This window comes from Lentzea alba (assembly GCF_047445655.1).
Lineage (GTDB): Bacteria > Actinomycetota > Actinomycetes > Mycobacteriales > Pseudonocardiaceae > Lentzea > Lentzea alba_A.
In genome coordinates, this window is sequence record NZ_JAJAEG010000037.1 from 1 (window position 1) to 54693 (window position 54693).

General features: G+C 66.7%; 65 protein-coding genes and 3 tRNA genes. 11 read left to right on the forward strand and 57 right to left on the reverse strand.

Annotated features, from left to right (window positions below):
- Positions 1-323: hypothetical protein (locus LFM09_RS41615; protein WP_414102153.1), on the forward strand; the 323-nt coding region annotated here is incomplete at its 5' end.
- 127 nt (positions 324-450) lie between these two features.
- Here LFM09_RS41615 and rplO read toward each other — a convergent pair.
- From rplO to rpsL, 25 genes are all read right to left on the reverse strand, one after another.
- Positions 451-894 carry a 50S ribosomal protein L15 gene (gene rplO, locus LFM09_RS41620; RefSeq protein ID WP_414102154.1) on the reverse strand — a complete coding sequence of 148 codons (444 nt, stop codon included), beginning with the start codon at positions 892-894 and terminating at the stop codon, positions 451-453.
- Positions 891-1076 carry a 50S ribosomal protein L30 gene (gene rpmD, locus LFM09_RS41625; RefSeq protein WP_045309828.1) on the reverse strand — a complete coding sequence of 62 codons (186 nt, stop codon included), beginning with the start codon at positions 1074-1076 and terminating at the stop codon, positions 891-893. The genes rplO and rpmD overlap by 4 nt, the downstream gene beginning before the upstream one ends.
- A 2-nt stretch (positions 1077-1078) precedes the next feature.
- On the reverse strand, positions 1079-1687 hold the full coding sequence (gene rpsE, locus LFM09_RS41630; RefSeq protein ID WP_030473451.1) for a 30S ribosomal protein S5: 609 nt from the start codon (positions 1685-1687) through the stop codon (positions 1079-1081).
- Between the two features lie 34 nt (positions 1688-1721).
- Positions 1722-2123, reverse strand: a complete 402-nt coding sequence (rplR, locus tag LFM09_RS41635) for a 50S ribosomal protein L18 (protein ID WP_414102155.1) — start codon at positions 2121-2123, stop codon at positions 1722-1724.
- A gap of 1 nt (position 2124) precedes the next feature.
- Positions 2125-2664, reverse strand: coding sequence for a 50S ribosomal protein L6 (rplF, locus tag LFM09_RS41640; protein WP_166044655.1), 540 nt, complete (start codon positions 2662-2664; stop codon positions 2125-2127).
- Positions 2665-2676: 12 nt separating this feature from the next.
- On the reverse strand, positions 2677-3075 hold the full coding sequence (rpsH, locus tag LFM09_RS41645) for a 30S ribosomal protein S8 (RefSeq protein ID WP_030473454.1): 399 nt from the start codon (positions 3073-3075) through the stop codon (positions 2677-2679).
- 119 nt (positions 3076-3194) lie between these two features.
- Entirely contained in the window at positions 3195-3380 is a 186-nt protein-coding gene (locus tag LFM09_RS41650) for a type Z 30S ribosomal protein S14 (protein ID WP_030473455.1), read from the reverse strand.
- 4 nt (positions 3381-3384) lie between these two features.
- Positions 3385-3948, reverse strand: coding sequence for a 50S ribosomal protein L5 (rplE, locus tag LFM09_RS41655; RefSeq protein ID WP_109628765.1), 564 nt, complete (start codon positions 3946-3948; stop codon positions 3385-3387).
- A gap of 2 nt (positions 3949-3950) precedes the next feature.
- Positions 3951-4265 (reverse strand): 50S ribosomal protein L24, encoded by a 315-nt coding sequence (rplX, locus tag LFM09_RS41660; RefSeq protein ID WP_030473457.1) that lies wholly within the window; start codon positions 4263-4265, stop codon positions 3951-3953.
- A gap of 2 nt (positions 4266-4267) precedes the next feature.
- Complete coding sequence (gene rplN / locus LFM09_RS41665; protein WP_112262344.1) at positions 4268-4636, reverse strand: 50S ribosomal protein L14; 369 nt, start codon at positions 4634-4636, stop codon at positions 4268-4270.
- Between the two features lie 71 nt (positions 4637-4707).
- Positions 4708-4989 (reverse strand): 30S ribosomal protein S17, encoded by a 282-nt coding sequence (rpsQ, locus tag LFM09_RS41670; protein WP_030473459.1) that lies wholly within the window; start codon positions 4987-4989, stop codon positions 4708-4710.
- Complete coding sequence (gene rpmC, locus LFM09_RS41675; protein ID WP_045309810.1) at positions 4986-5228, reverse strand: 50S ribosomal protein L29; 243 nt, start codon at positions 5226-5228, stop codon at positions 4986-4988. The genes rpsQ and rpmC overlap by 4 nt, the downstream gene beginning before the upstream one ends.
- On the reverse strand, positions 5228-5647 hold the full coding sequence (gene rplP, locus LFM09_RS41680) for a 50S ribosomal protein L16 (RefSeq protein ID WP_030473461.1): 420 nt from the start codon (positions 5645-5647) through the stop codon (positions 5228-5230). The genes rpmC and rplP overlap by 1 nt, the downstream gene beginning before the upstream one ends.
- 3 nt (positions 5648-5650) lie before the next feature.
- Positions 5651-6484 carry a 30S ribosomal protein S3 gene (gene rpsC / locus LFM09_RS41685; RefSeq protein ID WP_414102156.1) on the reverse strand — a complete coding sequence of 278 codons (834 nt, stop codon included), beginning with the start codon at positions 6482-6484 and terminating at the stop codon, positions 5651-5653.
- Positions 6484-6882 (reverse strand): 50S ribosomal protein L22, encoded by a 399-nt coding sequence (gene rplV / locus LFM09_RS41690; protein WP_030473463.1) that lies wholly within the window; start codon positions 6880-6882, stop codon positions 6484-6486. The genes rpsC and rplV overlap by 1 nt, the downstream gene beginning before the upstream one ends.
- A gap of 34 nt (positions 6883-6916) precedes the next feature.
- On the reverse strand, positions 6917-7198 hold the full coding sequence (rpsS, locus tag LFM09_RS41695; protein ID WP_030478300.1) for a 30S ribosomal protein S19: 282 nt from the start codon (positions 7196-7198) through the stop codon (positions 6917-6919).
- 18 nt (positions 7199-7216) lie between these two features.
- On the reverse strand, positions 7217-8050 hold the full coding sequence (gene rplB, locus LFM09_RS41700; protein ID WP_030473464.1) for a 50S ribosomal protein L2: 834 nt from the start codon (positions 8048-8050) through the stop codon (positions 7217-7219).
- Between the two features lie 19 nt (positions 8051-8069).
- The gene (rplW, locus tag LFM09_RS41705) at positions 8070-8369 is read right to left on the reverse strand and encodes a 50S ribosomal protein L23 (protein ID WP_030473465.1); all 300 of its coding nucleotides are present in this window, start codon (positions 8367-8369) and stop codon (positions 8070-8072) included.
- Complete coding sequence (gene rplD, locus LFM09_RS41710; RefSeq protein WP_414102157.1) at positions 8366-9052, reverse strand: 50S ribosomal protein L4; 687 nt, start codon at positions 9050-9052, stop codon at positions 8366-8368. The genes rplW and rplD overlap by 4 nt, the downstream gene beginning before the upstream one ends.
- A complete protein-coding gene (rplC, locus tag LFM09_RS41715; protein ID WP_414102158.1) occupies positions 9052-9702 on the reverse strand; it encodes a 50S ribosomal protein L3 in 651 nt (216 codons plus the stop codon). The genes rplD and rplC overlap by 1 nt, the downstream gene beginning before the upstream one ends.
- A 27-nt stretch (positions 9703-9729) precedes the next feature.
- Positions 9730-10035 carry a 30S ribosomal protein S10 gene (gene rpsJ, locus LFM09_RS41720; RefSeq protein ID WP_003938093.1) on the reverse strand — a complete coding sequence of 102 codons (306 nt, stop codon included), beginning with the start codon at positions 10033-10035 and terminating at the stop codon, positions 9730-9732.
- A gap of 600 nt (positions 10036-10635) precedes the next feature.
- On the reverse strand, positions 10636-11829 hold the full coding sequence (gene tuf, locus LFM09_RS41725; protein ID WP_414102159.1) for an elongation factor Tu: 1194 nt from the start codon (positions 11827-11829) through the stop codon (positions 10636-10638).
- A 146-nt stretch (positions 11830-11975) separates the two neighbouring features.
- Positions 11976-14078 carry an elongation factor G gene (fusA, locus tag LFM09_RS41730; protein ID WP_414102160.1) on the reverse strand — a complete coding sequence of 701 codons (2103 nt, stop codon included), beginning with the start codon at positions 14076-14078 and terminating at the stop codon, positions 11976-11978.
- Positions 14079-14155: 77 nt separating this feature from the next.
- On the reverse strand, positions 14156-14626 hold the full coding sequence (gene rpsG, locus LFM09_RS41735) for a 30S ribosomal protein S7 (protein ID WP_065915967.1): 471 nt from the start codon (positions 14624-14626) through the stop codon (positions 14156-14158).
- Positions 14626-15000, reverse strand: a complete 375-nt coding sequence (gene rpsL / locus LFM09_RS41740; RefSeq protein ID WP_030473471.1) for a 30S ribosomal protein S12 — start codon at positions 14998-15000, stop codon at positions 14626-14628. Before rpsL ends, rpsG begins: the two co-directional genes overlap by 1 nt.
- A gap of 330 nt (positions 15001-15330) precedes the next feature.
- Here rpsL and LFM09_RS41745 point away from each other — a divergent pair, with 330 nt between their 5' ends.
- The 4 genes from LFM09_RS41745 to LFM09_RS41760 all read left to right on the forward strand — a co-directional run bounded on the left by LFM09_RS41745 (position 15331) and on the right by LFM09_RS41760 (position 17473).
- Complete coding sequence (locus tag LFM09_RS41745) at positions 15331-16155, forward strand: phosphotransferase family protein (protein WP_414102161.1); 825 nt, start codon at positions 15331-15333, stop codon at positions 16153-16155.
- A 40-nt stretch (positions 16156-16195) separates the two neighbouring features.
- On the forward strand, positions 16196-16504 hold the full coding sequence (locus tag LFM09_RS41750) for a zf-TFIIB domain-containing protein (protein WP_414102162.1): 309 nt from the start codon (positions 16196-16198) through the stop codon (positions 16502-16504).
- An 88-nt stretch (positions 16505-16592) separates the two neighbouring features.
- Positions 16593-17039 (forward strand): hypothetical protein, encoded by a 447-nt coding sequence (locus LFM09_RS41755; RefSeq protein ID WP_414102163.1) that lies wholly within the window; start codon positions 16593-16595, stop codon positions 17037-17039.
- Positions 17036-17473, forward strand: a complete 438-nt coding sequence (locus tag LFM09_RS41760) for a hypothetical protein (protein ID WP_414102164.1) — start codon at positions 17036-17038, stop codon at positions 17471-17473. The genes LFM09_RS41755 and LFM09_RS41760 overlap by 4 nt, the downstream gene beginning before the upstream one ends.
- Here LFM09_RS41760 and LFM09_RS41765 read toward each other — a convergent pair.
- Positions 17470-17892: a hypothetical protein gene (locus tag LFM09_RS41765; RefSeq protein WP_414102165.1), complete on the reverse strand. Its 423-nt coding sequence runs from the start codon at positions 17890-17892 to the stop codon at positions 17470-17472. The two genes, LFM09_RS41760 and LFM09_RS41765, sit on opposite strands and share 4 nt — an antisense overlap.
- Before the next feature lie 106 nt (positions 17893-17998).
- Here LFM09_RS41765 and LFM09_RS41770 point away from each other — a divergent pair, with 106 nt between their 5' ends.
- The gene (locus tag LFM09_RS41770; RefSeq protein WP_414102166.1) at positions 17999-18265 is read left to right on the forward strand and encodes a DUF4287 domain-containing protein; all 267 of its coding nucleotides are present in this window, start codon (positions 17999-18001) and stop codon (positions 18263-18265) included.
- On the opposite strand, the gene LFM09_RS41775 is transcribed toward LFM09_RS41770, so the two are convergent.
- On the reverse strand, positions 18262-18840 hold the full coding sequence (locus tag LFM09_RS41775; RefSeq protein ID WP_414102167.1) for a TetR/AcrR family transcriptional regulator: 579 nt from the start codon (positions 18838-18840) through the stop codon (positions 18262-18264). The genes LFM09_RS41770 and LFM09_RS41775 overlap by 4 nt on opposite strands.
- A gap of 79 nt (positions 18841-18919) precedes the next feature.
- Here LFM09_RS41775 and LFM09_RS41780 point away from each other — a divergent pair, with 79 nt between their 5' ends.
- Positions 18920-20029: a DUF418 domain-containing protein gene (locus LFM09_RS41780; protein ID WP_414102168.1), complete on the forward strand. Its 1110-nt coding sequence runs from the start codon at positions 18920-18922 to the stop codon at positions 20027-20029.
- A 59-nt stretch (positions 20030-20088) separates the two neighbouring features.
- Here LFM09_RS41780 and LFM09_RS41785 read toward each other — a convergent pair whose 3' ends face one another.
- From LFM09_RS41785 to rplJ, 15 genes are all read right to left on the reverse strand, one after another.
- Entirely contained in the window at positions 20089-23985 is a 3897-nt protein-coding gene (locus tag LFM09_RS41785; protein ID WP_414102169.1) for a DNA-directed RNA polymerase subunit beta', read from the reverse strand.
- A 100-nt stretch (positions 23986-24085) separates the two neighbouring features.
- A complete protein-coding gene (locus LFM09_RS41790; RefSeq protein WP_414102170.1) occupies positions 24086-27571 on the reverse strand; it encodes a DNA-directed RNA polymerase subunit beta in 3486 nt (1161 codons plus the stop codon).
- Positions 27572-28239: 668 nt separating this feature from the next.
- Positions 28240-29055, reverse strand: a complete 816-nt coding sequence (locus LFM09_RS41795) for a hypothetical protein (protein WP_414102171.1) — start codon at positions 29053-29055, stop codon at positions 28240-28242.
- Between the two features lie 29 nt (positions 29056-29084).
- Complete coding sequence (locus tag LFM09_RS41800; protein ID WP_414102172.1) at positions 29085-29585, reverse strand: hypothetical protein; 501 nt, start codon at positions 29583-29585, stop codon at positions 29085-29087.
- Positions 29585-30811, reverse strand: coding sequence for an MCE family protein (locus tag LFM09_RS41805; protein WP_414102173.1), 1227 nt, complete (start codon positions 30809-30811; stop codon positions 29585-29587). The genes LFM09_RS41800 and LFM09_RS41805 overlap by 1 nt, the downstream gene beginning before the upstream one ends.
- Positions 30808-31962 (reverse strand): MCE family protein, encoded by a 1155-nt coding sequence (locus LFM09_RS41810; RefSeq protein ID WP_414102174.1) that lies wholly within the window; start codon positions 31960-31962, stop codon positions 30808-30810. Before LFM09_RS41810 ends, LFM09_RS41805 begins: the two co-directional genes overlap by 4 nt.
- Entirely contained in the window at positions 31959-33125 is a 1167-nt protein-coding gene (locus tag LFM09_RS41815) for an MCE family protein (protein ID WP_414102175.1), read from the reverse strand. Before LFM09_RS41815 ends, LFM09_RS41810 begins: the two co-directional genes overlap by 4 nt.
- Positions 33122-34123 carry an MCE family protein gene (locus tag LFM09_RS41820; RefSeq protein ID WP_414102176.1) on the reverse strand — a complete coding sequence of 334 codons (1002 nt, stop codon included), beginning with the start codon at positions 34121-34123 and terminating at the stop codon, positions 33122-33124. Before LFM09_RS41820 ends, LFM09_RS41815 begins: the two co-directional genes overlap by 4 nt.
- A complete protein-coding gene (locus LFM09_RS41825) occupies positions 34120-35151 on the reverse strand; it encodes an MCE family protein (RefSeq protein WP_414102177.1) in 1032 nt (343 codons plus the stop codon). The genes LFM09_RS41820 and LFM09_RS41825 overlap by 4 nt, the downstream gene beginning before the upstream one ends.
- Complete coding sequence (locus tag LFM09_RS41830; RefSeq protein WP_414102178.1) at positions 35148-36467, reverse strand: MCE family protein; 1320 nt, start codon at positions 36465-36467, stop codon at positions 35148-35150. The genes LFM09_RS41825 and LFM09_RS41830 overlap by 4 nt, the downstream gene beginning before the upstream one ends.
- Complete coding sequence (locus tag LFM09_RS41835; protein ID WP_363764273.1) at positions 36464-37273, reverse strand: MlaE family ABC transporter permease; 810 nt, start codon at positions 37271-37273, stop codon at positions 36464-36466. The genes LFM09_RS41830 and LFM09_RS41835 overlap by 4 nt, the downstream gene beginning before the upstream one ends.
- Positions 37273-38058 (reverse strand): MlaE family ABC transporter permease, encoded by a 786-nt coding sequence (locus LFM09_RS41840; protein WP_414102179.1) that lies wholly within the window; start codon positions 38056-38058, stop codon positions 37273-37275. Before LFM09_RS41840 ends, LFM09_RS41835 begins: the two co-directional genes overlap by 1 nt.
- Positions 38055-39104 (reverse strand): ABC transporter ATP-binding protein, encoded by a 1050-nt coding sequence (locus LFM09_RS41845; protein WP_414102180.1) that lies wholly within the window; start codon positions 39102-39104, stop codon positions 38055-38057. The genes LFM09_RS41840 and LFM09_RS41845 overlap by 4 nt, the downstream gene beginning before the upstream one ends.
- 723 nt (positions 39105-39827) lie before the next feature.
- Positions 39828-40214: a 50S ribosomal protein L7/L12 gene (gene rplL, locus LFM09_RS41850; RefSeq protein WP_414102181.1), complete on the reverse strand. Its 387-nt coding sequence runs from the start codon at positions 40212-40214 to the stop codon at positions 39828-39830.
- A 56-nt stretch (positions 40215-40270) separates the two neighbouring features.
- Entirely contained in the window at positions 40271-40825 is a 555-nt protein-coding gene (gene rplJ, locus LFM09_RS41855; protein WP_086666431.1) for a 50S ribosomal protein L10, read from the reverse strand.
- Between the two features lie 246 nt (positions 40826-41071).
- On the opposite strand from rplJ, the gene LFM09_RS41860 reads away from it, so the two are divergent.
- Both LFM09_RS41860 and LFM09_RS41865 read left to right on the forward strand, forming a co-directional pair.
- Complete coding sequence (locus LFM09_RS41860) at positions 41072-41770, forward strand: hypothetical protein (protein ID WP_414102182.1); 699 nt, start codon at positions 41072-41074, stop codon at positions 41768-41770.
- Positions 41771-41779: 9 nt separating this feature from the next.
- Positions 41780-42550 carry a methyltransferase domain-containing protein gene (locus LFM09_RS41865; protein WP_414102183.1) on the forward strand — a complete coding sequence of 257 codons (771 nt, stop codon included), beginning with the start codon at positions 41780-41782 and terminating at the stop codon, positions 42548-42550.
- Here LFM09_RS41865 and LFM09_RS41870 read toward each other — a convergent pair.
- On the reverse strand, positions 42524-43393 hold the full coding sequence (locus tag LFM09_RS41870; RefSeq protein ID WP_414102184.1) for an NAD(P)-dependent oxidoreductase: 870 nt from the start codon (positions 43391-43393) through the stop codon (positions 42524-42526). The genes LFM09_RS41865 and LFM09_RS41870 overlap by 27 nt on opposite strands.
- 84 nt (positions 43394-43477) lie before the next feature.
- Here LFM09_RS41870 and LFM09_RS41875 point away from each other — a divergent pair, with 84 nt between their 5' ends.
- Positions 43478-44482, forward strand: coding sequence for a GlxA family transcriptional regulator (locus tag LFM09_RS41875; RefSeq protein ID WP_414102185.1), 1005 nt, complete (start codon positions 43478-43480; stop codon positions 44480-44482).
- Positions 44483-44493: 11 nt separating this feature from the next.
- Here the strand turns inward: LFM09_RS41875 and rplA are convergent, their stop codons facing one another.
- The 14 genes from rplA to LFM09_RS41945 form a co-directional block, all read right to left on the reverse strand.
- A complete protein-coding gene (gene rplA / locus LFM09_RS41880) occupies positions 44494-45204 on the reverse strand; it encodes a 50S ribosomal protein L1 (protein WP_112262376.1) in 711 nt (236 codons plus the stop codon).
- A gap of 82 nt (positions 45205-45286) precedes the next feature.
- On the reverse strand, positions 45287-45721 hold the full coding sequence (rplK, locus tag LFM09_RS41885) for a 50S ribosomal protein L11 (protein WP_167970835.1): 435 nt from the start codon (positions 45719-45721) through the stop codon (positions 45287-45289).
- A gap of 85 nt (positions 45722-45806) precedes the next feature.
- Positions 45807-46613 (reverse strand): transcription termination/antitermination protein NusG, encoded by an 807-nt coding sequence (gene nusG, locus LFM09_RS41890; RefSeq protein ID WP_414102186.1) that lies wholly within the window; start codon positions 46611-46613, stop codon positions 45807-45809.
- Positions 46614-46653: 40 nt separating this feature from the next.
- Positions 46654-47067, reverse strand: a complete 414-nt coding sequence (secE, locus tag LFM09_RS41895) for a preprotein translocase subunit SecE (RefSeq protein WP_414102187.1) — start codon at positions 47065-47067, stop codon at positions 46654-46656.
- Between the two features lie 33 nt (positions 47068-47100).
- Positions 47101-47173 (reverse strand) — tRNA-Trp (locus LFM09_RS41900).
- 228 nt (positions 47174-47401) lie between these two features.
- The gene (locus LFM09_RS41905; RefSeq protein WP_414102188.1) at positions 47402-47860 is read right to left on the reverse strand and encodes a hypothetical protein; all 459 of its coding nucleotides are present in this window, start codon (positions 47858-47860) and stop codon (positions 47402-47404) included.
- Positions 47861-47922: 62 nt separating this feature from the next.
- The gene (locus LFM09_RS41910; RefSeq protein WP_414102189.1) at positions 47923-48507 is read right to left on the reverse strand and encodes a MerR family transcriptional regulator; all 585 of its coding nucleotides are present in this window, start codon (positions 48505-48507) and stop codon (positions 47923-47925) included.
- Positions 48508-48666: 159 nt separating this feature from the next.
- A complete protein-coding gene (locus tag LFM09_RS41915; protein ID WP_414102234.1) occupies positions 48667-49056 on the reverse strand; it encodes a MaoC/PaaZ C-terminal domain-containing protein in 390 nt (129 codons plus the stop codon).
- A 14-nt stretch (positions 49057-49070) separates the two neighbouring features.
- Entirely contained in the window at positions 49071-49520 is a 450-nt protein-coding gene (locus tag LFM09_RS41920; protein ID WP_414102190.1) for a MaoC family dehydratase N-terminal domain-containing protein, read from the reverse strand.
- 72 nt (positions 49521-49592) lie between these two features.
- Positions 49593-49757, reverse strand: coding sequence for a 50S ribosomal protein L33 (rpmG, locus tag LFM09_RS41925; RefSeq protein ID WP_414102191.1), 165 nt, complete (start codon positions 49755-49757; stop codon positions 49593-49595).
- Positions 49758-49974: 217 nt separating this feature from the next.
- Positions 49975-50047, reverse strand: a tRNA-Met gene (locus LFM09_RS41930).
- A gap of 42 nt (positions 50048-50089) precedes the next feature.
- Positions 50090-50165: transfer RNA gene (locus LFM09_RS41935), tRNA-Thr, on the reverse strand.
- A 74-nt stretch (positions 50166-50239) separates the two neighbouring features.
- Positions 50240-52846, reverse strand: a complete 2607-nt coding sequence (locus tag LFM09_RS41940; protein ID WP_414102192.1) for a putative bifunctional diguanylate cyclase/phosphodiesterase — start codon at positions 52844-52846, stop codon at positions 50240-50242.
- Between the two features lie 159 nt (positions 52847-53005).
- Complete coding sequence (locus LFM09_RS41945; protein WP_414102193.1) at positions 53006-53758, reverse strand: PhzF family phenazine biosynthesis protein; 753 nt, start codon at positions 53756-53758, stop codon at positions 53006-53008.
- Positions 53759-53789: 31 nt separating this feature from the next.
- On the opposite strand from LFM09_RS41945, the gene LFM09_RS41950 reads away from it, so the two are divergent.
- Positions 53790-54584 (forward strand): GNAT family N-acetyltransferase, encoded by a 795-nt coding sequence (locus tag LFM09_RS41950; RefSeq protein ID WP_414102194.1) that lies wholly within the window; start codon positions 53790-53792, stop codon positions 54582-54584.
- Positions 54585-54693: the final 109 nt, after the last annotated feature.

Consider the following 54693-nt stretch of genomic DNA (forward strand, 5'->3'; position numbering starts at 1 on the left):
GGGAAAGCACGCAACGCACGGTCGCCGCCCGCAAGGCGACCACCCCACACGGCCGCGTCCCGCAAGGCGAACTCGCCGCCCGCAAGGCGACCACCCCACACGGCCGCGTCCCGCAAAGCGAACTCGTCGCCCGCAAGGCGACCATCCCGCAAGTCGCGTGTCGCAAGGCGACCACCCACCCGGCCACGGCCCGCAAGCCGACCGACCGCCCGGCTACGTCTCGCACGGCGACAATCCCGCAAGGTTCCGTCTCGCACGGCGACCACCCGCAAGGCCCCATCTCACAGGGCAAGCCGCCCGCAAGGCCCCGCCTCGCAAGCTGACGCAGCCGTCCCCCAAATCTGGCCCCTACAACTCGCCGTACTCACGGGGCCTGACATCTCCAGACAAACGCCAAAGGGCCCCGAGGCAAAGCCTCAGGGCCCTTCAGACGCGTTCTGAGCTCAGAACTCAGGAAGCCACAGTGGAAGACCCACCAGCAGCAGCCAACTTCTCCACAGCACTCTTGGAGAACTTGTCAGCCGTGACATCCAGCTTGACCGAGACATCCCCATCGCCGAGCACCTTGACGAGGTGGCCCTTGCGGACCAGCCCGGCCAGCACCAGCGCCGGAACGTCGACCGAACCGCCCTCGGGGAAGGCAGCAGCGATCGAAGAGACGTTCACGACCTGGTACTCGGTGCGGAACGGGTTCTTGAAGCCCTTGAGCTTCGGCAGCCGCATGTGCAGCGGCATCTGGCCACCTTCGAAGCGCGGCGAGACGTTCTTGCGAGCGCCCGTGCCCTTCGTACCGCGGCCGGCGGTCTTGCCCTTGGAGCCTTCACCACGACCAACGCGGGTCTTGGCGGTCTTGGCGCCGGGGGCGGGACGCAGATCGTGAATCTTGATGGTCACGACTGGACCTCCTCAACAACCACCAGGTGACGCACGGCGTGGATCAGGCCGAGCACCTGGGGGGTGTCCTCACGCACGACCGACTGGCGGATCTTGCGCAGCCCGAGGGTGCGCATCGACTCGCGGTGGTTGTGCTTGGTGCCGATGGTGCTGCGGACCTGGGTGATCTTGAGCTGAGCCATGATCACACCCCCTGGCCCGCGCGAGCGCGGATCATGCCGGCGGGAGCCACGTCCTCGAGGGGCAGGCCACGACGGGCCGCGACCTCTTCCGGACGCTGCAGACCCTTGAGGGCCGCCACGGTCGCGTGCACGATGTTGATCGCGTTGTCGGAGCCCAGGGACTTCGACAGCACGTCGTGCACGCCGGCGCACTCGAGGACGGCGCGGACAGCGCCACCCGCGATGACACCGGTACCGGCCGAGGCCGGACGCAGCAGGACCACACCAGCGGCCTTCTCACCCTGCACCGGGTGCGGGATGGTGCCGGCGATGCGAGGCACGCGGAAGAAGTTCTTCTTCGCTTCCTCGACACCCTTGGCGATGGCCGCGGGAACTTCCTTGGCCTTGCCGTAGCCGACGCCGACCATGCCGTCGCCGTCACCAACGACCACAAGCGCGGTGAAGCTGAAGCGACGACCACCCTTGACCACCTTGGAGACGCGGTTGATCGCAACCACGCGCTCGAGGTGGGGGGTCTTCTCCTGGGCCGCGCCGCCGCGGCCGCCGTCACGACGGTCGCGGCGCTCTCCGCGCTCGCCCCCGCCGCCTTCGCGACGCGTACGTCCTGGCATCAGGCGTCCCTCTCAATTCCAGTGATGATCATTGTCAGAACTCCAGCCCCGCCTCGCGAGCGGCATCAGCCAGAGCAGCGATCCGGCCGTGGTACGCGTTGCCACCGCGGTCGAACACAACCGCCGTGACGCCGGCGTCCTTGGCGCGGGCCGCGGCCAGCTGGCCGACCTTGGCCGCACGGGCCTTCTTGTCGCCGTCCAGGGCACGGACGTCGGCCTCCATGGAGGAAGCGGACGCGATCGTGTGGCCCTTCAGGTCGTCGATGATCTGCACAGTGATGTGCTTCGACGAACGGTGCACGGCCAGGCGCGGACGCTCGGCGGTACCGCTGACCTTCTTGCGGAGGCGGAAGTGGCGACGGGCCTTCGCAACACGACGCCTGGTGGAGATGTCCTTGCCCACCGGCTTGCGCTTCGTAACAGTCGACTCGCTCATGTCACTTACCCGTCTTTCCGACCTTGCGACGGATCTTCTCGCCCGAGTAGCGGACGCCCTTGCCCTTGTACGGGTCGGGCTTGCGCAGCTTGCGGATGTTGGCGGCAACCTCACCGACCAGCTGCTTGTCGATACCCGAGACGGAGAAGCGGGTCGGGGTCTCCACCGCGAAGGTGATGCCCGCGGGGGCCTCGACCTTCACCGGGTGGGAGTAACCGAGCGCGAACTCGAGCTCAGAGCCCTTGAGCGCGACGCGGTAACCGACGCCGTGGATTTCCATCTTCTTTTCGTAACCCTGGGTCACGCCGACAACCATGTTGTGCACGAGCGTGCGCGACAGGCCGTGGAGCGCGCGGTTGCGGCGCTCGTCGTTCGGGCGCTTGACCTCGAGAGTGCCGTCCTCAGCCTTCTCCAGGCTGATCGGCTCAGCGATCGTCAGCGTCAGCGTGCCCTTGGGGCCCTTGACGCTCACGTCCTGGCCGGCGATGTTCACGTCGACCCCGGAGGGGACAATGATCGGCTGCTTTCCGATGCGCGACATGTCTACTCCCCCTTACCAAACGTAGGCGAGGACTTCTCCGCCCACGCCTGCCTTGTTGGCCTGACGGTCGGTCATGAGACCGCCAGAGGTCGAAATGATCGCCACGCCGAGGCCGCCGAGAACTCGGGGCAGGCCGGTGGACTTCGCGTACACGCGCAGACCGGGCTTCGACACGCGGCGGAGGCCGGCGATGCTGCGCTCACGGTTCGGGCCGTACTTCAGCTCGACGACGAGGTTCTTCGCGACCTCGCCCTCCTCGTCGCGGTACGAGGCGATGTAGCCCTCGCGCTTGAGGATCTCGGCGATGTTGGCCTTCAGCTTCGAGTGCGGCATCACGACCTTGTCGTGGTAAGCCGAATTCGCGTTGCGCAGACGAGTGAGCATGTCTGCGATCGGGTCGGTCATCGTCATGGTGACCTGGTCAACCTTTCTCGCTGCGGTTCACCGGCTCAGGGTCCAGACCAGCCCTCCCCGGAGGGAGGGACTGGACGGTCGTGTGCGGGCCTACAGCGAAGTAATGGAGCTTTGAATTACCAGCTGGACTTGCTCACGCCAGGCAGCTCACCGCGGTGAGCCATCTCGCGCAGGCAGATCCGGCAGAGGCCGAACTTGCGGAACACCGCGTGGGGGCGGCCGCAACGCTGGCACCGGGTGTAACCCCGGACCTTGAACTTCGGCTTCTTCGCGGCCTTGTTGATCAACGCCTTCTTGGCCATCGACTCAGTTCTCCTTGAACGGGAAGCCCAGGAGCTTCAGCAGCGCCCGGCCCTCCTCGTCGTTCGTGGCGGTGGTGACGACGGTGATGTCCATGCCGCGGGGACGGTCGATCGAGTCGGGGTCGATCTCGTGGAACATCGACTGCTCGTTCAGACCGAACGTGTAGTTGCCGTTGCCGTCGAACTGCTTGCCCGAGAGACCGCGGAAGTCGCGGATACGGGGCAGCGCGATCGTCAGCAGGCGGTCCAGGAACTCCCACATGCGGTCGCCGCGCAGCGTGACGCGCGCGCCGATCGGCATGCCCTCACGCAGCTTGAACTGCGCGATGGACTTGCGGGCCCGACGGACCTCGGGACGCTGACCGGTGATGATCGAGAGGTCCTTGACGGCACCCTCGATCAGCTTGCCGTCACGGGCGGCGTCGCCGACACCCATGTTGACGACGACCTTCACGACGCCCGGGATCTGCATCACGTTGGCGTAGTTGAACTGCTTCTGCAGCTCGCCGGTGATCTCAGCGCGGTAACGCGTCTTGAGCCGCGGGATGATCTTCTCTGCGGTAGTCATGCTCAGATGTCCTTCCCGTTACGACGGGAAATGCGGACCCGCTTGCCCTCGTCGTTCGTCCGGTAACCAACACGGGTCGGCTTGCCGTCCGAGTCGACCACCATCACGTTGGAGACGTTGATCGGGGCTTCCTGGGTCACGATGCCACCGGACTGCGCGCCACGCTGGGTCTGCGTGATCCGGGTGTGCTTCTTGATCCGGTTGACGCCCTCGACCAGGACCTTGCCGGTCTCCGGGTAGGCCTGGATGACCTTGCCCTTCGCGCCCTTGTCCTTGCCGGCGATAACGACGACGGTGTCGCCCTTCTTCACCTTCATGGTCAGAGCACCTCCGGAGCCAGCGAGATGATCTTCATGAACTTCTTGTCGCGCAGCTCGCGGCCCACCGGGCCGAAGATGCGGGTGCCGCGCGGCTCGTTGTCGTTCTTGATGAGCACAGCGGCGTTCTCGTCGAAGCGGATGTACGAGCCATCCGCGCGACGGCGCTCCTTGACGGTGCGGACGACGACCGCCTTGACGACGTCACCCTTCTTCACGCCGGCACCGGGGATCGCGTCCTTGACGGTCGCGACGATGATGTCGCCGATGCCCGCGTAGCGGCGGCCGGAGCCACCGAGAACACGGATGCAAAGGATCTCCTTCGCACCAGTGTTGTCGGCGACACGAAGCCGCGACTCCTGCTGAATCACTTACCTGCTCCTTGACCATTCCTGGCCCGCCGGATTTCCGACCCGACGGGCTCGGTCTGTCTAGATGAGACTTACTTGGCCTTCTCGAGGATCTCGACGAGCCGCCAGCGCTTGGTCGCCGACAGAGGCCGGGTCTCCATGAGCAGGACGCGGTCGCCGATGCCCGCCGCGTTCTCCTCGTCGTGCACCTTCACCTTGGTGGTGGAGCGCATGATCTTGGAGTAACGCGGGTGCTTCTTGCGGTCCTCGAGCGCAACCACGATCGTCTTGTCCATCTTGTCGGACACGACGAGGCCCTCACGGACCTTGCGGTCGTTGCGCTTCTCGGTCTGAACTTCGTTGCTGTCGGTCATGCCGCACCCTCACCAGTGGAATCCGGCGAAACGGAGAGCCCGAGCTCCCGCTCCCGCATCACGGTGTAGATCCGGGCAATTTCATGCCGGACCGTGCGCAGCCGCCGGTTGTTGTCGAGCTGGCCCGTGGCCATCTGGAAGCGAAGGTTGAAGAGCTCTTCCTTCGACTCCTTCAGACGCAGCACGAGCTCTTCCTCGGTGAGCTCACGCAGCTCGGAAGCGGTGGTACCCGCTGCCATCAGAACTCACCACCCTCACGCGTAACGATGCGGCACTTCATCGGGAGCTTGTGGATCGCGCGGCGAAGAGCCTCGCGGGCCACCTGCTCGTTCGGGAAGGCCATCTCGAAGAGGACGCGACCCGGCTTGACGTTGGCCACCCACCACTCCGGCGAACCCTTACCGGAACCCATGCGGGTCTCGGCCGGCTTCTTCGTCAGCGGGCGGTCCGGGAAGATGTTGATCCAGACCTTGCCGCCACGACGGATGTGACGCGTGATGGCGATACGAGCGGACTCGATCTGCCTGTTGGTGACGTAGGCGGGCTCGAGAGCCTGGATGCCGTACTCACCGAAGGTGACCTTCGTGCCGCCCTTGGCAGCACCCGACCGCTTGGGGTGGTGCTGCTTGCGGTGCTTGACCCTGCGCGGGATGAGCATGACTCAGCTCTCCGTCTTCTCTGCAGCAGCCGGGGCCTCGCTGGACGCCGCGGAGGCGTCAGCGGCGGCACGGCCGGCCTCGGTGCTCGTCGCGGTGGTGCCGCTGGCACCGGAGCGACGGGCCCGGTTCGGACGCTCGCCACGGTCGCGGCGCGGGGCGCGGTCGGCCTGAGCCGGGGCCGCGTCGAGCGCGCGCTTGGCCGAGATGCCACCGACGATGTCGCCCTTGTAGATCCACACCTTCACGCCGATACGGCCGAACGTGGTGCGGGCCTCGAAGAAGCCGTAGTCGATGTTGGCGCGGAGCGTGTGCAGCGGCACGCGGCCGTCGCGGTAGTGCTCCGAGCGGGACATCTCGGCGCCGCCAAGGCGACCGCCGCACTGCACGCGGATGCCCTTGACCTGCGGCGAACGCATGGCCGACTGAATGGCCTTGCGCATCGCGCGGCGGAAGGCAACGCGGTTGGACAGCTGCTCGGCGACACCCTGTGCCACGAGCTGCGCGTCCGACTCGGGGTTCTTGACCTCGAGGATGTTCAGCTGGACCTGCTTCTTGGTGAGCTTCTCCAGCTCACCGCGGATGCGGTCCGCCTCGGCACCGCGACGGCCGATGACGATGCCCGGCCGGGCGGTGTGGATGTCGACGCGAACCCGGTCACGGGTGCGCTCGATCTCCACCTTGGAGATACCGGCACGCTCCATGCCGCGCGAGAGCAGCCTGCGGATCTTGACGTCCTCGGCCACGTACTCGGCGTACTGCTTGTCTGCGTACCAGCGGGACTTCCAGTCGGTGGTGATCCCCAGCCGGAAGCCGTGCGGGTTGATCTTCTGGCCCACTACCGGGTTCCCTTCGCGCTGGTCTTCTTCGGACGCGACTCCACCTCAATGGTGATGTGCGACGTCCGCTTGCGGATCCGGTACGCGCGGCCCTGGGCACGCGGGCGGAAACGCTTGAGGGTCGGACCCTCGTCCACAAAGGCCGCCGAAACCCAGAGGGTGTCGGGGTCCAGGGACAGGTTGTTCTCGGCGTTGGCCATGGCGCTGGCGAGCACCTTCGCGACCGGCTCAGAGGCTGCCTGGGGCGCGAACTGGAGCACGGCCAGGGCCTCGCTGGCGTTACGACCCTTGATGAGCTCGACGACGCGACGGACCTTCATGGGGGTGTCGCGGACGTAGCGAGCCCGAGCCACGGCGCGCGGAAACTCCTGCGCCTCAGCGTCCTTACGGGCGTTCATCGCTGCTTTTCCCTTGCTCTTCTCAGTTCGACGCCTAGCGGCGACGAGACTTCCGGTCGTCCTTGATGTGGCCCTTGAAGGTGCGGGTCGGGGCGAACTCGCCCAGCTTGTGCCCGACCATCGCCTCGGTCACGAACACCGGGACGTGCTTGCGACCGTCGTGCACCGCGATGGTGTGGCCGAGCATGTCCGGGATGATCGTGGACCGGCGGGACCACGTCTTGATGACGGTCTTCTTGCCCGCTTCGTTCTGAACGTCCACCTTCTTGAGCAGGTGGTCGTCGACGAAGGGACCCTTCTTAAGGCTGCGAGGCATCCTTCACTCCCTCCCTGCTCAGCGCTTCTTACCGGTGCGACGACGCCGGACGATGAGCTTGTCGCTTGGCTTGCGGCGGCGGGTGCGACCCTCGGGCTTACCAGCCGGGTTCACCGGGTGGCGACCACCGGAGGTCTTGCCCTCACCACCACCATGCGGGTGGTCAACGGGGTTCATGGCGACACCACGCACGGTGGGCTTCTTGCCCTTCCACCGCATGCGGCCGGCCTTGCCCCAGTTGATGTTCTGGTGCTCCTTGTTGCCGACCTCGCCGAGCGTGGCGCGGCAGCGCACGTCCACGTTGCGGATCTCGCCCGAAGGCATCCGCAGCTGGGCGTACGGGCCGTCCTTCGCCACGAGCTGCACCGAGGCGCCGGCGGAGCGAGCGATCTTCGCGCCGCCACCGGGGCGGAGCTCGATCGCGTGGATCACGGAACCGACCGGGATGTTGCGAAGCGGCAGGTTGTTACCCGGCTTGATGTCGGCCTTGGGGCCGTTCTCAACCGTGTCACCCTGCTTGAGCTTCTCCGGGGCGATGATGTAGCGCTTCTCGCCGTCCGCGTAGTGCAGCAGCGCGATGCGCGCGGTGCGGTTGGGGTCGTACTCGATGTGAGCGACCTTGGCCGGCACGCCGTCCTTGTCGTGGCGACGGAAGTCGATCAGGCGGTACGCCCGCTTGTGACCGCCACCCTTGTGCCGCGTGGTGATCTTGCCCGACGCGTTGCGGCCACCCAGCTTGTGCAGCGGGCGGATCAGCGACTTCTCCGGAGTCGACCGAGTGATCTCGGCGAAGTCGGAGACGCTCGCACCGCGACGACCGGGAGTCGTCGGCTTGTACTTGCGAATGCCCATCTCTACGCAGTCCTCGTCATCAGGCGGCAGGGCCGCCGAAGATCTCGATCGGCTTGCTGTCCGAGGACAGAGTCACGATCGCGCGCTTCGTGTCCTTGCGCTTGCCGAACCCGGTGCGGGTGCGCTTGCGCTTGCCCTGCCGGTTGATGGTGTTGACGCTGACGACCTTCACGCCGAAGACCTTCTCCACGGCGATCTTGATCTGGGTCTTGTTCGAACCCGGCGCCACCAAGAAGGTGTACTTGTTCTCCTCAAGAAGCCCGTAGGACTTCTCGGAGATCACCGGCGCGAGCAAGATGTCCCTGTGGTCGGGGATCACTTGGAAGCCTCCTCGTCCACCACGACCGCCGCGCCCTCAGCCGAGCCAGAACCCTGCTGGGCCTTGCTGGCGAGGAACACGTCGAGCGAGTCCTTGGTGAACACCACGTCGTCGTTGACGAGCACGTCGTAGGTGTTGAGCTGGTCGGGCGCGATCACGTGCACGTGCGGAAGGTTCCGCACGCTGACCCACGCGACCTCGTCGGTGCGGTTGAGCACCACGAGAACGCGACGAGCCTGGGTGACCGACTCCAGGACCTTGCGTGCGGTCTTGGTCGACGGGGTGTCCCCGTCCACCAGGCCGGACACGACGTGCACCTGGTTGGCGCGAGCCCGGTCGGAGAGGGCACCGCGCAGCGCGGCGGCCTTCATCTTCTTGGGGGTCCGCTGGGTGTAGTCACGCGGCTGCGGGCCGTGGACGACGCCACCGCCGGCGAACTGCGGCGCACGCGTCGAACCCTGGCGGGCGCGACCGGTGCCCTTCTGGCGGTACGGCTTCTTGCCACCGCCGGACACCTCGCCGCGGGTCTTCGTCGAGTGCGTGCCCTGGCGCGCGGCGGCCTGCTGGGCCACGACGACCTGGTGCAGCAGCGCGACGTTGGCCTGCGCGTCGAAAACAGCCGAGGGGAGCTCGACCGTGCCCGCGGACTTGCCGTCCGGGGTGCGGATCTCAACCGTCGACATCAGGCACCACCCTTCGCGGCAGTCTTGACGAACACCAGACCACCCTTGGGACCGGGAACCGCGCCCTTGATGAGCAGCAGCCCGTTCTCAACGTCGATCTTGTGCACCTTCAGGTTCTGGGTCGTGACGCGCACGTGGCCCATGCGGCCGGCCATGCGCAGACCCTTGAAGACGCGACCCGGAGTGGCGCAGCCACCGATGGAACCCGGCGAGCGGTGCTTGCGCTGGGTGCCGTGGCTGGAGCCGAGGCCCCGGAAGTTGTGGCGCTTCATGACACCTGCGGTGCCCTTGCCCTTGCTGGTGCCGGTGATGTCGACAACAGCGCCGGCCTCGAACACCTCAGCGGTGATCTCCTGGCCGACCTCGTATTCGCTGGCGTCGACCGTGCGCAGCTCCACCAGGTGGCGACGGGGCGTGACCCCGGCCTTGGCGAAGTGGCCCGCAACGGGCTTGTTGACCTTGCGCGGGTCAATCGCGCCGGCCGCCAGCTGGATGGCGGTGTAGCCATCCTTCTCTTCGGTGCGAACCTGGGTGACGACATTCGGCTCAGCCTTGACGACGGTCACCGGGACAACCCGGTTGTTCTCGTCGAAGACCTGAGTCATGCCGAGCTTGGTGCCCAGGATGCCCTTGATCTGCCTGTCAGACATTGGTCCGTTACTCTCCGCGCCCAACGCTTACTGGATGTTGACGTCGACACTGGCCGGAAGGTCGATGCGCATGAGCGCGTCAACCGTCTTCGGCGTCGGGTCGAGGATGTCGATCAGCCGCTTGTGCGTGCGCATCTCGAAGTGCTCGCGCGAGTCCTTGTACTTGTGCGGCGAGCGGATGACGCAGTACACGTTCTTCTCGGTGGGCAGCGGCACTGGCCCGACAACCCGAGCGCCGGTGCGCGTCACGGTTTCCACGATCTTGCGCGCTGACGCGTCGATCGCTTCGTGGTCGTAGGCCTTGAGCCGGATGCGGATCTTTTGTCCCGCCATGATGGCTTGCCGTTCCTCTGCTTCTCGTACCGCTGCGGTGCGGTGCCTCGGATGAGGCCTGTTACAGCCTCTTGGCGCGCTCCGCCCCTGTTGAAGTGTCATGGTGCCCGGTCCACGCGGTCGGGCGTGTCGCGCCCGGTGCGCATACCGGTCCCACTCAAGGTCTCCCCGGTGGGATTGGGCCTACCACAGCCCATGCACCCTGATGCCCATCTCCGCAAGGAGGCGTTCACTAACAGGGCGCGGACGCTCGGTCGAAGGACACAGACACGCACGGATGCGACCCGGCCTTCGTCGAGCAACCCGTAAAGGATGCCACACGGTGGGGAGGCGATCCAAATCGGGGTGGGTGAGTTGGAGGCAGATCACGTCCGGATCTTGGCCGGTGAACCGCCCTGTCCGTCGCGTGTGGAGCGACGGCCACGATGGTTCCTTTGTCCGGCAACAGAATCTCCGGACGGATCTCCCACGCTCTCCCGTGCGCGGTGCTGACGTGAGCTGACGCACACATCAGCGTCCTACCACGACGAAGGCCGGGCCAACGGATCGTTGGCCCGGCCTTTGCCGAACTAACTGCGGCTAGCCGCGGTCAGACCTAGATCACTTGATGATCTTGGTGACCGAGCCGGCGCCGACGGTGCGGCCACCCTCGCGGATCGCGAAGCGGAGGCCCTCGTCCATGGCGATCGGCTGGATCAGCTTGACCGTCATACCGGTGGTGTCACCCGGCATGACCATCTCGGTGCCCTCGGGCAGCGTCACAACGCCGGTCACGTCCGTCGTGCGGAAGTAGAACTGCGGACGGTAGTTGTTGAAGAACGGCGTGTGGCGGCCACCCTCGTCCTTGGACAGGATGTAGACCTGAGCCTCGAACTCGGTGTGCGGGGTCGTGGTGCCCGGCTTGACGATGACCATGCCGCGCTCCACCTCCTCGCGCTTGATGCCGCGGAGCAGCAGCGCGGCGTTGTCACCGGCGCGACCCTCGTCGAGGAACTTCTTGAACATCTCGATCGAGGTGACCGTCGTCTTCTTCGACGTCTCCTTGATACCGACGATCTCGATCTCGGAGTTCACGTTGATGATGCCGCGCTCGATACGACCGGTCACCACGGTGCCGCGGCCGGTGATCGTGAAGACGTCCTCGACGGGCATGAGGAACGGCTTCTCGGTGTCGCGCTCCGGCTCCGGGATCGCCGTGTCAACGGCGGCCATGAGGTCGAGAACGGACTTGCCCCACTCGGCGTCGCCCTCGAGCGCCTTCAGCGCCGAGACGCGCACGACCGGCAGGTCGTCGCCCGGGAACTCGTACTCGGAGAGCAGCTCGCGGACCTCGAGCTCGACGAGCTCCAGGATCTCCTCGTCGTCCACCATGTCGGCCTTGTTCAGGGCGACGACGATGTAGGGGACGCCGACCTGGCGGGCCAGGAGGACGTGCTCCTTCGTCTGCGGCATCGGACCGTCGGTCGCCGCGACCACCAGGATGGCGCCGTCCATCTGCGCCGCACCGGTGATCATGTTCTTGATGTAGTCGGCGTGACCGGGGCAGTCAACGTGCGCGTAGTGACGGTTCTCGGTCTGGTACTCGATGTGAGCGATCGAGATCGTGATGCCGCGCTGCTTCTCTTCCGGCGCCTTGTCGATCTGGTCGAACGCGAACGAAGCGTTCACATCGGGGTACGCGTCGTGCAGAACCTTGGAGATCGCCGCGGTCAGCGTGGTCTTGCCATGGTCGATGTGACCGATGGTGCCGATGTTGACGTGCGGCTTCGTCCGCTCGAACTTCGCCTTGGCCACTGGATTGTCCTCCTGGACTTCTTTTTTGCTGGTCCGGCGGGTATCTGTGGCCACCCGCCGGACTACACGTCAGGGTCGGAAAATGCGGACCCCAGGGATTCACCCCCGGAGAGCCCGCGGTGGAACTGCGGTGCTCCGGTGTGGGGTTATTCCCCAGTCGCCTTCGCGATGATCTCCTTCGAGACGTTCGCGGGAACCTCTGCGTAGGAGTCGAACACCATCGAGTAGTTGGCACGACCCTGGGTCTTGGACCGCAGGTCACCCACGTACCCGAACATTTCCGACAGCGGGACCAGTGCCTTGACGACACGGATACCGCTGCGCTCCTCCATGGCCTGGATCTGGCCACGGCGGGAGTTCAGGTCGCCGATCACGTCGCCCATGTACTCCTCGGGCGTCGTGACCTCGACGGCCATCAGCGGCTCGAGGATCGCGGGAGACGCCTGACGGGCGGCTTCCTTGAGGGCCATCGAACCAGCGATCTTGAACGCCATTTCCGAGGAGTCGACCTCGTGGTAGGCGCCGTCGATCAGCGTCACCTTCACGCCGACCAGCGGGTAGCCGGCCAGCACGCCGTACTGCAGCGCGTCCTGTGCACCCGCGTCGACCGACGGGATGTACTCACGCGGGATGCGACCACCGGTGACGGCGTTGACGAACTCGTAGAGCGCGCCGTCTTCCTTCTTCTCCAGCGGCTCGACGGTGATGAGCACCTTCGCGAACTGGCCGGAGCCACCGGTCTGCTTCTTGTGGGTGTAGGAGTACTTCTCCACCGCCTTGCGGATGGTCTCCCGGTACGCCACCTGAGGCTTGCCGATGTTGGCCTCGACCTTGAACTCGCGGCGCATGCGGTCCACCAGGATGTCCAGGTGGAGCTCGCCCATGCCGGCGATGATGGTCTGGCCCGTCTCCTGGTCGAGGTTGACCCGGAACGTCGGGTCCTCCTCGGCCAGCTTCTGGATCGCGGTGCCGAGCTTCTCCTGGTCCGCCTTCGTCTTGGGCTCGATGGCCACCTGGATGACGGGCTCGGGGAAGGTCATCGACTCGAGCACGATGGGGTGTGCCGGGTCGCACAAGGTCTCACCGGTCGTGGTGTCCTTCAGACCGATCACGGCGTAGATGTGGCCCGCGATGGCCTCGGTGACCGGGTTCTCCTTGTTGGCGTGCATCTGGAAGATCTTCCCGATGCGCTCCTTGCGGTCCTTGGTCGCGTTGACGACCTGGGTGCCGGAGGCGACCTTGCCCGAGTAGACCCGGATGTAGGTCAGCTTGCCGAAGAACGGGTGCACGGCGATCTTGAACGCCAGAGCCGAGAACGGCTCGTCGCTCGACGCCTTGCGCGACACGACGGTCTCGCCGTCCTGCAGCGTGCCCTCGACCGGCGGGAGGTCCATCGGCGACGGCAGGAAGTCGACCACCGCGTCGAGCATGGGCTGAACGCCCTTGTTCTTGAACGCGGAGCCGCAGAGGATCGGGTAGGCGGTGCCCTCCGCGACGATCTTGCGGAGGCCGGCCTTGATCTCCTCGACGGAGAGGTCGCCGTTCTCGAAGTACTTCTCGGTCAGCTCGTCGTCGGTCTCGGCGACGGCCTCGAGAAGCTGCTCGCGGAACTCCTGCGCACGCTCGACGAGATCCGCGGGGATCTCCTCGACGGCGTAGTCCTCACCCTTCTGGACCTCGCCGCGCCACGTGAGAGCACGCATCTCGATGAGGTCGACGACGCCGATGAAGTCGCTCTCGGCACCGATCGGGATCTGGATCGGCAGCGGCTTGGCGCCGAGCCGGTCCTGAATGGTCTTGATGGTGAAGTAGAAGTCCGCGCCCAGCTTGTCCATCTTGTTGACGAAGCAGATGCGCGGGACGTCGTACTTGGTCGCCTGCCGCCAGACCTGCTCGGACTGCGGCTCGACGCCCTCCTTGCCGTCGAAGACGGCAACAGCGCCGTCGAGGACGCGCAGGTTGCGCTCGACCTCGACGGTGAAGTCGACGTGGCCCGGCGTGTCGATCAGGTTGATCTGGTGGTTCTTCCAGTAGCAGGTCGTCGCGGCCGACGTGATCGTGATGCCGCGCTCCTGCTCCTGCTCCATCCAGTCCATCACGGCCGCGCCGTCGTGAACCTCGCCGATCTTGTAGCTGATCCCCGTGTAGAAGAGGATCCGCTCAGTCGTCGTGGTCTTGCCCGCGTCGATGTGCGCCATGATCCCGATGTTGCGGACCTTGGCAAGATCAGTGAGCACGTCCTGTGCCACGGGTCTTTCCCCTGTCTTGAGCTTGTCAGCTCACTAGGGCCGGGAGAGCCCGGCCTGCTTCGAGGCCGGGCGTCACATCACCAGCGGTAGTGGGCGAAGGCCTTGTTGGACTCGGCCATCTTGTGCGTGTCCTCACGGCGCTTGACGCTCGCACCGAGACCGTTGCTCGCATCGAGCAGCTCGTTCATCAGACGCTCGACCATGGTCTTCTCACGGCGCTGCCGGGAGAAGGTGATCAGCCAGCGCAGCGCCAGCGTGGTGGAACGGCCGGGCTTGACCTCGACCGGGACCTGGTAGGTCGCACCACCGACGCGGCGGCTCTTGACCTCGAGAGCCGGCTTCACGTTGTCGAGCGCACGCTTCAGGGTGACGACCGGGTCGGTACCGGTCTTCTCGCGGGCACCTTCGAGCGCTTCGTAGACGATCTTCTCGGCCACGGAACGCTTGCCGTCGACCAGCACCTTGTTGATGAGCTGGGTCACGAGCGGCGAGCTGTAGACCGGGTCGGAGATCAGCGGCCGCTTGGGGGCCGGTCCCTTGCGGGGCATCAGCTCTTCTCCTTCTTCGCGCCGTAGCGGCTACGAGCCTGCTTGCGGTTCTTGACACCCTGCGTGTCGAGAGAGCCACGGATGATCTTGTAGCGAACACCCGGCAGGTCCTTCACACGACCGCCACGCACGAGCACCATCGAGTGCTCCTGGAGGTTGTGACCCTCACCGGGGATGTAGGCCGTGACCTCGATACCGCTGGTCAGCTTCACGCGAGCGACCTTGCGCAGTGCGGAGTTCGGCTTCTTGGGGGTGGTGGTGTAAACGCGGGTGCACACACCGCGCCGCTGCGGCGAGCCCTTGAGGGCCGCCGTCTTCTGCTTCGCCACCTTGTCCTGGCGGCCCTTGCGGACCAGCTGCTGGATCGTTGGCATTCGCCGGCTGCTTCTTCCGTCTTTGCGGGATCCCCTTGCGGTTCACCCTCGTGTTTCTTGATCCCTCTCTGCACCCGAGGTCGGGCGTGTCGCCCGCTCCCAAGGTCCGCAAGCAACAGTTCAACTGTCCCTGCGAGTGGAGGACACCGCTGCCTCGCGGGCACGCGGAGCGGCCCGACATGGGTCGGGCACGAGTAGCAAAGATACCCGCCCACGTCTACCCGGGTCAAAACGGGGGGTGCCTCACGCGTACCCGCAGCGGCCACGACCCCGCAGTTCAGAGTACTCGCGTGACGCAGAACGCACTCGGAGGCCTGATTCACTGTGCGCATGGACGACCTGATCGCGGCGATGGCCTCGCTGACCGGCTCCTCCGCCGATCCCGAGGTGCTCGGCGGCGACCGCGGTGACGTCGTGGTGGTGCGCGTGGGCGACGTGGTCGCCAAGGCGCACCCCGCGGACACCGATGCGGAAGCGTTGCAGCAACGGTTGGAGATCGCCGCGGCACACCCCGAACTGATGCTGCCTCCGTTGCAGCCCTTGAGGTTCGTGGACGACCGGCCCGTGACCGTGTGGCCGTACGGAACGCCGGTGAGCCAGGCCGATCCTGACGCGGCGCCGTGGGAGGAGAGCGCGGCACTCCTCGCTCAACTGCACGCGTTGCCCGTGCAGGGACCGGTGGCCGGTGCGCCAGAACGGATCGTGCGCGCCATCCGGGCGTTGCCGCCGGAGCTGCCGCACGCCGACGTGGTGCTGCGCGCGTTCGAAGTGTTGCCACCGTTGGACATGAACGGCCGGGCGTTGATCCACGGCGACTGGCACCTCGGGCAGCTGGTGCACCGGGGGGCGTGGCGGCTCATCGACGTGGACGACCTCGGGGTCGGCGATCCGGTGTGGGACCTGGCGCGACCTGCGGCGTTGTTCGCGGCGGGGATCCTGCCCGGAGACCTCTGGGCGAGGTTCCTGAACGCCTACCGTGAAACGGGTGGTGTGGCGCTGACGACATCGGAATGGGATGTCCTCAACATTCCGGCTCAGGCGTACGTTGTGCAAATGGCAGCGCGGGCACTCGTGACCGGTCTGCAAGCAGTGGAACCGCTGGTCGAAGCATGTCGTCGGATCGTCGCGACGCACGAGGGCAACGACCGCGGCTAATATCGTTTTTGTCCGGTCCCACCCAGGAGGGCTCACCACGATGCAGTGTCCCAAGTGTCATGCGAACATGCGCACGTTCGACCGCATGGGCGTTCACATCGAGCAGTGCGACGGCTGCCGCGGGGTCTTCCTCGACTACGGCGAGCTCGAGTCCATCACGCGCCTCGAGTCCCAGATGCACACGCCGCCGCCCGCCGCCCCGGCCCCGCCGCCCGTCGCGTACCCGGCGCCCGCCCAGCCCGCGTGGGGTGCCGCCCCGCAGCAGGTCCACCACCACCACGGCGGCCACGGTTACGGCTACGGCCACCGCAAGCACAAGGGCCTCTCCGGCCTCTTCTTCTCCTCCTGACGTCTGCCGGCCCCGGATCCCTGCTCCGGGGCCGTTGACGACTACCGAATTTCAGGGCGATAATCGGTAGTCAACGGGAGGAGTAGCCATGTCTGTCGCGACCGAGGCCGCCCACATCCGGGACCTCTTCGAAACGATCGAAGAGATCGAGTCCGTGGCGTCATCCCTGGCCCAAGACGACGAACGCCGCCGCAAGCTGGACGGCGTAGTAGCCCGCACCCTCCGCCAAGCCCCGCCGGTACGCCCGGTGGTGGCAGGCGAGCTCCTCGACCTCACCGAGAAAACCGTGAAGGCCTGGGCCCGAGAAGGCGTGTTGGCCATCCACAGCCAAGAACCGCGCATGCTCCTGGACACCGTGCGCCTGCACGAGGTGCTCCACCTCGTGTCCGACCTCCGCCGCGCCGGCAAGACCCGCGGCCTCATCGACGAAGTCCACCGCCGCCTGAGCGACCAGTCCCTGCTGGACCGCCAAGACCTCGCCAAATCGCTGGACGAGATGCGCAGCGGCAAAGGACGCGTGGTCCGCTCAGTTTGATCGAGGTAGTAGAAACCCAGACCGCCAACGCCCAGGCAGCAGGCCTCCGCGGCCGCGCCCGCGTCGCCTACGAACGCTTCCTGGACGAACTGGCCCACTCGGGCTGCGCCGCCCTGGGCTACCGCGTCACCGGCCCCGAGCCTCTGCCTCGCCTGTGCGTGAAGCACCTGCGCGGCGCCGACCGCGTTGTCGTCGCCTTCCCCTCGCCCGAGGTCGTGTGGGTGCTGTTGGTCGGCCCGCACGACGACGACCCGGGGCTCGACCTCTACGAAGCCCTCTACGAGATGGCCGGGGTACGCCCCCGACTGTCCGAGAAGCGCACCAAACCACGTTGCTGCACCGACGATTCCGGCGTCCCGCCACTGGTCGACGAGCACCTGGTGGACGACCTGGTCATCAGAGCCCGAGCCCTGGCCCGCGCCCGCCGCCGCTAGTCGGGCTCCCGGTCCAGCACGAACCCGTCCGCCACCGGGTCGTAGTGCAGGTACGGCATCTCGCTCGGGTCGCACGCCTCGAAGGTCAACGCCACCGGCAACCCGAACCTCCGACCCAGCGCCCGCAGGAAAGCACCGAGCAGATCCAGCCGCTCCTGCCCCTGAAGCTCCCGGACATCGATGTCGAAGAGCACGTCGCCACCGGCGTCGAAGAAGTTGACGAGAAACCCTTCGGCAGGCCACACGGAGAACGTGGCCCCCTCGGACTCCGGCTCCTTGAACCGCCAGCCCCGCGCCCGCACGAACTCGGCAACGGCCTCCCAGGCCTCTGGCCCCACCCCGGCAACGCAACCGTCGTGCAACGGCGCATCCTGCGGATCGAACCACCCGCGGACGTCGGCCCACCTCAGCTCCCCCATGCCTCCATGGAAGCAACCGCACGCAACTCGATTCCACCGACAAAAAAAGTTGTCAAGACAGGGATGGTTGTCCTAGGCTCGGTTCCAACGACGAACGGAGATCACGATGTCCTTCCAGGCCTACCTCGACGGCGCCGAGAAGAAGACCGGCAAGACCCCCGCCGAACTGCTGGCCGAGGCCGCCGCACGCGGCTACGACGGCGACACCAAGGCCGCCGAGGTCCTGGACTGGTTGAAGGCCGAGTACGACCTGGGCCGCGGCCACGCCATGCCGCTGTACCAGATCCTCAAGCACGGCCCCGAAATCGCAGCGAAGTACGACCGCTCGGAGAACCCCGTGCCGGTGCGCCTCGACGGCATCGCCAACCGCTAGAGCCCGAGTGCGGGCAGCAGTGCCTCATCCACGATCGCCGCGAGCTCGTCCGCGGTCGGCTGCCGAGCCAGGTCGATGGACAGCTTGAAGACGAGCGCCTCGCCGATCTGGGTGGTGATCGGGGTCAGCCGAGAAGGATCCACCTGGCCGTGATCGGCGTAGTGCCGCAGCACGGTCGTGGTGAAGGTGCCACCTCTGGGGTCGAACACCTTGCGGTACAGGTCATCCGTGAGCTCCGGGTAGCGGTGCCGTTCGGACATGATCGCCAGGACCGCGCCGGCTGCGAGGGTCTGCATCCAGTCCGTCAGCAGGGTCAGGGCCGCGATGAGGTCGCCGCGCAGGTCGTCCAGGCCCGGTGACGGGACTTCGACCGGGTACGCCTGCGCCAGGGCGTCGATCAGCAGGTCGTGGGTCGTGGGCCAGCGGCGGTAGAGCACGGTTTTCGCGGTCGCGGCGCGGCGGGCGATGCCCTCCATGGTCAGAGCGCCCAGGCCGGTCTCAGCCACTTCCACCAGTGCCGCCTCGTGGATTGCGCGGACCAGCGCCTCTCCTCGCCGCCGTTCCGGCACGCGCACCTGACCTTCCCAAGCAAGAAACGGTGCCGTATCTTATCACCCCAATAAGCTACGCAAGCGTATCTAAACTGGGGTTCTGATGCTCACACTCACCAAGCGCGCGCTGGCGCCTGACCTGGCGCGCGGCGTGATGCTGTTGTTGATCGCGCTGGCGCACGCGCACATGTACCTCTCCGGCCACCCGACCGGATATCGCGCCTACGCGATCGACGGCAGCGCGCTCGACCTGCTGGTCACCGGGGTTCAGGTGGCGCTCGTCGACGGTCGGGCCATGCCGATGTTCGCGGCGCTGTTCGGGTACGGGTTCGTGCAGATCGCGGCCAGGCAGACCGGCGAATGGACGGACACACGAAGGATCCTGCGCAGGCGGAGCCGCTGGCTGCTGGTGTTCGGTGCCGCCCACGCCCTGCTCCTGTTCTTCGGTGACATCCTCGCCGCGTACGGCCTGGCTGGACTGCTTCTCACCGGAGTGCTGCGGTGGCGCGACCGTAGCCTGCTGGTGTTCGCAGCCGCGTGGCTCGTCATCCCCACGGCCGCCATGACGTTCAACGGACTGCGCATCGCCGAGTTCGGTGGCCCGCCGAGCCTGATGGCCGCCACGGACCCCGTCACCGCGTTGATCGAGCGAGTGGCAGCGTGGGGTTTCCTCACCCCGTTGCTGCTCATCGAGGTGATGGTTCCGTTCGTGCTCGGTGTGTGGGCGGCCCGGCGGAAGGTGCTGATCGAGCCGGAGCACCACGCCAAAGCGTTGCGCACCACCGCGATCGCCGGCATCACCACAGCCGTTGCAGGCGGGTTGCCGCTCGCGCTCATCGACGCCCAGGTCTGGGTCGACGCACCCGCAGTGCCCGCCTACGTGCTGCACGGGTTCACCGGACTGGCCGGCGGCCTCGGCTATGCGGCGCTGGTGGGGCTCATCGCGATCCGCAACGAGACACCGGGCCCGGTGCTGACGGCGCTCGCTGCCTGCGGCCAGCGTTCGATGACCTGCTACCTGCTGCAGTCCGTCGTGTTCGTGGCCGTCTTCGTGCCGTACGCGGGAGGTCTCGGCACCGAGCTCGGAACGGCAGCGGCGTCCGGCATCGCGGTCTGCACCTGGCTCGCCACCGTGGTGTTCGCCGAGGCACTGCGCCGCGCAGGCAAACCGGGGCTGGCAGAGGCGTTGCTGCGGCGGCTCACCTACCGGTGAAACGCCAACGGCCCCCGGAGCGGGAGGCTCCGGGGGCCGTTCAGCACTTCAACTACGGACTAGCGGTAGTCGCGACCGAAGTCGTAGTCGTCCAGCGGCACCGCAGCGCCAGTGCCCGTGCCGAAGACGTCCGGGGTGTAGTACCCGTCGTCGTACGAGGGGATGGCGTACGCAGCGGCACGCGCCTCCTCGGTCGGCTGGACCTGGATGTTGCGGTAGCGGTTGATGCCCGTACCAGCCGGGATCAACTTACCGATGATCACGTTCTCCTTCAGACCGATGAGCTTGTCCGAACGCCCGTTGATGGCGGCGTCGGTCAGCACACGAGTGGTCTCCTGGAACGACGCGGCGGACAGCCACGAGTCGGTCGCCAGCGAGGCCTTCGTGATACCCATCAGCACCGGACGACCGGCAGCCGGCTCGCCACCCTCGGCGACGACCGCGCGGTTGCCCGACTCGAAGTCCGCGCGCTCGACGAGCGAGCCCGGCAGGAACTCCGTCGCACCCGAGTCGATGATCGTGACCCGGCGCAGCATCTGCCGGACGATGACCTCGATGTGCTTGTCGTGGATCGCCACACCCTGGGCGCGGTACACCTTCTGCACTTCCTGCACCAGGTGCAGCTGGGCCTCGCGCGGGCCCATGACGCGCAGGACCTCGTGCGGGTCCGGAGTACCTTCCAGCAGCTGCTGGCCGACGGCGACGTGGTCGCCGTCCTGCAGCGGGCCGGTGGCCGTGTTGGCGAGACGCTGACGCTTGGACAGCTTCTCGAACACGATCTCCTCGGAACCGTCGTCCGGGATCAGCGTGATCTTCCAGAAGCGGTCGCCGTCCTCGATGCGGACGCGGCCGTCCACGTCGGCGATCGGCGCCTTGCCCTTCGGGACGCGGGCCTCGAAGAGCTCCTGGACACGCGGCAGACCGGTCGTGATGTCGTCACCGGCCACACCACCCTGGTGGAACGTACGCATCGTCAGCTGCGTGCCGGGCTCACCGATCGACTGGGCGGCGACGATGCCGACGGCCTCGCCGACGTCGACCAGCTGGCCGGTGGCCATCGAGCGGCCGTAGCAGGACGCGCACACGCCGACCGCGGACTCGCAGGTCAGGACCGAGCGGACCTTCACGCGGACCACGCCGGCCTCGACCAGCGACGCGAGCGCCGGGTCGCCGAGGTCGTCGCCGCGGTTCAGGACCAGGTTGCCCTGCGCGTCGGTGATGTCGTCCGCGACCGTGCGGGCGTAGACCGACGTCTGCGCGAACTCGTGCAGGCCGACCTTGTCGCCCAGCTGCTCGCCGACGGTCATCTGCACACCACGGGTGGTGCCGCAGTCGACCTCGCGGATGATGACGTCCTGCGAGACGTCCACCAGACGACGGGTCAGGTAACCCGAGTCGGCGGTACGAAGCGCGGTGTCGGCAAGACCCTTACGAGCACCGTGGGTCGCGATGAAGTACTCCAGCACCGACAAGCCCTCGCGGAACGAGTTCTTGATCGGACGCGGGATGTACTCACCCTTCGGGTTGGTGACGAGACCACGCATACCCGCGAGCGAACGGACCTGCGTCATGTTGCCGGCGGCGCCGGACTGCACGATGACGCGGATCGAGTTGTCCTCGGGGAAGTTGTCTTCCATGATCTCGTGGACCTGCTCGGTGGCCTTGGTCCACACCTTGACCAGCTCGGAGTTGCGCTCCTCGTGGGAGAGCTGACCGCGCTGGTAGCGCTTCTCCACCGCGTCCGCGAGGCGCTCGTGCTCCTCGAGGATGTCCTGCTTCGCGGCGGGGACGAGGACGTCCGAGATCGCGACGGTCACGCCGGAACGGGTGGCCCAGTGGAAACCGGCGTCCTTCAGCTTGTCCAGCGTCCGGGCGACGGTGACCATCGGGTACCGCTCGGCGAGGTCGTTGATGATCACGGCCTGCCGCTTCTTGGGCATGACCTCGTTGATGAAGGCGTAGTCCTGCGGCAGGATCTCGTTGAACAGCACGCGACCCAGCGTGGTCTCCGCGAGCCACGGCTGACCGGGCTCCCAGCCCTCCGGCTCGGCACCCTTGGGCGGGTTCTTGTCCGAGACGCGGATCTTCACCATCGCCTGCAGGCCCAGGACCTTGCGGTCGAACGCCATCAGGGCCTCGGCGGGCGACGAGTAGAAGTGACCCTCGCCGATGTCGCCGGCCTTGTGCCGGGTCAGGTGGTACAGGCCGGTCACCATGTCCAGACGCGGCATGGCCAGCGGCTTGCCGGACGCCGGGGACAGGATGTTGTTCGACGACAGCATCAGGACGCGGGCCTCAGCCTGCGCCTCGGCGGACAGCGGCAGGTGGACTGCCATCTGGTCACCGTCGAAGTCGGCGTTGAACGCTTCACAGACCAGCGGGTGCAGCTGGATGGCCTTGCCCTCGACCAGCTGCGGCTCGAAGGCCTGGATACCGAGGCGGTGCAGCGTAGGTGCGCGGTTCAGCAGCACCGGGTGCTCGGTGATGACCTCTTCCAGCACGTCCCACACGGCCGGGCGCGCACGCTCGACCATCCGCTTGGCGGACTTGATGTTCTGCGCGTGGTTGAGGTCCACGAGCCGCTTCATCACGAACGGCTTGAAGAGCTCCAGGGCCATCTGCTTGGGCAGACCGCACTGGTGCAGCTTGAGCTGCGGGCCGACCACGATGACCGAACGGCCGGAGTAGTCGACGCGCTTGCCGAGCAGGTTCTGGCGGAACCGGCCCTGCTTGCCCTTCAGCAGGTCGGACAGCGACTTCAGCGGGCGGTTACCGGGACCGGTGACCGGGCGGCCGCGGCGGCCGTTGTCGAACAGCGCGTCGACGGCCTCCTGCAGCATCCGCTTCTCGTTGTTGACGATGATCTCGGGCGCGCCGAGGTCGATCAGTCGCTTCAACCGGTTGTTGCGGTTGATGACGCGGCGGTACAGGTCGTTCAGGTCGGACGTGGCGAAGCGGCCACCGTCGAGCTGCACCATCGGGCGCAGGTCCGGCGGGATGACCGGGACGCAGTCCAGGACCATGCCCTGCGGGTTGTTGCGGGTCGCCTGGAAGGCGGCAACGACCTTGAGGCGCTTGAGCGCACGCAGCTTCTTCTGGCCCTTACCGCTGCGGATCGTCTCGCGCAGGATGTCGGCCTCGGCGTCGACGTCGTAGTCACCCAGCAGCTTCTGGATGGCCTCGGCGCCCATGGCACCGGTGAAGTAGTCGCCGTAGCGGTCGTACAGCTCGCGGTAGAGCAGCTCATCGGCGATGAGCTGGCCCTTCTCCAGCTTGGTGAAGGTGGACCAGATCTCGTCGAGCCGGTCCAGCTCGCGCTGGGCGCGGTCGCGGAGCTGGCGCATCTCGCGCTCGCCGCCCTCCTTGACCTTGCGGCGGACGTCGGACTTGGCGCCCTCCGCCTCCAGCTCGGCCAGGTCGGCTTCCAGCTTCTGCGCACGGGCCTCGACGTCCGCGTCACGGCGGTTCTCGACGCGCTTGCGCTCGACCTGCATCTCGCTCTCGAGCGTGGGCAGGTCGTTGTGGCGCAGCTCGCCGTTCACGCCGACGATGACGTAGGCGGCGAAGTAGATGATCTTCTCGAGGTCCTTGGGGGCCAGGTCGAGCAGGTAGCCCAACCGGCTGGGGACGCCCTTGAAGTACCAGATGTGCGTGACCGGAGCGGCGAGCTCGATGTGGCCCATGCGCTCACGACGCACCTTCGCACGGGTCACCTCGACGCCGCAGCGCTCACAGATGATGCCCTTGAAGCGCACGCGCTTGTACTTGCCGCAGTAGCACTCCCAGTCCCTGGTGGGACCGAAGATCTTCTCGCAGAACAAGCCGTCCTTCTCAGGCTTGAGCGTGCGGTAGTTGATGGTCTCGGGCTTCTTGACCTCGCCAAAAGACCACTGGCGGATGTCGTCCGCGGTCGCGAGACCGATGCGGAGCTCATCGAAGAAGTTGACGTCGAGCACGTCTACTCTCTTCCCCTTTTTAGATCGGTGGCAAAGGAGCTGGTCGGGAGGTCAGGGAGCGCTACGCGGGAGGCATTGCGCTCCCTGACCGGCGAGGTGACTAGTTGACGACGTCGTCCACGGAGGGCGACTCGGACCTCGACAGGTTGATGCCGAGGTTCGCGGCCGCGCGCTCCAGGTCTTCGTCGTCGCCGTCGCGCATCTCGATCGCGGCACCGTCCGAAGACAGGACCTCGACGTTGAGGCAGAGCGACTGCAGCTCCTTGAGCAGCACCTTGAAGGACTCCGGGATACCGGGTTCCGGGATGTTCTCGCCCTTGACGATGGCCTCGTAGACCTTCACGCGGCCGAGCACGTCGTCGGACTTGATGGTGAGAAGTTCCTGCAGGGTGTATGCGGCGCCGTACGCCTGCATCGCCCAGCACTCCATCTCACCGAAGCGCTGACCACCGAACTGCGCCTTACCACCCAGCGGCTGCTGCGTGATCATCGAGTACGGGCCGGTCGAACGCGCGTGGATCTTGTCGTCGACCAGGTGCAGCAGCTTCAGGATGTACATGTAGCCGACGGACACCGGGAACGGGTACGGCTCGCCGGAGCGACCGTCGAAGAGCTGCGCCTTCCCGTTCTCCTTGACCATCCGCTCGCCGTCGCGGTTCGGGACCGTCGAGCCCAGCAGGCCCGTGATCTCCTCTTCCTTGGCGCCGTCGAAGACGGGCGTGGCGGTCTTGGTGCCGGGCTCGACGTCGTAGAGCTCCTCGGGGAGGTTCTTCGCCCAGTCCGGGTCGCCGTTGATGCTCCAGCCCTGCTTGGCGATCCACCCGAGGTGGGTCTCCAGCACCTGGCCGATGTTCATACGACGCGGCACACCGTGGGTGTTCAGGATGATGTCGACCGGCGTGCCGTCCTCGAGGAACGGCATGTCCTCCGCGGGGAGGATCTTGCCGATGACGCCCTTGTTGCCGTGGCGGCCGGCGAGCTTGTCACCGTCCTGGATCTTGCGCTTCTGGGCCACGTAGACGCGGACGAGCTCGTTCACGCCCGGAGGCAGCTCGTCGTCGTCCTCACGCGAGAAGACGCGGATGCCGATGACCTTGCCGTACTCACCGTGCGGCACCTTGAGCGAGGTGTCGCGGACCTCGCGCGCCTTCTCACCGAAGATCGCGCGGAGCAGGCGCTCCTCGGGCGTCAGCTCGGTCTCACCCTTCGGCGTGACCTTGCCGACGAGGATGTCGCCCGGCTGGACCTCGGCACCGATGCGGATGATGCCGCGCTCGTCCAGGTCGGCCAGGACCTCTTCGGAGACGTTCGGGATGTCCCGGGTGATCTCCTCGGCGCCGAGCTTCGTGTCGCGGGCGTCGATCTCGTGCTCCTCGATGTGGATCGAGGTGAGAACGTCGTCCTGCACGAGGCGCTGCGACAGGATGATCGCGTCCTCGTAGTTGTGGCCTTCCCACGGCATGATCGCCACGAGCAGGTTCTTGCCGAGCGCCATCTCACCGTTCTCGGTGCACGGCCCGTCGGCCAGGACCTGGCCCTCCTGCACCCGGTCGCCCTCGTTCACGATGGGCTTCTGGTTGATGCAGGTGCCCTGGTTCGAGCGACGGAACTTGTGCAGCGCGTAGGTGTTGCGCGCACCGTCGTCGGCCATGACGGTGATGTAGTCGGCGGAGACCTCCTCGACCACACCGGTCTTCTTCGCGACGACGACGTCACCGGCGTCGACGGCGGCACGCAGCTCCATACCGGTGCCGACCAGCGGCGACTCGGAGCGGAGCAGCGGCACGGCCTGACGCTGCATGTTCGCACCCATCAGGGCGCGGTTCGCGTCGTCGTGCTCGAGGAACGGGATCATGGCGGTCGCGGCCGACACCATCTGGCGCGGCGAGACGTCCATGTAGTCGACGTCGGTCGGGTCGATGAACTCGACCTCGCCGCCCTTCTTGCGGACCAGGACGCGGTCGTCGGTGAAGTTGCCCTCGTCGTCGGTCGGCGAGTTCGCCTGCGCCTTGACGAAGCGGTCTTCCTCGTCCGCGGTCAGGTAGTCGATCTGGTCGGTGACCCGGCCGTCGGTGACCTTGCGGTACGGCGTCTCGATGAAGCCGAACGGGTTGACCCGCGCGTACGACGAGAGCGAACCGATCAGACCGATGTTCGGGCCTTCCGGCGTCTCGATCGGGCACATGCGGCCGTAGTGCGACGGGTGGACGTCGCGGACCTCCATGCCGGCCCGCTCACGGGACAGACCACCCGGACCCAGCGCCGACAGACGACGCTTGTGGGTCAGGCCCGCCAGGGGGTTGGTCTGGTCCATGAACTGCGACAGCTGCGAGGTGCCGAAGAACTCCTTGATCGCCGCCACGACGGGACGGATGTTGATCAGGGTCTGCGGCGTGATGGCCTCGACGTCCTGCGTGGTCATGCGCTCGCGGACGACGCGCTCCATGCGGGACAGACCGACGCGGATCTGGTTCTGGATCAGCTCGCCCACGGTGCGCAGACGACGGTTGCCGAAGTGGTCGATGTCGTCGACCTCGACCGGCACGTCGCCACCGGCGGCGGCGTCCATCACCGTCTCACCCGCGTGCAGGCGAACGAGGTACTCGATCGTCGTGACGATGTCGTCCTCGGTCAGCACACCGGTGTTGATGTCGGTGTCCAGGCCCAGCTTCTTGTTGACCTTGTAGCGGCCAACCTTCGCCAGGTCGTAGCGCTTGTCCTTGAAGAACAGGTTCTCCAGCAGGGCCTGCGCGGACTCCTTCGTGGGCGGCTCGCCCGGACGCAGCTTGCGGTAGATGTCGAGCAACGCCTCGTCGGTACCCGCGGTGTGGTCCTTCTCGAGCGTGGTCAGCAACGTCTCGCTGAACGCGAACCGCTCGCGGATCTGCTCCGTGCTCCAGCCCAGAGCCTTCAACAGCACCGTCACCGGCTGACGACGCTTGCGGTCGATGCGGACACCGACGGTGTCGCGCTTGTCGACGTCGAACTCCAGCCAGGCACCCCGGGACGGGATGATCTTGACGCTGAAGACGTCCTTGTCCGTCGTCTTGTCGACCGCGGTGTCGTAGTACACACCGGGCGAACGCACGAGCTGGGACACAACCACGCGCTCGGTGCCGTTGATGATGAACGTGCCCTTGCTCGTCATCATCGGGAAGTCACCCATGAACACCGTCTGGCTCTTGATCTCGCCAGTGGTGTGGTTGGTGAACTCCGCCGTGACGAACAACGGTGCCGCGTACGTCATGTCCTTGTCCTTGCACTCTTCCGTCGAGGCCTTGACCTCGTCGTAGCGTGGGTCGGAGAAGGACAGTGACATGGAGCCGGAGAAGTCCTCGATCGGCGAGATCTCGTTGAGGACCTCTTCGAGGCCGCCCGTCGGGTTCTCGTCGCCGGCGTCGATGCGACGCTGGAACCACGCCTCATCGCCCGTCAGCCACTCAAAGGACTGGATCTGCAGGTCAAGCAGGTTGGGCGTCTGAAGCGGCTCGTGAATCTTCGCGAACGAGACCCGCTTGGGCGCTCCAGGGATCCCCGACGTGGAGTTGGTCGCAGCAGTGGCCTTGGTCGCGCGAGAGATCGCCAAGATGCGTCCTTCCAGGGACAGGTAGCTGGCTAGAGCGAACTAGCACGGCTGTCAAGGGTGCGGCGATGCCCGACTAATCCACGCTCTCGGCGAAGGGCAAGCGGAAAATGGGCAGCGCAAAGGGGCAGTCTAGCCACGCGCACGGCGACTGTCGAGAGGCACCTGGAAGGACCCTCCTCTTGCTCACCGACAGAGTGACCCTGCATGAGCGTGCAGTCAAGATGTCGGCGGCCGATCCACTCTCTGGATGGAGCGCACTTAACTGACCGTCACCCATTTGACCTGCACAAACACGCGTGCGGCCGATTTGGTGGGAAGTTGGCGGCTTCAAGCGGACTTACAGAGCGCCACGAGAATTGTGTGACCGAGATCACGCGTGTCGGGGCTGGCGGAAGGCGTCTCAGCAGTGCTTTCGGGGTACTTCTGAGGCCTTCGAGGCAGAGTTGATCTTAGGGCACGGTGATCTTCGGGCGGACACCGGCCTGGGCCAAACGATCGAGGCTCGCGGCGGCCGGCGCGGGCGGGCTGGGCGGGTGGCATGGCGGTGCCGCGGGTCGGGAGGGAGGCCGGGCTGGGCGGGCGGCACGGAGGTGCGGCGGTTGAGCGAGGGCGGGTGCACGCGGGGAGCTTTCGCACTCCGGGAGAGACCGCGGAGGCCCCGCGTGCGGTCAGCAGCCCTGCAGTTGGCGGTTCTGCTCCGCCGTCGCGCCGAACATCTCCATGTTGTCGATCTTCCAGCGGCCGCTCTCGTCCACCGCGCTCACGCGGAGCATCGCGGTGCCGCCGCCCGACTGGTTGTCGGTGGTGCGGGTGGTGACCTGGTCGGCGAAGACCAGGACGGACGCGCGGTCGCCCTTGAGCGAGGAGACGGCTGAGGAGACCACGCGGACGGTCACCACCAGCTTCTGCTGGGGTGCGACCTCCTTGACCGGGCCGAACACGGCGTTGTACTGGCACAGCGCCTTGCCGGTGAGCAGCTCGCGGGCCGCCTTCTCGGTCGACTCGACGTCGGCGAAGTTGTACGAGAACGACTTCTCAACGGCCTCGCGGACCTGGCCGTTCACCGCCGAGGTGGTCGCTGAGTCGACCAGGGCGGCGTCGTAGGACACCGAGCGGGACTTGATCAGGAAGAACGTTCCCAGGCTGCCCAGGACGGCCGCGACCAGGAGCAACGCCACCGGCAGCACCCAGGCCGGCGTCGACGGCTTCGAAGCGGGCTCGGCCGCGGCGGCGGACTCGGCCTTCTTCTTGTCGGCGGTGGCGGCGGGCTTGGGCTGCTTCGAGGGCGGCGGAGTCCAGTCGACCGCGGTCGGCGCCTTCAGCTCCTCCACCGAGGGCGTGTCCGCGGCCTCGACCGGCGTCTCGACCGAGGCCTCCTCGGCCGCGGGCTCCTCGGTCGAGGAGGCGCGGCGGTGCAGACCGGCGACCTTGGGGCGGCCACCGGCCGGCGGCGTGGGGATGGGGCGGCGGCGGGATGGGGGCACGTGCACTCGTCCAATCAACTCTGGCGAAGTCAGACGCCTGCCCGCAGCGGGCCCAGCTGGCTCAGCTTCCAGCCGTCCTCGGTGCGGGTGAGCTTGGTGAGGTACCGGTTGATCTTGGTGACCTGCTGGCCGCCGTCGGGGGTCACGGAGCTCTCCACGACGGCGATCATCGACGCGGAGCCCGCGCGGTCGTCCAGCTCGGTGATGGCGGCCGAGAGGACCTTCGAGGAGGTCACCGTCTTGGCGTCGACCAACTGCTTCTTGCGCGAGTCCTTGTCCTTGTCGATCTCGGCGCGCAGGTCGCCGGTCGACGAGTTGAGCCAGCGCTGCAGGTCCTCGTCGACCTTCTTGTAGTCCAGGGTCAGGAAGTTCGTGATGCCGACCTGGCCCGAGCGCAACGCCTCGTCGCGGGTCGCGGCGAACGACGACTCCGACGAGTGCGAGGCCGAGTACCAGGCCACGCCGAAGTACGCGGCGTACCCGAACGTCAGCACCGCCAGGACCACGGCGACCACCGTGAAGATCCGCACTACTTCTTCTCCTCTGGCAGACCGAGCAGCTGGCCCAGCGACGTCAGCAACGGCAGTTCCGGAGCGGCCTGACCTGAAGGTTCCTGGCCCGGCTGCGTCGTCGCGTTGCCCACCGGCGTCGTCGGCGTTCCACCGTACGGAGCATTCTGCGAGCCTCGCACGGAGGTTGCCGAACCGCGCGCGAGAGCGCAGTACGCCTGCGTGTTCAACGGTGCGGCAGAGGTGTCGTTGCCCTGCCGGATCTTCGTGCCCTCGTAGCCGACGGTGCACGGCATCGGGTCGAACACGTTCAGCGCTAGCCCGAAGTGCGCCGACCCGTCACCCGGCGCCACGGTGAAACCGCCACCGACGGCGATGGGGTACGTCACGGCGATCTGTTCCAGACCGTCGCGCCTGGTCACGAGGATGTTCGAGGTCGTCAGCAGGTTCGCGAAGACCACCCCGAGGTTCGGCCCGCTCTCCTTCAAAAGCCCCGAAACCTGCTCGGACGCCGGTGGCACGGCGACGATCAACCGGCGCAGGTCGCCGTCGGAGGACTTCAGCTGCTCCGCGATCAACCGCAGGTCACCGCTGAACGACCGGATCGCGCCACCGGAAGAAGCCTGCGTGGCCAGGACGATCTTGCCGTCCTTCAGCAGCTGCGTGGTCTGCGGCAGGTGCTCGGAGGCGGCCTGCGTGAACGCGGCGGTGTTGTCGATCAACACCTGCAGGTCGCCACCGGTCCCGCTGAACGCCGTGTGCAACTCGTCGACGACGGTCTTCAGGGAATCCGTCGGCACCGACGACGCGAACGCGTCCAGGTTCGACAACAACCCGTCGACCGGCGGCGGCGTCTTCGTGGCCGATCGCGGAATGACCGACCCGGCTTCCAGATACGGACCGTCGTCGTTGGAAGGCCGCAAGTCCACGAACTGCTCACCCACGGCCGACCGGTTCGCCACCACGGCCTCGGTCGACGCCGGCACGCGCGGTGCGTCCGCGTCGAGCTCCAGATCGACCTCGATGCCGTCGGCGGTCAGCCGCAGCTGGCCGACCCGCCCGATCGTGACACCGCGGTACGTGACCTCGGCGTTGGTGAAGATGCCGCCGGAGTCGGCGAGTTGCATCGTCACGACCTTCGACGACGACCGGAACAGGCCGACGTAAGAAGCGCTGACGTACGACACGCCCAGCAACGCGACCAGCACGAACGCGCCGATCTTGAGCTTCGTCCCCCGCGTGATCACTTGCGCCCACCTCCCAGCAGGCCGCCGAGCAGGTCGCCCAGCCCGGACCCGGTCCCCTGCCCGACGTTCGGCAGCGGCAGGTTCGGCAACGGCAACGGCGTGCCCTGGCTCGGGATCAGCGAGTCGAGAGGTGACTGCCGCGACCGCCCGAGGTTGTCGAGGATCGTGCCGAGGTTCAGGTCCAGGTCGGCGTAGAGGTTCGTGTAGTCGCCCTTGATGCCGTCGACCGCCGCGTCCGGGAACGGGTAGGTCAGCAGCAGCTCCAGCGCCTTCGGCAGGTTCTGCCCAGACTCGGCGAGCTTCTGCAACGTCGGCTGCAGCGCCTTCAGGTCCGCCACGATGTCGTCACGGCTCTTGTTCACCGTGTCGACCGCGACGTCCGAGAGCTTGTCCAACGACTGCAGCAACGTCACGAGCTGCGTGCGCTGCTCGGCCACGACCCGCAGACCGGGCTCCAGATCCGTCAGCGCCACCGCGATCTTCTCCCGCTGCTGCGCCAAAGTGCCTGCCAGCCGGTTGATCGAGTCGAGCGCGCGGACGATCTCCGCCTTGTGCTTGTCCAGCTCCCCGACGAACGTGTTGAGGTTGCCCAGCAACGAACGGATCTCCTGCTCGTTGCCCTCCATCGCCGCGTTGAGCTCCTTGGTGATGTTCTGCAGCTGCGCCACACCACCACCGTTGAGCAGCAACGACAACGCGCCGAAGACCTCTTCGACCTCGGGGTTGCGGTTGGTCTTCGACAACGGGATCACCGCGTTGTCCGCGAGCTTGCCCTCGGCGTCCTTGGGCTTGCCCAGCTCGACGAACTTCTCGCCCAGCAACGCCGACTGCCGCAGCTTCGCGAACGCGTTCGCGGGCAGCTGCACGTCGCCGTTGACCAGCATCGTGACCTCGGCGGTCCAGCCGTCGGACCCCAGGTCGATCTTCTCGACCCGCCCGACCGGCACGTCGTTGACCTTCACGCCCGCCTGCGGCACCAGGTCCAGCACGTCCTTGAACTGCGCCTTGACCCGGTACGGGTGATCACCGACGTCGGCGCCACCCGGCAACGGCATGTTGTAGACGCCGTCGAACCCGCCCGAGCCACAGCCCGAAACGAGCAACAAAGCCGTCACCGCAACAACAAGCTTCTTCACCGCGTTTGATTTCACCGGGGCACCCCCGCGAGCGGCAGGGGCAGCGGCAGCTTGCCCGCGTTGAGGTCGCTCAGCACCTGCGCCGGCGAGTTCAGCGGCACCGCGCCGGACAGGATCGGCTCCAGCTGCTTGCACGTCTGCGCGAGCACCGGCGGCACGTTGTTCGGCGTCGCCTGCTGGATCAGCTTGCAGATCAGCACGATCGGCGGCTGGTTCAGCTCGTTGATGTCCGCGCGGGTGTCCAGAGTTCCGGAAGCCGCGTTGTAGGAGTTCTGCAGGTTGCCCAAGGCCAACGGCGCCACGTCCAGCGTCTCGGCCAGCGCGGCCCGCTGGTTCACCAGCACCTGCGTGATCGACGCCAGCTTGTCCACATTGGACTTGAGCACCTCGCGGTTGTCCTTGATGAACCCCTGCACCTGCTGCAGCGCGGTCGCCAGCTCGTTCAACGCCAGCCCGAGGTCACCGCGCTCGTCGGCCAGCAGCTTCGACACGTCCGCCAGCTGCCGGTTGAAGTCCCGCACCTGGCTGTCGTTCGCGGCCAGCATCGCGGTGAACTTCTGCAGGTTGTCGACGGTCGCGAACAGGTCCTCCTTGGACCCCGCCAGCGTCCGCGTGGCCTGGCCGAGGTTCTTCAACGTGTCGTTGAGCGCCTGGCCGTTGCCTTCGAGGTTCTTCGCCGCCGCGTTCAGCAGGTCGGCCAGCGCCCCGTCGGCGTTCGCGCCGTTCGGGCCCAACGCGGTCGTGAGCTTGTCGAGCGACGAGTACAGCTCGTCCAGCTCGACCGGTGTCGCGGTGCGCTCACGCGGGATCACGGCGTTGTCGCCCAGCGTCGGCCCGCCGGTGTAGGCGGGCGCGAGCTGCACGTACCGGTCGCTGACCACGCTCGGCGCGACCACGACGGCCTGCGCGTTCTGCGGCACCCGCACGTCGCGGTCGACGGTGAACACGACCTTCACGGTCTTGCCCTCCGGCACGACCTCGTCGATCGTGCCGACCTTGACGCCGAGCACCCGCACGTCACCGCCGGGGTAGACACCGACGGCAGCGGCGAAGTGCGCAGTGACCTTGCGCCCGTTCATCCCGGCGAAGATCCACCACATGCCGGCGGTCACGACCAGCGCCAGCACGCACGCGATCGCGATCATCCGACCCAGCTTCGTGTTCGCAGCAGTCGTCATCGCTGCACCCCCGGAGGCAGGCAGCCTTCCTCGTTGAACCCGACGACGCCGAGGTTCACCGACGGCGGCAGCAGCCCGCAGATGTAGGTGTCGAACCAGCGCCCGTTGCCCAGGGTGTTCGCGAACACGCGGTAGAACGGCGCCATCAGCGCGAGGCTGCGGTCGAGGTTGTCCTGGTTGCGCTGCAGGATCGTGGTGACCCGGCCGAGCTGCTCCAGCGCCGGCTTGAGCTGGTTCTGGTTGTCGTTCACCAGACCGCTCAGCTCACGGGCGAGGTCGCGCGTCCCGGTCAGCAGCGCGCTGATCGACTCACGCCGCTTGCGCAGCTCGCCGAGCAGCAGGTTGCCGTCCGACAGCAGCTTCTCGAACTCGGCGTTGCGGTCGGCCAGCGTCTTGGTCAGCTGCCGGGTGTTGTCCAGCAGCTTGGCCAGCTGCTCGTCCCGCGAGGAGATCGTCTTCGACAACGCGGACAGCCCGTCCAACGCGCCCCGCACGTGCTCCGGAGAGTTCGCGAAGGTGTCGGACAGCACCGTGAAGCTGTCCGCGAGCTGCTTGGTGTCGATCTGGCCGACGGTGGTCGCGAGCCCGTTGAACGCCTCGTTCACGTCGTACGGCGCGAGCGTGCGTTCCTTGGGAATCGGGTCACCAGGGCTGAGCGGCGCGCTGCCCTGCGGGTCGAGCGACAGGAACTTCTGCCCCAGCAACGTCTTGATGCGGATCATCGCGGTCGTCCGGTCGCCCACCCAGGCGTCCTTGACCTTGAACGTCACCCGCACCCGGTCGCCGTTGAGCTTGACCTTGGTGACCTTGCCGACCTTCACGCCGGCGACGCGGACCTCGTTGCCCGGCACCAGTCCCGCGGCCTCGCTGAAGTCCGCGGCGTAGCTCGTCCCACCGCCGACGATCGGCAGGTCGTCCGAGTAGAACGCGGCCAGCAGCAGCAGGCCGATCAGTGTCAGGCTGATCGCGCCGGTCGTGATCGGGTTGCGCTGTTTCATCGGCGGCACCTCTGCTGTGTCACCGGCAACGCCGTGATCGGAATCGGGTCCTTGATGACCGGCGGTACCGCGATCTGGCCGGTGCCCTCGCACAGGAAGAAGTTGAACCACGAGCCGTAGGTCGCGGTACGGGTGATCGTCTCCAGCTTGTTCGGCAGCCGCTGCAGGAACCCGTCGACGAGCTGCTCGTTGTCCCCCAACGTCTTCGACACGAGGCCGAGCTGCGCGATGTCGTTCTTCAACGGCTCGCGCCCCTGCTCCAGCAACCCGGCCGTCGCGTTGGTCAGGTCGCCGAGCGCGGTGATCGCGTCACCGATCGGCTGCCGGTCCTGCGCGAGCCCGGACACCAGCACCTGCAACGTGCCCACGAGCCGGTTGAAGTCCTCGTCCCGCGAGTTCACCGTGTCCAGCGCGGTGTTCAGGTTGTCGACGACCTCGCCGATCACCTTGTCCTTGCTGGCGAGCGTGCTGGTCAGCGACGCCGTGTGCTGCAGCAGGCTGTCGATCGTGCCGCCTTCTCCCTGCAGCACCTGGATGATCTCGAACGACAGCTTGTTCACGTCCTCCGGCGACAGCGCCTGGAAGAGCGGCTTGAAGCCGTTGAACAGCACGGTGAGGTCGAGCGCGGCCTTGGTGCGCTCCAACGGGATCGTGCCGCCCTCGGGCAGCACGGCCTTCGTGTCACCGGTGCCGGACTCCAGCGCGATGTACCGCTGCCCCACCAGGTTGCGGTACTTGATCGTCGCGGTGACGGCCTCCGGCAGCTTGCGGTCACCGTCGAGCGAGAAGGCCACCTCGGCGGTCTTGCGGTCGACGACCTTGATCTCGTCGACCTGCCCGACGCGAACGCCGGCGATGCGCACGTCGTCACCCTCGTTCAACGCCGTGACGTCGGTGAACCGCGCCTTGTAGTCGGTGGCGCCGGCCAGGTTCACGTTGGCGATGGTGACCGCGAGCAGCGACGTGGCGAGGATCGTGACGACCGCGAAGGCGATCAGTTTGATCAGCGGAGCGAGCACGCCTTTCACTTGACCGTCACCTCCGTTCCGCGCACCAACGGCCCGAGCAACAGGCTCGACCAGCTGGGCATGTCCTGCGGGTCGACACCGATCCGGGGCCCGAAGAGCGCCGCGATCAACCTGGCCTCCTCCGGCGAGTTCGCGAGCCGCAGCACGTCAGCGGCGGACCCCGGCACCGTCACGTTGCCCGCGTTGGCAGGCGGCAGAATCCCGTCGTTCGCGACGCGTGCGGGCGGCGGCGAACTGGAACCGTCCTTCACCGGCCCCTCCGGCGGGTACTGCGGGAACGGGTCCGGCCGCGGGATCAGGTCGTAGCAACGCGGCCCGCGCTTGTCCTTGTACTCGGGCTCGTCGAGGTTCGGCTTGTACTTGCCGCGGTTCTGCGTGATCTCCAGCGTGATGTGCAGACCCGGCTCGTTCGTGCCCTCACCGAAGGCCTTGCTGATCACCGGTTCGAACTCCGCGAGCCCCTTGAGCAGGCACGGGTACTCGGGCGCGTACTTGGCCAGCAGCTCCAGCGTCGGCCGGCTGGTGTCGGCGAGCCCGATGATGTTGTTCTTGTTGACCGTCACGAAGCTCGTGAGGTCCTGTGACGTCGTGGTCATCGACCCGTACAGCGCGAGCAGGTTGTCCCGCTGCTCGGCCACGGTCTTCGTCGTCGTGGTCAGGTCGTTCAACGCCTGCAACAGGTCCGGCGCGGCGTCCGCGTAGACGTTCGAGACGTCCGCGAGCTTGGAGATGTTCTCCTTCAACGCCGGCAGCTGCGGGTTGAGCTCACCGAGGTACGCGTCCAGCGACACCAACGTCTCGCCGAGCGGCTTGCCCCGCCCGTCGAGCGCCTGCGACAACGCGGTCAGCGTGGTGGCGAGCTTCTCCGGCTGAATCGCCTGCAGCACCGGCATCAGGTTGTCCAGCACGCGTTCGAGCTCGATCGCGCTGCTGGAGCGGTCCTGCTCGATGACCGCGCCTTCCTTGATGGCGGCGCTCTTCTGCTGCGGCAGCACGAGGTTCACGTACCGCTCACCGAACAACGTCTTGGGCAACAACCGCGCCGACACGTTGCTCGGGATCTCGTTCACCTTGTCCGGCAACAGCGCCAGCTCGAGCTCGGCCCCGTCCCCGCTGGTGCGGATGGCCTTCACCGACCCGACGATCAGCCCGCGCACCTTCACGTCGCTGGCCGTCTGCAGCTGGTTGCCGATGTGGTCCGTCTTCAGCGTGACCTTCACGTAGTCGCTGAAGACGTCCTTGTACAACGCCACCGTCAGCGACAGGAACATGGCGATCGCGAGGAGGAACGCGATGCCCAGCACACGTTTCCTCATCCCGCGATCCTCACCGTCGTAGTGGCACCCCAGATCGCGAGGCTCAGGAAGAAGTCGAGCAGCGCCGTCGTGACGATCGCGGTCCGCACCGCACGCCCAACAGCCACACCGACACCAGCCGGCCCACCGGACGCGCGATAGCCGTAGTAGCAGTGCGTCATGATGATCACGACCGCGAACACCAGCACCTTGCCGAACGACCACAACACGTCGATCGGAGGTAGGAACAGGTTGAAGTAGTGGTCGTACGTGCCCGCCGACTGCCCGTAGAACTCCACGGTGATCGTTCTGGCCGCGAGATAACTGGTCAGCAACCCGATCACGTACAGCGGGATGATCGCGACGAACCCGGCGATGATCCGAGTGGTCACCAGGAACGGCAAACTGGGAATCCCCATGACCTCGAGCGCGTCGATCTCCTCGGAGATCCGCATCGCACCGAGCTGCGCCGTGAACCCAGACCCCACCGTCGCGGACAACGCCAGCCCGGCAACGAGCGGCGCGATCTCACGCGTGTTGAAGTAGGCCGACACGAACCCCGCGAACGCCGACGTGCCGATCTGGTTGAGCGCCGTGAAGCCCTGCAACCCGACAACCGTGCCGGTGAACACCGACAGCCCGACCATCACACCGATCGTGCCGCCGATGACCGCAAGAGCACCGGACCCGAAGCTGACCTCGGCCAGCAGCCTCAGCGTCTCCTTCGAGTACCGCTTGAGCGCGCGGGGCGTCCACGCCAACGCCTTGATGTAGAACGCCAGCTGGTCGCCGAACCCGTCCAGAGTGGACAGCGCCTTGTTCGCCATCAGCTCCCCTTCGCCGGCACGACCTGCAGGTAGATCGTGGTGAGGACGAAGTTGACGAAGAACAACAACAGGAACGTGATGACCACGGCCTGGTTGACCGCGTCACCAACGCCCTTGGGCCCACCAGCCGGGTTAAGACCGCGATACGCAGCCACGATGCCCGCGATGAACCCGAAGATCAGCGCCTTGATCTCACTGATCCACAGGTCCGGGAGCTGGGCGAGGGCGGAGAAGCTGGCGAGGTAGGCACCGGGCGTGCCGTCCTGCATGATCACGTTGAAGAAGTAGCCACCGAGCACACCGACGACGCTGACCATGCCGTTCAACAACACCGACACGAGCATCGCCGCCAGCACCCGAGGCACCACGAGCCGATGAATCGGACTCACGCCGAGCACTTCCATGGCGTCGATCTCTTCGCGAATCTTCCGCGACCCGAGATCCGCACATATGGCACTGCCGCCCGCACCAGCGATCAACAACGCCGTCACGATCGGACTGGCCTGCTGAATGATCGCCAGCACGCTGGCCGCACCCGTGAAGCTCTGCGCACCGATCTGCCTGGTCAACGACCCGAGCTGCAACGCGATGACCGCACCGAACGGAATCGACACCAGCGCCGTCGGCAACACCGTCACGCTGACGATGAACCAGCTCTGCTGAATGAACTCCCGCAACTGGAACGGCCGCCGGAACGTGGTCCGAACGACATCAATCCCGAGCTGGCACAGCTTCCCGGTCTCCCGCAACGCCCCAGCGCCGGGAAAAGTCGTCTGCGTGCTCACAGCACACCACCCTGACGAGGCCAGGGGCTGGGCGCCGCAGCATGAACCTCGTACCGAGCCTGCTCCTCAGCCGTGAGGCTCGCGATGATCCCCTGCTGCGCCTCGTACGGCAGCTGGTGAATGATCGACATGACCCGGTCCTTCCGGCGCCTCACGGCATCCCGGAACGGCAACCCGGGCGTCGGCTCCAACTGCGGCACGATCCCGCGCACATCCCCCTCAGGCGACCCGTCCGAGTGCCCGGCATCCGCATGAGCCTGCTCAGCGGCCATGGTGGCCGTGTCCTTCTCCTCGGACATACCGATCGGCCCAAGCCGCCGCCCGTTGAGGAACTGCTCGACAACAGGCTCATCGCTGGTCAGCAACACCTCGCGCGGCCCGAACATGATGAGCTCCCGCCGGAACAACATCCCCAGGTTGTCCGGCACGGTCCGAGCAATGTTGATGTTGTGCGTAACGATCAAAATCGTCGCGTCGATCTGCGCGTTGAGGTCGATGAGGAGCTGGCTCAGATACGCGGTCCTGACCGGATCAAGCCCGGAGTCCGGCTCGTCGCACAAAATGATCTCGGGGTCGAGCACCAACGCCCGCGCAAGCCCAGCCCGCTTGCGCATACCACCGGAGATCTCACCGGGGAGCTTCTTCTCCGCACCGACGAGACCGACCATCTCCATCTTCTCGAGCACAATCCGCCGAACCTCGGCCTCGGTCTTCCGAGTGTGCTCACGCAACGGAAACGCGATGTTGTCGTACAGGTTCATCGACCCGAACAACGCACCGTCCTGAAACAGCACGCCGAACATCTTCCGGATCTCGTACAACTTGTGCTCAGAACACCGCACAAGATCCGTTCCGTTAATAATGATCTTTCCCTGCTCCGGCTTGAGCAGCCCAACCAGCGACTTCAGGAACACGCTCTTGCCGGTACCAGACGGCCCGAGCATCACGCTGACCTCACCTGGCGGCAGCGTGAGCGTGACGTCCTGCCAGATGGTCTGCTTGCCGAAGGACTTGGTCAGACCCTCGACGACCACCTCGACGCCCATCCGCACCTCCGCACACGCCCAACGACGCCGTGGCGATCGGCGTCACACCTGGGCAACGAGTTCGTTCGCGGCAGGTTACTCACCAGTTGGCCTAATGGCGGTTGCGCTTAGATAACGCCACGCTGTGTGACCTCGCAAAACGGTCACCGCCCCCTAGACCACTGCCTAACAACCGGGAAATTCCCCGCAGGTGTGACCCCAGGCACACCCTCAGCAATCCGCGCGCAACGCCGAAGACGGCCGCCCTTACGCGCCGAGTGAGCCCACCGCTCTTAAGCGATGCCGAAGGCGAGCCGCCTTTCCCGAGCGGTCCCGGCGGTGGGATCCCGTCACGAGTCGCATGGATGCTGTTGCCTCCCGTGCGGCTCGTGACGGGACCCCCACCGCCCACACACCAACAAACCAACGCAAGCACCAACGCAACCGCCGGACGCCCAACCCAACAGGCGTGCCATCAACCCGCCCACGGCGCTAACCCCCTGATCAGATTGCCGAGGGTCTGGGGGCAGAGCCCCCAGGGAAAGCACGCAACGCACGGTCGCCGCCCGCAAGGCGACCACCCGCCCGGCCGCGTCCCGCAACGCAACCTCGCCGCCCGCAAGCCAGGGAACGCTACGGACCACGCGCCCCAAAAAACAGCAAAACGGGCGTGCACCCCCGTTGAAAGGTGCACGCCCGTTCAGGCACTGCAAGGCAGAGCGCCAGCCCCCAAGGGGGCCCAGATCACTTGAGCGAGATCTTGGCGCCAGCAGCCTCGAGCTTCTCCTTGGCGGCGTCGGCAACATCCTTCGCCACGTTCTCGAGGAGCGGCTTCGGAGCGGCCTCGACCAGCTCCTTGGCCTCCTTCAGACCCAGACCAGAGACGACCTCACGGACGACCTTGATGACCTGGATCTTCTTGTCGCCAGCCGACTCGAGAACGACGGTGAACTCGTCCTTCTCCTCGGCCTCGGGGGCAGCCGCGCCGGGGCCGGCAACAGCGGCAACGGCGACCGGAGCCGCGGCGGTGACCTCGAAGGTCTCCTCGAACTGCTTCACGAACTCCGACAGCTCCAGGAGGGTCATCTCCTTGAACGCGTCGAGCAGCTCTTCGGTGCTGAGCTTCGCCATGATCGGCGGTCCTTTCTAATCTCCCGCGCGAAAGCGTCGGGTGTGTCTTCGGGTGATCAGCTTTCGGCGGGAGCGTCGGCCTCGGCGGCGGGAGCCGCGGCGGCCTTCTTCTCCTGCAGGGCAGCAGCCAGGCGAGCGACCTGGGAAGCCGGGGCGTTGAACAGACCCGCGGCCTTGGCCAGGTTGCCCTTCATCGCGCCCGCGAGCTTCGCGAGCAGCACCTCACGGCTCTCGAGGTCCGCAATCGCGGTGACCTCGTCGACCGAGAGCGGGCGGCCATCCATGTAGCCGCCCTTGATGACCAGGGCCTTGTTGTCCTTCGCGAAGTCGCGGATCGCCTTGGCGGCGTCGACGGGCTCGCCCTCGACGAACGCGATGGCGGTCGGACCGGACAGAAGGGCCTCGAGGCCCTCGACGCCGGCGTCCGCAGCGGCCAGCTTGACCAGCGTGTTCTTCGCGACGGTGTACTTGGTGCCCGCGCCGAGAGCGCGACGCAGCGTGGTGAGCTGCGCCATGGAGAGGCCACGGTACTCGGTGACAACCGCTGCCGAGCTGGTGCGGAACTGGTCCGCGAGCTCAGCGACTGCCGTAACCTTCGTGGGCTTCGCCATGATCGCCTCCTCTCTGGGCTGGGTTAGACCGCCGATCAGAGAAGGCTCCGAAACAACAAAAACGCCCTCGCGCACGAGCAGCACGGGGCGTCACAACAAGCTTGAGCCTCGTCCTCCCTGCGCGGGCCGCCCGTGTTGCAACGGGGCCTTCGTTCTCCTCGCGGAGAAAACCAGCGGTCTTCGGTAGAACCACCGATGAGAGTACGCGAGTCGTGTCCGCCGATCCAAATCGGCATGATGTGACCTGTGACCGACGAGCCCGGCAAGGACCTCGCGCCCCGCCAGCCGCAGCCCCCTGCCCCTCAGGTGGACCCGGAGCAGCTCCGGCAGTTCCAGGAGTTCCAACGCTTCCAGGAGTTCCAGCGCTACCAGGAGGCCACGGGCCAGGCACCCCAGCCGCCCAAGCAACAAGGCAAGCGCTGGTGGCTCATCGTGCTCGGCAGCCGGATCTTCTGGCGCGTGCTCTTCCTCGTGCTCGTCGTCGGCTCTGCCATCTGGGCCTACAACCACTTCTTCGGCGTCGACGACCCCGGCGACATCGCCCAGGACAGCGGTGGCGTGACCGGCCCCGCCCAGGGCCTCTCCGCCCCGGCCGGCCTGCAGGGCACCGTCGGCATGTTCTACAAGCACGTCTCGTTCGCCGACACCACGCGCGCGTGCACGCTCTTCCTCCGTGACGACACACGCCAGAAGTTCGCGAACGCCTATGGCGCAAGCGATTGCGCCGCCGCGGTCAAAACCCTGAAGACCCAGGTGACCAGCGTCGACAGGTACCAGCAGCTCATGTTCCCGCCGGACATGCTCAAGACCCCGACCACCAACACGGTCACCATCAACTCGTGCGAGCTGACCGTCGAAGGCGGCCCACGACTGGGCACGTTCGTGGTCGAGAAGGTCGGCTCCGGCTGGGTCATCACCGACTGGTCGCCCAGCACCTGTGGTTGATTGGGTCGCATGGGAAACGCACTGGGGGTGCCGGGCCCCGACAAGATCGGATACATGGCGGACGTCGCCGCCGCAGGCCGTGACTACAAGCACCAACTGCTGAACCTGCTCGACCTGAGGCACGGCGACGTCGTCCTCGACGTGGGCTGCGGCCCCGGCGAGGACCTGCCGGCCATGGCGGACGCCGTCACGATCTCCGGCCGCGTGATCGGCGTCGACGTGGACCCGGCGATGGTGGAAGCAGCCAAAGCCAAACTCGGCTACTACCCGCAGGTCGAGATCCGCCTCGGCGACGCCCACGAACTCCCCGTCGACTCCGGCACCGCCGACCGCGCCCGGATGGACCGCGCGTTGCAGCACGTCGCGGATCCCGCCGCCGTCCTCGCCGAGCTCCACCGCGCGCTGAAGCCGGGCGGCCTGCTGCGGATCGCCGAGCCGGACTGGGACTCGCTGGTGGTCGACGGCGACCTGGAGATGAACCGCGCCTTCAACCGGTTCGTCTGCTCGACCATGGTCCGCAACGCCACCATCGGCCGTCAGCTCGCACGGCTCGCGCGACAGGCGGGCTTCGAGGTCGAGGACGTGCGCTCAGCGGCGCCGGTGTTCCACGACTTCGAGCAGGCGGACAAGATCCTCGCCTTCACCCGCAACACCCAGCGCGCCGTCAACGCGGGCGCCATCGACCGCGCGGACGGCGATCGCTGGCTGGCCGAACTGGCCGCGGGCGACTTCTTCGCCGCACCGCTGATGTTCCTACTGGCGGCCCGCAAGCCGTTGTGAGACAACGCCGAACGACTCGACCACGCGAGCGAGGCTCTCCTCCCCGTGCCCCTCGGCGACCTGCTGGTCCACCAACGCCTTGAGCGAGTCGAGCGCGGCGAACGGAACACCCTGACCAGCCCGGATCAGCGTGGCGAGGCCCGATTGGTTCATGGCCAGGCTCGACTCCCCGCCGCCGTAGTTCCCGCTGTCGATCTCTTCGGCGAACGTGACCAGCGCCGGGTGCATGTCGGTCAACCAGGACAACAGCATCGGCGTGAGGTCGGTGGCCTTGATGCCACCGGCCCGCGCCAACGCCGCGGCGTGCAGGAAGCCGCCGATCAGGCCGTACATCCCGGAGAGGATCGCCACGTCGTACCCCGAGGCACGGCCGGCGTCCTCACCCAGGAACGTGACCTTTCCCAGCAGCTCCAACGACTTCTGCCAGCGTTCGGACACGGCCGACGAACCGCTGTAGATGATCGACGACGCGTCGGTGCCGATCGTCTGAGGCACCGCGTACACCGCACCGTGCAGGTATTCGGCTCCGTTCGCCGAGGCCCAGCGCGCCAACTCACGCGCCTCGTCAACAGTGCCGGACGTGAGGTTCACCAACGCCCGCCCGCGCACATCGACCCCGCTCAGAACCTGTTGGGCCGCCTGGTGATCGAGCACGGCGACGACCACGAGCTCGCTGGCCGCCACCGCTTCCGCCGCAGTGGTTGCACCAGTCGCCGCCAACCCCGCAGCCTTTGCGGGAGAACGGTTCCAGACCGTGACGGAATGACCGCCACGCACGAACGTCTCCGCCAACGCACGTCCAAGATTGCCGAGACCCAGCACGGTGATCGCTTCAGATGTCATGCCTCCAGCCTCGCCACGCGCGATCAACTCAACCAGTGACCGGAATGACCCCTTCCACCAAATTCCTGCCATAGGCTGGAACGCATGAGCGCTGGATCCGTCGCCCTGATCGTGCCCAGCGACTTCGGGGTGGCCGACCTCTACGAGCTGGGTATCCCCGCGGCCGTCTTCGGCACGCCGCAACCCGACCTGGCCGACCCCTGGTACGAGTTGTGGTTGTGCGGTACCGGAACCCGGACGCGCGACACCAAGCCGGGATTCACCCTGCACAGCACTCTCGGACTCGATGACGTCGTGCACGCGGACACCGTCTTCGTGTCCTGGGTGCCGGAGGAGGTCATCGAGGAGAACGCACCGGTGCCGCCCGAGTTGGTCTCGGCTCTGCGCAAGGCCCACGACAACGGCGCGCGAATCGTCTCGCAGTGCGTCGGGGCGTACGCACTGGCCGAAGCCGGCCTGCTCGACGGACGCAGGGCGACCGCGCACTGGATGCACACCGCGTTGCTGGCCGAGAGGTATCCGAAGATCGAGGTCGACGACTCGGTGCTCTACGTCGACGAGGGTGACGTGCTGACCAGCGCGGGCATGACCGCCGGACTCGACCTCTGCCTGCACCTGGTGCGCCGCGACCTGGGCGCCCACGTCGCGAACCAGCTGGCCCGCCGCATGATCGTGCCGGGACACCGCCCCGGCAGCCGCAGCCAGGTCATCGACCTCTCGGTCCCGCCGGACGACAACCAGAGCCTGGAAGCGGTGCTCGACTGGGCGCGCACCCGGCTCGACGAACCGCTGACGATCGAGGACCTGGCACACAAGGCCGCGATGAGCCCGCGGACCTTCTACCGCAAGCTCCACGCCAGCACCGGCACGACGCCGTTGCAGTGGCTGCTCAACGAACGCGTCGCGCGGGCGCAGGCGTTGCTGGAGTCGACCGACCTGTCCGTGGAGAGGATCGCAGGGCTGAGCGGCATCGGCACGGCCAACAACCTGCGCCACCACTTCCTGAAGCAGGTCGGGATGTCGCCGAGCGACTACCGGCAGCAAAAAGCCCCGGCGCGCAAGCACCGGGGCCTTTCACGAACGAACTAGAACCGCGAGGCTCAGGCCTCGTCCACCAGCATGTTGCGGGTGCGGTTCGGGTCGACCGGGATGCCGGGGCCCATCGTCGTGGAGACGGTGACCTTCTTGACGTACCGGCCCTTGGCCGCGGACGGCTTGGCGCGGAGCACCTCGTCCAGAGCCGCGGCGTAGTTCTCGACCAGCTTCTCGGGGTCGAACGACACCTTGCCGATGACGAAGTGCAGGTTGGCCTGCTTGTCAACGCGGAAGTTGATCTTACCGCCCTTGATGTCGTTCACCGCCTTCGAGACCTCGGGGGTCACGGTGCCGGTCTTGGGGTTCGGCATCAGGCCACGCGGGCCGAGGATGCGGGCGATGCGGCCGACCTTCGCCATCTGGTCGGGGGTCGCGATCGCGGCGTCGAAGTCGAGCCAGCCACCCTGGATGCGCTCGATCAGGTCCTCGGAGCCGACAGCGTCCGCACCGGCGGCCTCGGCCTCAGCGGCCTTGTCACCGGTTGCGAAGACGATCACGCGGGCGGTCTTGCCCGTACCGTGCGGCAGGTTCACGGTGCCGCGGACCATCTGGTCGGCCTTGCGAGGGTCGACGCCGAGGCGGATTGCAACCTCGACGGTGGCGTCCAGCTTCACCTTGGACGTTTCCTTGGCGAGCTTGGCGGCCTCCAGCGGCGAGTACAGCCGCTCCCGGTCCACCAGCTCGGCGGCGGCCTTGTAGGCCTTGCTGCGCTTCATTCCGACTGTTCCTTAATTCCGAAATCAGTTCGTGGTTCGTGAGCCGCGCTCGGCTCTCCCACGCTTGCTTGAAAGGTCTTGATCAGCCTTCGACCGTGATGCCCATGGAACGGGCGGTGCCGGCGATGATCTTCGCGGCCTGGTCGACGTCGTTCGCGTTCAGGTCGACCATCTTGACCGTGGCGATCTGGCGCACCTGCTCCATGGTCACCTTGGCGACCTTGACGCGGTGCGGCTCGCCCGAGCCCTTGTCGACACCAGCGGCGGCGAGCAGAAGGCGCGCGGCCGGCGGGGTCTTGAGCTTGAAGTCGAACGAACGGTCTTCGTACACGGAGATCTCAACCGGCACGACCTGACCGCGCTGCGACTCGGTCGCGGCGTTGTAGGCCTTGCAGAACTCCATGATGTTGACGCCGTGCTGACCAAGCGCGGGACCAACGGGCGGCGCCGGGTTGGCGGCACCAGCCTTGATCTGCAGCTTGATGATCGCTGACAGCTTCTTCTTCTTGGGTGGCATTGTCCGTACTTCCTGTTATTGCGGTGTCCGCGCGCGGCCCTGCCAGCCGCAGCGTGGCCGACCGGTCTCCCTTTCGGGAAACCGCTCAGATCTTTGAGACCTGGCTGAACGACAGCTCGACCGGCGTCTCCCGGCCGAAGATCGACACCAGGACCTTCAGCTTCTGGCCGTCCGCGTTGACCTCGCTGATCGTGGCGGGCAGCGTGGCGAACGGTCCGTCCATGACGGTGACCGACTCGCCGACCTCGAAGTCGACCTCGATGGTCGGCTTCGGTGCGCTGGTCGAGGCGGCCTTCTTGCCCTCGGCGGGCTTCTGCTCCTGCTGCGGGAGCAGGAACTTCAGCACCTCGTCGATGGTGAGCGGCGAGGGCTTCGAGGTGGCTCCGACGAACCCGGTCACGCCCGGCGTGTTGCGGACGGCGCTCCAGGACGCGTCGGTGAGCTCCATGCGGACCAGGATGTAGCCGGGCAGCACCTTGCGCTGCACCAGCTTGCGCTGGCCGTTCTTGATCTCGGTGACCTCTTCGGTCGGCACCTCGACCTGGAAGATGTAGTCCTCCATGTCGAGCGTGTGGATACGAGTCTCGAGGTTCGCCTTGACCTTGTTCTCGTAGCCGGCGTACGAGTGCACGACGTACCAGTCGCCGGGCGCGTGGCGCAGTGCCTGACGCAGCTCCTCGGCCGGGTCCTCGATCTCGGCGTCGATCGGCGTCTCGTCGATCGCGAGGACGTCCTCTTCGGTGACGTCCTGGACGGTCTCGTCCGCGGTCTCCCGAACCTCGGGCTCCACAGCCTCCGACGCGACCGACTCGTCGACGGCGGTGTCCTCGGACACCTCGTGATCGGTGCGGTCGGTCAGCTCCTGGGCGTCGACGCCGTGATCGGAGGTCACTGTGGATCTCGCTTCCTGATTGCAGCGGCAGTTGTCCGGCTCAGCCGAACAACTCGAAAACAGCCGCGCCGAAGCCGAAGTCGAGAGCCCACACCATCGCGGTCATGAGGACCACGAACACCAGCACGACGGCGGTGTACGTGATCAGCTGCTTGCGCGTCGGCCAGATCACCTTGCGGAGCTCGCCGACGACCTCGCGGATGTAGCGGAAGCCCCGCCCGATCAGCGAGGGACGCTTCTCCTGTCCGTCACGGGCCTTAGTCGGGCGACCCTTCTTCGCGTCCTCGTCCGACTCGTCGGTCTTGACGACGCTCTTCTTCGACTCAGCGCTGCTGCCGTCCTTGCGGGCGGCCGGGCGAGAGGAGGCACGACGTTCACGTCGCGCCGCAGCAGTGGACGGCCGGACGACGCCTTCGCGCTCCTCCGGCTGGTCCTGCTCGCGGCCCTCGGCCATGCCGTCCTCCACTTCACCCAAACGCTTCGACAGCAGGGGCGACAGGACTTGAACCTGCAACCTGCGGTTTTGGAGACCGCTGCTCTGCCAGTTGAGCTACACCCCTTCGGGATCCGGAAAGACCCCCTGGCTGAGGACACCCTCAACTCTCCTCACGTGGACCGTGAGGCGATCGATGAGCCCTCCAGGTTTTGGAGCATACGGCATGCCCGCCCGCACTCTCCAATCAGGCTGGTCAACGCGCGTTCAGCGCGCCAACCCCCTCACCCATGCACCAGCCTGCCACATCGGGCAGACCGGCACATGGGCGAGGTCTATCAGTTGCGCACCGACGTCACCGCAGGATGCGAATGCACGTCGGCTGCGACGTCGGCAGGCCAGGGTAAGTCGCCTTGGCACAAAGCAACGAATCCTGCCTGAAACTGGTCTTCGGGAACTCCTCGTGGTAGGTCAGATTCGCCTTGCATGGCGCAATGCCCTGCCGGTAGTAATCCCCACCGCTGTTCAGAATGCCGAAGATCTCAATCTTGACGTCGCAGAGCATCTGCACTCCGGGGCCAACCTGCATGCCGCCGGAAATGCGGTCCACCCACAGGCTGCTGCCTTCGACCTTGATGCAGGCCTGGTTGAGCGACGACGGACCGGACATCCGCACGCACTGCGTCGCATCCATCACACCGATGTCGTCGGCCGTGCTTTCGCTTGCACTCGCCGACGCGGTGATGCTCAGCGCTGCCGCCAGCGCGATGACGAACGACATGATTTTTCGCATTTCAACGTCCCCCTTGATCAAGCAATGCGACTGAATCCTCCAGCCTCAGCACGCGGAGCGGCCAGCAGTGGCACGGATCCATGTCATCGAGACGTTCGCGCCAGTGACCACATGCCGAGCTGTCTGCTGACGACGTGCCCGACCAGGCCATGGAATGCGGTATCGCGCGCGACCGGGTCGCTGACGCCCTCGACCATCGCGGCGATCGACGCGCCGCCGATCAGGTCGGCTTCGAGCAGCCGGGCCACCAGCACGAGGAGCGACTCCGCGCCGACACCCATGGCGCGGAGCCTGCCGAGGCCCGCCAGAAAATCCCCACCGCCGGTCCACGAGTAGGAACCCGCCGATTCCGCGATGATTCCGCAATCGCGCAACACGGACACCGTCGCACCATCGCGTAGCGCGAGAACGTGCAACGCGGCCAACATGTCCGGATCAAGTTCTTCTTCGCGCTGAATCAATTCGATCGCAGCCAGGTTCAGCCCGCGCCGCTGCAACGCCGCAATCCGCAGCAACGCCACCAAATGCCGCTGGTCGAACACAAGCCGACCGGCACGCCGCCGAACCGGCGGCAGCAGGCCCCGTTGCCGATAGTCGCGGATCGTCCGCGGCTGTATCCCGACGCGTGCGCTCAGCATTTCCAGCGTGAAACACTCTTCGTGTGACAACTCAACCCCCAGGTGAAGTCACCAGTCTTCCTACCAGTGATCACCTGGGACGTCAGATAGTTGAGCGACTACCCAACGTAAGTCGGGGTGGGCACCCCGACTTACGTTGGGGTGCGCAGGCGCAGGCGCCGGCCGGTCGCCGTGTTCTTGATCACATGATCAACGCACTCGCACGCGGGCGAAGGCGCCCGACAAGACCGACTTGCCCTCGAAAGCGGCCGTGATGTTGACCTTCACAGTTCCGTCCTCGAAGTCCTTGGAGACCTTCGCGGTCACCTCGACCAGCGCACCCTCGTCGTCGTTGGGCACGACGACCGGCCGGCCGAAGCGGCAGCCGTACTCGACGATCGCGCCGGGGTCGCCGATCCACTCCGCGACGACGCGCGAGGCGACGGCCATGGTCAGCATGCCGTGCGCGATCACGTCCGGGAGGCCGACGTCCTTCGCGATCTTCTCGTTCCAGTGGATCGGGTTGAAGTCCAGCGAGGCGCCCGCATAGCGCACCAGGTCGTCCCTCTTGAGGCGCACCGACAACGGCGGCAGCTCCATACCGACTTCCACGTTCACGCGTCCTCTCCCCTCACCACGAGCATCGACTTGGCGGTCGTGACCAGCTCACCGTCGACGGTGCTGATCTCGGTCCGCACGGTCACCATGTCGTTGCCCATGCGGGACGTGATGGCGTCGATGTGCGCCACGCAGACGAGCTGGTCGCCCGCGGTGATGGGGCGGTGGTGGACGAAGTTCTGGTCGCCGTGCACGACACGGCTGTAGTCCAGCTTCAGCTCCGGGTCGAACATGACCGTCTCGTTCGTCTTCATCGACACCACGATCGCGAACGTGGGCGGCGCGATGACGTCCCTGTGCCCCAACGCCTTCGCCGCTTCGGTGTCGCGGTAGGCAGGGCTGGTCGCACCGATGGCGTCGGCGAACTCGCAGATCTTCTCGCGGCTCACGTCGTACGGCTGCGACGGCGGATAACTACGTCCGATGAAGGCGGGGTCGAGAGGCACCCGACGAGCCTATATGCGACGAGGCCCGCCCCAGGTGTGGGACGGGCCTCGTGCGGAAGCGTTGCTACGCGCTCAGCGGGTTTCCTTGTGCGCGCGGTGCGTCTTGCAGTTCGGGCAGAACTTCTTCATCTCCAGGCGGTCCGGGTCGTTGCGACGGTTCTTCCTGGTGATGTAGTTCCGGTGCTTGCACACCTCGCACGCGAGGGTGATCTTCGGGCGAACGTCGGTCGCAGCCACGGTCCTTGCCTTCCTGAGAGCGCACTTGCCCCGGAGTCCCAGTGCGGGCTTACCACCTGGCGGGGGTGGGCAACGAGGATGCTGCCCGATTCCTGTCCCCCAGAACGACCTGCTCACCGAGCGCTCGACCGGGGGTCTGAGGGCGGAGCCCCCAGGGAATGTCACTGCGGAGCGAGGATGGTCGGCGCTCTCCGCCGACACACCTCTCCCACTCGCGTAGCGGTGGCCGGACTTGAACCGGCGACACAGCGATTATGAGCCGCTTGCTCTACCAACTGAGCTACACCGCTGTACACAACACAAGCCGCGATGCTGACATCGCGGCCGAGTCGTGGAGCCCCTTTACGGAATCGAACCGTAGACCTTCTCCTTACCATGGAGACGCTCTGCCGACTGAGCTAAAGGGGCTTGCTCTTTCGTTCTTGCCGAGCGAGGAGAACTCTACAACACCGGTCCAGCAAGAACGAAATCCGGGGGTGCCTCTAGTGCACCAGCGTGAGCACCGTCTCATCGCGGGCTCCCCTGACCTGCACCGTTCGGGCGCGCAGCCACGCCTCGAAGCGGTCCTCGGACAGCGGACGCGAGATCAGGTACCCCTGCGCCACATCGCATCCCATGCCGACCAACTGATCGCGTGCGGCGTCGTCCTCCACGCCCTCCGCGACCACGACGAGGCCGAGCGAGTGGCCGAGCTCCACGATCGACCGGACCACGGCCATGTCGCCGAGATCCGTGCCCATCCCGAGCACGAACGACTTGTCGATCTTCACCTCGTCCACCGGCAGCTGGCGCAGGTACGCCAGTGACGAGTAGCCGGTGCCGAAGTCGTCGACCGCCAGCACGACACCGATCGCGTGCAGGCGCCGCAGCACCGGCAGAGCGCGCTCTGGATCGGCCATGACGCCCGATTCGGTGAGCTCGAAGGTCAGCAGCCCCGAGGGCACGTCGTGGCGCGCGAGGGCGTCCGCCACGCGGTTCGGGAAGTCCTCGTCGCCCAGCGTCCGGACGGAGAGGTTGACCGCGATGGACATCCGCAGCCCGCGGTCGAGCCAGCGGCGGACGCGTTCCAACGCCCGGTCCATCACGAAGTCCGTCAGCACGTCCACCAGACCGGTGGCCTCGACGGCCGGAACGAACTCGTCCGGGTCGACGCGGCCGAACTCCGGATGTGTCCAGCGCACCAACGCTTCCGCGCCCACGACCTGACGCGACGGCAGCGCGACCTTCGGCTGGTAGTGCACCGAGATCTGACCGGTCTCCACGGCCTGGCGGAACTGCGTCACGAGCTGGAAGCGGCGCAGGAAGATCTGGCCCATCGAAGGCGCGTAGGCCTTGACCGGTGTGCCTTCCGACGTGGCGCGCACGGCGACGTCCGCCCGCTGCAGCAACGCGTCGGGGTCCGGGTCCTCGGTCTCGGAGTCCGCTTTGGACGCGTAGCCGACGACCGCGGAAGCCTCGACCGTGAGCCGGTCGACGGGGTACGGCACGGAAAGCCCGGCACGCAGGCGTTCTGCCATCTCGTGTGCCGTCCCGGCGCGCGAGTCGTCGAGGTACGCGGCGAACGCGCCACCCTCCAACCGCGCCAGCGGCACGTCGGCACCGAGAGCGTCGCGCAACCGGCGTCCGGCCGCGACGACCATGCGGTTTCCCCAGGCCTGACCCAGCGCGTCGGACACCGTCGACAAGATGTCGAGGTCGATGCGCAGCACCACTCCCTTCTGGGAGTCGCGCAACGGTTCCGCACAGGCCTCGCGGAAGCCCGGCCGGTTCAGCAGGCCGGTCAGCGGGTCGTGGTAGGCGTCGTGGCGCAGCCGCGCCAGAAGCCTGCGGTTGTCGACGGCCGTCGCCAGGTGCGAGGCCAAAGTCCTGAGGAGCTGGATGTCCGCCTTGCCGAACCCGCGCCAGCGCGAGAGCCGGTCGTGCGCCTCGACCGCGCCGAGCAGCTGGGTCGCACCGCGCAACGGGACGACCAGCGCTTCTTGCGCATCACGGCGCAGCAAGGCCTCCGTGACGTCCTCGGTCGCGTCGGCGACTCGGTAGTAACGAACGTGCGTGCCCGGCAGCTGCAGGATCGGGTCCTCGCGCACGGCCCGCGGATCGGTCGCGGTCATCTCGTCGGGCAGCGGTTCGCCGGCGACGAGGGTGATCATGGCTTCCTGCGGGTCGGTGCGCAGGCGCAGCACGACCCTGTTCGCGTTGAGCTGCTCGCGGATGCGTTCCGCGATGAGCTGCCACTCGTCCTCTTCCACGCCCGTGGTGAGGTCGTCGTCGGGCTGGCGCGGGCCGGTGCCGTGCTGTCCCGACCTCGCGACACGAAGGCTGACCTCGCTCAACGCCTCGAGGTCCCGCTGTTCCCGCAGCAGCCCCGAGTAGGCGAGGTAGGTGGCCACGATCCCGGCGAGCACCAGGAAGATCAGTACGCCGCCCCACTTGGTGGTGGAGACGATCTGGTAGCCGACGAGACCGGCCGAGGTGTTCAGCAACGCCACGACCAGCGTCTGCAGCACAAGACGGACGCTGTTGCCGACGCGCATCGACTTGCCCATGAGCCGCAACGCGCAAAGGCCCAGCACGCTCGCGAGGAGCGGCACGGCGATCGTGCCGACGAACGGACCCGCCCAGAACGGCCCGTTCGCGCCGACCATGCGGTCCACGGCTTCCTTCACCGCGAACGCGACGGAGATCTCCATGAACATGAGGCCCGCGTTGTAGACGGCGCGGTCCAGGATCCGGCGGCCGAGCAGCGTGCCCACGCCCGCGACCACGTGCGCGGCGAGCACGACCTCGAACGGGGCCACCAAAAGCCCCAGCACCAGCGGGATCTCGGTGAAGGAGATCGTCCACGCGACACCGCTGCGGACGTCGACGTTGATCGCGAGCTGTTCCGCCAGCAGGAAGCCGACGACGAGAAGCGGGCCGATCCAGAAGAGAGACGTGGTCTCTTTGTCCGGTAGCCAGGCCGCGACCAGGCCCGCGCAGACGACACCGGCCACCAGAAGGGTGACGGCGAACGCGCTGAACGCGCGGTTGGTCGACTTGGCCGACCAGGCGGCCGAGTCCGACACGGGGGCCGACGCTCGGTCGGACATCCAGCCTCCTCGTCGGCCTGGGGTGGGGGGACCTCTAGGCGTGACTGAGGGGTCCCGCACTTGGCGATCAGGACCCCTCCAGGGGCACCAATGTACCCCGCTCGGGGGACGAAATGGCAGGTCGAGCACCCCGTGTGACTTCGATTCACCCAGACGTGGTTACACGCTCAGGTGCCCTCGGAGCACGGTCACGGCCTGACCGGAGAGCAGTACGCGATCTTGAGCGAGGGTGGTCCTGACGAACCCTCCGCGCGGCGACGCCTGCTCCGCCAGCAGGTCAGCGCGCTGGAGCCGCGGCACCCAATAGGACGCCAGCGTGCAGTGGGCCGAACCGGTGACGGGGTCCTCCGGGATGCCCACGGCCGGATAAAAACAGCGACTCACGACGTCCGCTTCGCCGTCGCCGATCGCCGTCACGATTACTCCGCGTGACAAGATCTGTGTCAGTCCTTGGACATCAGGTCGCAAGGAACGGACTTCCGCCGCGCTTTCCAACTCGATCAGGTAGTCGAAGCGCCCACGTGAGACGGACTTGATCGTCGCATGTGGCAGCGCTTCCGCTAGTCCGATTGGCGGGTCAATCAACTCTGGAGGGTCCGCCGGGAAGTCCATCCGGATCCATCCATCGTCATTCACGCATGTGAGGACCCCGCTACGCGTGGTGAACTTCTGCTCCCCGCCCAGGACATGTGCGGTGGCGAGGGTGGCGTGCCCGCAGAGGTCGACCTCGACCTCCGGCGTGAACCAGCGCAGGTGGTTGTCGGGGGTGACGAACGCCGTCTCGGCGTGCTTCATCTCGGCGGCGACGTTCTGCATCCAGGCGTCGTCCCGCGGTTCGGTCAGGAGCACGACGCCGGCCGGGTTGCCCGCGAAGGGCCGGTCGGTGAACGAATCCACTACGAAGATCTCCACCTGGCCGACCTTGCCATGCTCAGATGAGGTCGTGACGGAGATTTTCTCTTACCGCGAGACAGATCCGGACTCCCTGATGTTCACCTGGGGAGCGCTGCACACGCACGGGCTGACCTGGCAACCGGGCTGGGACCTGCCCGCGTTGCTGGCCGAGTGGGAGACCCGGCTGACCGGCCTGGACGACCCGGACACCGTGGCGATCGTGACGCTGCCCAGCCACGAGACCGGCGACACGCGGACGCTGATCCACCACGGCTTCGCGCCGCTGACGGTCGTCGCCGAGCGGATGGCGGGCCGGGACGTCCCGCACCGGCCGTCCAGCGTGGACGTGCGGCCGGCCACCCACGCGGACCTGGACGCCGCAGTCGAGATCAACATGCACACGGTCCGGTACGACACGGCGTTCGGCATGGTCACCGAACGCCCGAACACCGCCACGCACCTGCGGACAGCGCTGGCAGGTGTGCTCGACCGCGACTACGAGGCGATGTGGCTCGCCGTCCGCGGCGACACGCCCATCGGCATGATCTACGTCGACATGCCGCAGGACGCGACGTGGATCGAGCGGTTCACCGACGCGCGGCCGTTCGCCTATCTCGGACACCTCGGGGTCCTGCCGGACGCCCGCGGCACTGGTGCGGGCAGCGCTCTCGTGGCACACGCGCACGCGGTGCTGGACGGCGCCGGCGTGGCATCGACGCTGCTCCACCACGCTCTGCCGAACCCGCGCTCGACGCCGTTCTGGTACTCGCACGGCTACCGGCCGCGCTGGACGCTGTGGGCCCGCCGGCCAGCTTTGCGCACGTCCCACGGCGTGTCTTCGTGACCCGATCGGCCTAATGAGACATGCTGGCCTCGTTCGCACAAGTGAAGAACCCAAACGAACCCGTACTTGTGGAACGAATTCGGCCTCTATTTCGACAAAGGGGTAGCGG

Bases quoted from the DNA above. Each gene is read 5' to 3' on its own strand.
- rpmD (WP_045309828.1), bottom strand. From the start codon at position 1,076: ATGGCTCAGCTCAAGATCACCCAGGTCCGCAGCACCATCGGCACCAAG.
- rpsE (WP_030473451.1), bottom strand. From the start codon at position 1,687: ATGCCAGGACGTACGCGTCGCGAAGGCGGCGGGGGCGAGCGCGGAGAG.
- rplR (WP_414102155.1), bottom strand. From the start codon at position 2,123: ATGAGCGAGTCGACTGTTACGAAGCGCAAGCCGGTGGGCAAGGACATC.
- rplF (WP_166044655.1), bottom strand. From the start codon at position 2,664: ATGTCGCGCATCGGAAAGCAGCCGATCATTGTCCCCTCCGGGGTCGAC.
- rpsH (WP_030473454.1), bottom strand. From the start codon at position 3,075: ATGACGATGACCGACCCGATCGCAGACATGCTCACTCGTCTGCGCAAC.
- LFM09_RS41650 (WP_030473455.1), bottom strand. From the start codon at position 3,380: ATGGCCAAGAAGGCGTTGATCAACAAGGCCGCGAAGAAGCCGAAGTTC.
- rplE (WP_109628765.1), bottom strand. From the start codon at position 3,948: ATGACTACCGCAGAGAAGATCATCCCGCGGCTCAAGACGCGTTACCGC.
- rplX (WP_030473457.1), bottom strand. From the start codon at position 4,265: ATGAAGGTGAAGAAGGGCGACACCGTCGTCGTTATCGCCGGCAAGGAC.
- rpsQ (WP_030473459.1), bottom strand. From the start codon at position 4,989: ATGACCGACAGCAACGAAGTTCAGACCGAGAAGCGCAACGACCGCAAG.
- rpmC (WP_045309810.1), bottom strand. From the start codon at position 5,228: ATGGCAGCGGGTACCACCGCTTCCGAGCTGCGTGAGCTCACCGAGGAA.
- rplP (WP_030473461.1), bottom strand. From the start codon at position 5,647: ATGCTCATCCCGCGCAGGGTCAAGCACCGCAAGCAGCACCACCCCAAG.
- rplV (WP_030473463.1), bottom strand. From the start codon at position 6,882: ATGAACGCCCGTAAGGACGCTGAGGCGCAGGAGTTTCCGCGCGCCGTG.
- rpsS (WP_030478300.1), bottom strand. From the start codon at position 7,198: ATGCCTCGCAGCCTTAAGAAGGGTCCCTTCGTCGACGACCACCTGCTC.
- rplB (WP_030473464.1), bottom strand. From the start codon at position 8,050: ATGGGCATTCGCAAGTACAAGCCGACGACTCCCGGTCGTCGCGGTGCG.
- rplD (WP_414102157.1), bottom strand. From the start codon at position 9,052: ATGTCGACGGTTGAGATCCGCACCCCGGACGGCAAGTCCGCGGGCACG.
- rplC (WP_414102158.1), bottom strand. From the start codon at position 9,702: ATGTCTGACAGGCAGATCAAGGGCATCCTGGGCACCAAGCTCGGCATG.
- rpsJ (WP_003938093.1), bottom strand. From the start codon at position 10,035: ATGGCGGGACAAAAGATCCGCATCCGGCTCAAGGCCTACGACCACGAA.
- rpsG (WP_065915967.1), bottom strand. From the start codon at position 14,626: ATGCCCCGCAAGGGACCGGCCCCCAAGCGGCCGCTGATCTCCGACCCG.
- rpsL (WP_030473471.1), bottom strand. From the start codon at position 15,000: ATGCCAACGATCCAGCAGCTGGTCCGCAAGGGCCGCCAGGACAAGGTG.
- LFM09_RS41745 (WP_414102161.1), top strand. From the start codon at position 15,331: ATGGACGACCTGATCGCGGCGATGGCCTCGCTGACCGGCTCCTCCGCC.
- LFM09_RS41750 (WP_414102162.1), top strand. From the start codon at position 16,196: ATGCAGTGTCCCAAGTGTCATGCGAACATGCGCACGTTCGACCGCATG.
- LFM09_RS41755 (WP_414102163.1), top strand. From the start codon at position 16,593: ATGTCTGTCGCGACCGAGGCCGCCCACATCCGGGACCTCTTCGAAACG.
- LFM09_RS41765 (WP_414102165.1), bottom strand. From the start codon at position 17,892: ATGGGGGAGCTGAGGTGGGCCGACGTCCGCGGGTGGTTCGATCCGCAG.
- LFM09_RS41770 (WP_414102166.1), top strand. From the start codon at position 17,999: ATGTCCTTCCAGGCCTACCTCGACGGCGCCGAGAAGAAGACCGGCAAG.
- LFM09_RS41780 (WP_414102168.1), top strand. From the start codon at position 18,920: ATGCTCACACTCACCAAGCGCGCGCTGGCGCCTGACCTGGCGCGCGGC.
- LFM09_RS41815 (WP_414102175.1), bottom strand. From the start codon at position 33,125: ATGACGACTGCTGCGAACACGAAGCTGGGTCGGATGATCGCGATCGCG.
- LFM09_RS41820 (WP_414102176.1), bottom strand. From the start codon at position 34,123: ATGAAACAGCGCAACCCGATCACGACCGGCGCGATCAGCCTGACACTG.
- LFM09_RS41830 (WP_414102178.1), bottom strand. From the start codon at position 36,467: ATGAGGAAACGTGTGCTGGGCATCGCGTTCCTCCTCGCGATCGCCATG.
- LFM09_RS41835 (WP_363764273.1), bottom strand. From the start codon at position 37,273: ATGGCGAACAAGGCGCTGTCCACTCTGGACGGGTTCGGCGACCAGCTG.
- LFM09_RS41845 (WP_414102180.1), bottom strand. From the start codon at position 39,104: ATGGGCGTCGAGGTGGTCGTCGAGGGTCTGACCAAGTCCTTCGGCAAG.
- rplL (WP_414102181.1), bottom strand. From the start codon at position 40,214: ATGGCGAAGCTCAGCACCGAAGAGCTGCTCGACGCGTTCAAGGAGATG.
- rplJ (WP_086666431.1), bottom strand. From the start codon at position 40,825: ATGGCGAAGCCCACGAAGGTTACGGCAGTCGCTGAGCTCGCGGACCAG.
- LFM09_RS41865 (WP_414102183.1), top strand. From the start codon at position 41,780: ATGGGAAACGCACTGGGGGTGCCGGGCCCCGACAAGATCGGATACATG.
- LFM09_RS41870 (WP_414102184.1), bottom strand. From the start codon at position 43,393: ATGACATCTGAAGCGATCACCGTGCTGGGTCTCGGCAATCTTGGACGT.
- LFM09_RS41875 (WP_414102185.1), top strand. From the start codon at position 43,478: ATGAGCGCTGGATCCGTCGCCCTGATCGTGCCCAGCGACTTCGGGGTG.
- rplA (WP_112262376.1), bottom strand. From the start codon at position 45,204: ATGAAGCGCAGCAAGGCCTACAAGGCCGCCGCCGAGCTGGTGGACCGG.
- rplK (WP_167970835.1), bottom strand. From the start codon at position 45,721: ATGCCACCCAAGAAGAAGAAGCTGTCAGCGATCATCAAGCTGCAGATC.
- secE (WP_414102187.1), bottom strand. From the start codon at position 47,067: ATGGCCGAGGGCCGCGAGCAGGACCAGCCGGAGGAGCGCGAAGGCGTC.
- LFM09_RS41915 (WP_414102234.1), bottom strand. From the start codon at position 49,056: ATGGAGCTGCCGCCGTTGTCGGTGCGCCTCAAGAGGGACGACCTGGTG.
- LFM09_RS41940 (WP_414102192.1), bottom strand. From the start codon at position 52,846: ATGTCCGACCGAGCGTCGGCCCCCGTGTCGGACTCGGCCGCCTGGTCG.